The sequence below is a fragment of the Streptomyces sp. GS7 genome, from assembly GCF_009834125.1.
GTDB lineage: Bacteria > Actinomycetota > Actinomycetes > Streptomycetales > Streptomycetaceae > Streptomyces.
The window spans coordinates 1,162,843-1,216,399 of sequence record NZ_CP047146.1 but is presented as its reverse complement, the minus strand read 5'-3'; the positions used below and the strand labels follow the sequence as shown (position 1 = coordinate 1,216,399).

General features: G+C 72.2%; 56 protein-coding genes, 1 tRNA gene and 1 riboswitch (1 of these 58 cut by a window edge). Of the genes, 20 read left to right on the top strand and 37 right to left on the bottom strand.

The features are described from left to right. Nucleotides 1-99: 99 nt before the first annotated feature. Nucleotides 100-1,089, bottom strand: coding sequence for a YidC/Oxa1 family membrane protein insertase (locus tag GR130_RS05120; protein ID WP_159503593.1), 990 nt, complete (start codon nt 1,087-1,089; stop codon nt 100-102). Between the two features lie 238 nt (nt 1,090-1,327). Beyond that, nucleotides 1,328-1,633: a DUF6412 domain-containing protein gene (locus tag GR130_RS05115; RefSeq protein WP_159503592.1), complete on the bottom strand. Its 306-nt coding sequence runs from the start codon at nt 1,631-1,633 to the stop codon at nt 1,328-1,330. Nucleotides 1,634-1,799: 166 nt separating this feature from the next. Between GR130_RS05115 and GR130_RS05110 the strand changes: the two genes are divergently transcribed. From GR130_RS05110 to GR130_RS05100, 3 genes are all read left to right on the top strand, one after another. After that, complete coding sequence (locus GR130_RS05110; RefSeq protein WP_159503591.1) at nt 1,800-3,689, top strand: AMP-dependent synthetase/ligase; 1,890 nt, start codon at nt 1,800-1,802, stop codon at nt 3,687-3,689. A gap of 124 nt (nt 3,690-3,813) precedes the next feature. After that, nucleotides 3,814-4,470 (top strand): DUF4142 domain-containing protein, encoded by a 657-nt coding sequence (locus tag GR130_RS05105; protein ID WP_159503590.1) that lies wholly within the window; start codon nt 3,814-3,816, stop codon nt 4,468-4,470. A 255-nt stretch (nt 4,471-4,725) separates the two neighbouring features. Further along, entirely contained in the window at nt 4,726-6,129 is a 1,404-nt protein-coding gene (locus tag GR130_RS05100) for a DUF1996 domain-containing protein (protein WP_159503589.1), read from the top strand. An 87-nt stretch (nt 6,130-6,216) separates the two neighbouring features. On the opposite strand, the gene GR130_RS05095 is transcribed toward GR130_RS05100, so the two are convergent. Continuing rightward, on the bottom strand, nt 6,217-7,149 hold the full coding sequence (locus tag GR130_RS05095; RefSeq protein ID WP_328707544.1) for a PucR family transcriptional regulator: 933 nt from the start codon (nt 7,147-7,149) through the stop codon (nt 6,217-6,219). A gap of 471 nt (nt 7,150-7,620) precedes the next feature. Between GR130_RS05095 and GR130_RS05090 the strand changes: the two genes are divergently transcribed. The 3 genes from GR130_RS05090 to GR130_RS05080 all read left to right on the top strand — a co-directional run bounded on the left by GR130_RS05090 (nt 7,621) and on the right by GR130_RS05080 (nt 11,037). Beyond that, entirely contained in the window at nt 7,621-8,271 is a 651-nt protein-coding gene (locus GR130_RS05090; RefSeq protein ID WP_236572803.1) for a hypothetical protein, read from the top strand. Further along, entirely contained in the window at nt 8,268-9,872 is a 1,605-nt protein-coding gene (locus GR130_RS05085) for an NADH-quinone oxidoreductase subunit NuoF family protein (RefSeq protein ID WP_159503587.1), read from the top strand. The genes GR130_RS05090 and GR130_RS05085 overlap by 4 nt, the downstream gene beginning before the upstream one ends. Before the next feature lie 100 nt (nt 9,873-9,972). After that, a complete protein-coding gene (locus GR130_RS05080; RefSeq protein ID WP_159503586.1) occupies nt 9,973-11,037 on the top strand; it encodes an SCO0930 family lipoprotein in 1,065 nt (354 codons plus the stop codon). Here the strand turns inward: GR130_RS05080 and GR130_RS05075 are convergent. The 3 genes from GR130_RS05075 to GR130_RS05065 form a co-directional block, all read right to left on the bottom strand. Continuing rightward, on the bottom strand, nt 11,015-12,595 hold the full coding sequence (locus GR130_RS05075) for a sodium:solute symporter family protein (RefSeq protein ID WP_159503585.1): 1,581 nt from the start codon (nt 12,593-12,595) through the stop codon (nt 11,015-11,017). The two genes, GR130_RS05080 and GR130_RS05075, sit on opposite strands and share 23 nt — an antisense overlap. After that, nucleotides 12,592-12,840, bottom strand: a complete 249-nt coding sequence (locus tag GR130_RS05070; RefSeq protein WP_159503584.1) for a DUF3311 domain-containing protein — start codon at nt 12,838-12,840, stop codon at nt 12,592-12,594. The genes GR130_RS05075 and GR130_RS05070 overlap by 4 nt, the downstream gene beginning before the upstream one ends. Before the next feature lie 550 nt (nt 12,841-13,390). Further along, nucleotides 13,391-14,740 (bottom strand): DUF445 domain-containing protein, encoded by a 1,350-nt coding sequence (locus GR130_RS05065; RefSeq protein WP_159503583.1) that lies wholly within the window; start codon nt 14,738-14,740, stop codon nt 13,391-13,393. A 308-nt stretch (nt 14,741-15,048) separates the two neighbouring features. Here GR130_RS05065 and GR130_RS05060 point away from each other — a divergent pair, with 308 nt between their 5' ends. Further along, on the top strand, nt 15,049-16,359 hold the full coding sequence (locus tag GR130_RS05060) for an SGNH/GDSL hydrolase family protein (RefSeq protein ID WP_159503582.1): 1,311 nt from the start codon (nt 15,049-15,051) through the stop codon (nt 16,357-16,359). Between the two features lie 15 nt (nt 16,360-16,374). Here the strand turns inward: GR130_RS05060 and GR130_RS05055 are convergent, their stop codons facing one another. The 4 genes from GR130_RS05055 to GR130_RS05040 form a co-directional block, all read right to left on the bottom strand. Beyond that, nucleotides 16,375-17,130 carry a DUF1707 SHOCT-like domain-containing protein gene (locus GR130_RS05055; protein WP_159503581.1) on the bottom strand — a complete coding sequence of 252 codons (756 nt, stop codon included), beginning with the start codon at nt 17,128-17,130 and terminating at the stop codon, nt 16,375-16,377. A 9-nt stretch (nt 17,131-17,139) separates the two neighbouring features. After that, nucleotides 17,140-18,165: an ABC transporter ATP-binding protein gene (locus GR130_RS05050; protein ID WP_159503580.1), complete on the bottom strand. Its 1,026-nt coding sequence runs from the start codon at nt 18,163-18,165 to the stop codon at nt 17,140-17,142. A 20-nt stretch (nt 18,166-18,185) separates the two neighbouring features. Continuing rightward, the gene (locus GR130_RS05045) at nt 18,186-18,950 is read right to left on the bottom strand and encodes an ABC transporter permease (RefSeq protein WP_159509760.1); all 765 of its coding nucleotides are present in this window, start codon (nt 18,948-18,950) and stop codon (nt 18,186-18,188) included. A 91-nt stretch (nt 18,951-19,041) separates the two neighbouring features. Then, the gene (locus GR130_RS05040; protein WP_159503579.1) at nt 19,042-19,830 is read right to left on the bottom strand and encodes an ABC transporter permease; all 789 of its coding nucleotides are present in this window, start codon (nt 19,828-19,830) and stop codon (nt 19,042-19,044) included. 371 nt (nt 19,831-20,201) lie between these two features. On the opposite strand from GR130_RS05040, the gene GR130_RS05035 reads away from it, so the two are divergent. After that, nucleotides 20,202-22,439, top strand: coding sequence for a transglycosylase domain-containing protein (locus tag GR130_RS05035; RefSeq protein ID WP_159503578.1), 2,238 nt, complete (start codon nt 20,202-20,204; stop codon nt 22,437-22,439). Between the two features lie 154 nt (nt 22,440-22,593). On the opposite strand, the gene GR130_RS05030 is transcribed toward GR130_RS05035, so the two are convergent. The 3 genes from GR130_RS05030 to GR130_RS05020 all read right to left on the bottom strand — a co-directional run bounded on the left by GR130_RS05030 (nt 22,594) and on the right by GR130_RS05020 (nt 23,852). Then, nucleotides 22,594-22,914, bottom strand: a complete 321-nt coding sequence (locus GR130_RS05030; RefSeq protein ID WP_043264497.1) for a DMT family transporter — start codon at nt 22,912-22,914, stop codon at nt 22,594-22,596. Between the two features lie 32 nt (nt 22,915-22,946). Continuing rightward, nucleotides 22,947-23,006: riboswitch (guanidine-III (ykkC-III) riboswitch) on the bottom strand. Nucleotides 23,007-23,098: 92 nt separating this feature from the next. After that, nucleotides 23,099-23,401, bottom strand: a complete 303-nt coding sequence (locus GR130_RS05025) for a GroES family chaperonin (protein WP_078894626.1) — start codon at nt 23,399-23,401, stop codon at nt 23,099-23,101. A 130-nt stretch (nt 23,402-23,531) separates the two neighbouring features. Continuing rightward, entirely contained in the window at nt 23,532-23,852 is a 321-nt protein-coding gene (locus tag GR130_RS05020; RefSeq protein ID WP_159503577.1) for a DUF3618 domain-containing protein, read from the bottom strand. A gap of 272 nt (nt 23,853-24,124) precedes the next feature. Here GR130_RS05020 and bcp point away from each other — a divergent pair, with 272 nt between their 5' ends. After that, nucleotides 24,125-24,592 carry a thioredoxin-dependent thiol peroxidase gene (bcp, locus tag GR130_RS05015; RefSeq protein ID WP_159503576.1) on the top strand — a complete coding sequence of 156 codons (468 nt, stop codon included), beginning with the start codon at nt 24,125-24,127 and terminating at the stop codon, nt 24,590-24,592. A 150-nt stretch (nt 24,593-24,742) separates the two neighbouring features. Here the strand turns inward: bcp and GR130_RS41265 are convergent, their stop codons facing one another. After that, nucleotides 24,743-26,017, bottom strand: a complete 1,275-nt coding sequence (locus GR130_RS41265; RefSeq protein WP_159503575.1) for a sensor histidine kinase — start codon at nt 26,015-26,017, stop codon at nt 24,743-24,745. Further along, nucleotides 26,017-26,523: a hypothetical protein gene (locus tag GR130_RS05005; protein WP_159503574.1), complete on the bottom strand. Its 507-nt coding sequence runs from the start codon at nt 26,521-26,523 to the stop codon at nt 26,017-26,019. The genes GR130_RS41265 and GR130_RS05005 overlap by 1 nt, the downstream gene beginning before the upstream one ends. A 625-nt stretch (nt 26,524-27,148) precedes the next feature. Between GR130_RS05005 and GR130_RS05000 the strand changes: the two genes are divergently transcribed. From GR130_RS05000 to GR130_RS04990, 3 genes are all read left to right on the top strand, one after another. Further along, nucleotides 27,149-27,808 (top strand): HNH endonuclease, encoded by a 660-nt coding sequence (locus tag GR130_RS05000; RefSeq protein ID WP_159503573.1) that lies wholly within the window; start codon nt 27,149-27,151, stop codon nt 27,806-27,808. Next, nucleotides 27,805-28,464 (top strand): HNH endonuclease, encoded by a 660-nt coding sequence (locus GR130_RS04995; RefSeq protein ID WP_159503572.1) that lies wholly within the window; start codon nt 27,805-27,807, stop codon nt 28,462-28,464. Before GR130_RS05000 ends, GR130_RS04995 begins: the two co-directional genes overlap by 4 nt. 42 nt (nt 28,465-28,506) lie before the next feature. Next, nucleotides 28,507-28,590 (top strand) — tRNA-Leu (locus tag GR130_RS04990). 71 nt (nt 28,591-28,661) lie between these two features. Here the strand turns inward: GR130_RS04990 and rdgB are convergent. The 4 genes from rdgB to GR130_RS04970 all read right to left on the bottom strand — a co-directional run bounded on the left by rdgB (nt 28,662) and on the right by GR130_RS04970 (nt 30,937). Beyond that, nucleotides 28,662-29,297, bottom strand: coding sequence for an RdgB/HAM1 family non-canonical purine NTP pyrophosphatase (gene rdgB / locus GR130_RS04985; protein ID WP_159503571.1), 636 nt, complete (start codon nt 29,295-29,297; stop codon nt 28,662-28,664). A gap of 9 nt (nt 29,298-29,306) precedes the next feature. Then, nucleotides 29,307-29,717: a hypothetical protein gene (locus tag GR130_RS04980; protein WP_159503570.1), complete on the bottom strand. Its 411-nt coding sequence runs from the start codon at nt 29,715-29,717 to the stop codon at nt 29,307-29,309. A gap of 151 nt (nt 29,718-29,868) precedes the next feature. Next, nucleotides 29,869-30,600 (bottom strand): ribonuclease PH, encoded by a 732-nt coding sequence (rph, locus tag GR130_RS04975; protein ID WP_159503569.1) that lies wholly within the window; start codon nt 30,598-30,600, stop codon nt 29,869-29,871. Nucleotides 30,601-30,697: 97 nt separating this feature from the next. Next, on the bottom strand, nt 30,698-30,937 hold the full coding sequence (locus GR130_RS04970) for a glucose PTS transporter subunit EIIB (protein WP_078487387.1): 240 nt from the start codon (nt 30,935-30,937) through the stop codon (nt 30,698-30,700). A gap of 220 nt (nt 30,938-31,157) precedes the next feature. On the opposite strand from GR130_RS04970, the gene GR130_RS04965 reads away from it, so the two are divergent. Both GR130_RS04965 and GR130_RS04960 read left to right on the top strand, forming a co-directional pair. Next, a complete protein-coding gene (locus GR130_RS04965) occupies nt 31,158-32,501 on the top strand; it encodes a PTS transporter subunit EIIC (protein ID WP_159503568.1) in 1,344 nt (447 codons plus the stop codon). A gap of 238 nt (nt 32,502-32,739) precedes the next feature. Then, the gene (locus tag GR130_RS04960; RefSeq protein ID WP_159503567.1) at nt 32,740-33,993 is read left to right on the top strand and encodes a PTS transporter subunit EIIC; all 1,254 of its coding nucleotides are present in this window, start codon (nt 32,740-32,742) and stop codon (nt 33,991-33,993) included. A 131-nt stretch (nt 33,994-34,124) separates the two neighbouring features. Here the strand turns inward: GR130_RS04960 and GR130_RS04955 are convergent, their stop codons facing one another. The 8 genes from GR130_RS04955 to clpS form a co-directional block, all read right to left on the bottom strand. After that, on the bottom strand, nt 34,125-34,877 hold the full coding sequence (locus GR130_RS04955; protein WP_159503566.1) for an MBL fold metallo-hydrolase: 753 nt from the start codon (nt 34,875-34,877) through the stop codon (nt 34,125-34,127). A gap of 227 nt (nt 34,878-35,104) precedes the next feature. Further along, nucleotides 35,105-36,055, bottom strand: a complete 951-nt coding sequence (locus GR130_RS04950) for a PLP-dependent cysteine synthase family protein (protein ID WP_159503565.1) — start codon at nt 36,053-36,055, stop codon at nt 35,105-35,107. A 2-nt stretch (nt 36,056-36,057) separates the two neighbouring features. Further along, a complete protein-coding gene (locus GR130_RS04945; protein WP_159503564.1) occupies nt 36,058-36,339 on the bottom strand; it encodes a MoaD/ThiS family protein in 282 nt (93 codons plus the stop codon). Nucleotides 36,340-36,535: 196 nt separating this feature from the next. After that, a complete protein-coding gene (locus GR130_RS04940) occupies nt 36,536-36,727 on the bottom strand; it encodes a putative leader peptide (protein WP_201305268.1) in 192 nt (63 codons plus the stop codon). A gap of 174 nt (nt 36,728-36,901) precedes the next feature. Beyond that, nucleotides 36,902-37,327 (bottom strand): Mov34/MPN/PAD-1 family protein, encoded by a 426-nt coding sequence (locus GR130_RS04935; protein WP_159503562.1) that lies wholly within the window; start codon nt 37,325-37,327, stop codon nt 36,902-36,904. A 101-nt stretch (nt 37,328-37,428) separates the two neighbouring features. Next, nucleotides 37,429-38,859: an amino acid permease gene (locus GR130_RS04930; protein ID WP_159503561.1), complete on the bottom strand. Its 1,431-nt coding sequence runs from the start codon at nt 38,857-38,859 to the stop codon at nt 37,429-37,431. Nucleotides 38,860-39,192: 333 nt separating this feature from the next. Then, entirely contained in the window at nt 39,193-39,789 is a 597-nt protein-coding gene (locus GR130_RS04925; protein ID WP_159503560.1) for a DUF2017 domain-containing protein, read from the bottom strand. Then, nucleotides 39,786-40,139: an ATP-dependent Clp protease adapter ClpS gene (gene clpS, locus GR130_RS04920; RefSeq protein WP_159503559.1), complete on the bottom strand. Its 354-nt coding sequence runs from the start codon at nt 40,137-40,139 to the stop codon at nt 39,786-39,788. Before clpS ends, GR130_RS04925 begins: the two co-directional genes overlap by 4 nt. 248 nt (nt 40,140-40,387) lie before the next feature. On the opposite strand from clpS, the gene GR130_RS04915 reads away from it, so the two are divergent. Together GR130_RS04915 and GR130_RS04910 are read left to right on the top strand one after the other, a co-directional pair. Beyond that, nucleotides 40,388-41,716 carry a nicotinate phosphoribosyltransferase gene (locus GR130_RS04915; RefSeq protein WP_159503558.1) on the top strand — a complete coding sequence of 443 codons (1,329 nt, stop codon included), beginning with the start codon at nt 40,388-40,390 and terminating at the stop codon, nt 41,714-41,716. Between the two features lie 172 nt (nt 41,717-41,888). Next, nucleotides 41,889-42,485, top strand: a complete 597-nt coding sequence (locus GR130_RS04910; protein ID WP_159503557.1) for an isochorismatase family protein — start codon at nt 41,889-41,891, stop codon at nt 42,483-42,485. A 26-nt stretch (nt 42,486-42,511) separates the two neighbouring features. On the opposite strand, the gene GR130_RS04905 is transcribed toward GR130_RS04910, so the two are convergent. Next, nucleotides 42,512-42,862: a hypothetical protein gene (locus tag GR130_RS04905; RefSeq protein WP_328707589.1), complete on the bottom strand. Its 351-nt coding sequence runs from the start codon at nt 42,860-42,862 to the stop codon at nt 42,512-42,514. A gap of 705 nt (nt 42,863-43,567) precedes the next feature. Here GR130_RS04905 and GR130_RS04900 point away from each other — a divergent pair. Further along, complete coding sequence (locus GR130_RS04900) at nt 43,568-43,882, top strand: hypothetical protein (RefSeq protein WP_159503555.1); 315 nt, start codon at nt 43,568-43,570, stop codon at nt 43,880-43,882. 18 nt (nt 43,883-43,900) lie between these two features. Here the strand turns inward: GR130_RS04900 and GR130_RS04895 are convergent, their stop codons facing one another. Both GR130_RS04895 and GR130_RS04890 read right to left on the bottom strand, forming a co-directional pair. After that, nucleotides 43,901-44,680, bottom strand: coding sequence for an RDD family protein (locus GR130_RS04895; RefSeq protein WP_159503554.1), 780 nt, complete (start codon nt 44,678-44,680; stop codon nt 43,901-43,903). A gap of 90 nt (nt 44,681-44,770) precedes the next feature. Next, a complete protein-coding gene (locus tag GR130_RS04890; RefSeq protein WP_159503553.1) occupies nt 44,771-46,300 on the bottom strand; it encodes an RDD family protein in 1,530 nt (509 codons plus the stop codon). Between the two features lie 239 nt (nt 46,301-46,539). Between GR130_RS04890 and GR130_RS04885 the strand changes: the two genes are divergently transcribed. Then, complete coding sequence (locus GR130_RS04885) at nt 46,540-47,016, top strand: SsgA family sporulation/cell division regulator (RefSeq protein ID WP_159503552.1); 477 nt, start codon at nt 46,540-46,542, stop codon at nt 47,014-47,016. Nucleotides 47,017-47,068: 52 nt separating this feature from the next. Here GR130_RS04885 and GR130_RS04880 read toward each other — a convergent pair whose 3' ends face one another. The 4 genes from GR130_RS04880 to GR130_RS04870 form a co-directional block, all read right to left on the bottom strand. Next, entirely contained in the window at nt 47,069-48,541 is a 1,473-nt protein-coding gene (locus GR130_RS04880) for a dihydrolipoyl dehydrogenase family protein (protein WP_159503551.1), read from the bottom strand. 86 nt (nt 48,542-48,627) lie between these two features. Further along, on the bottom strand, nt 48,628-48,921 hold the full coding sequence (locus tag GR130_RS04875) for a ribosomal protein L7/L12 (protein WP_159503550.1): 294 nt from the start codon (nt 48,919-48,921) through the stop codon (nt 48,628-48,630). Nucleotides 48,922-48,961: 40 nt separating this feature from the next. Next, a complete protein-coding gene (locus tag GR130_RS40235; protein WP_236573910.1) occupies nt 48,962-49,099 on the bottom strand; it encodes a DUF397 domain-containing protein in 138 nt (45 codons plus the stop codon). Beyond that, on the bottom strand, nt 49,056-50,003 hold the full coding sequence (locus GR130_RS04870) for a helix-turn-helix domain-containing protein (RefSeq protein ID WP_236572801.1): 948 nt from the start codon (nt 50,001-50,003) through the stop codon (nt 49,056-49,058). The genes GR130_RS40235 and GR130_RS04870 overlap by 44 nt, the downstream gene beginning before the upstream one ends. 187 nt (nt 50,004-50,190) lie before the next feature. Here GR130_RS04870 and GR130_RS40230 point away from each other — a divergent pair, with 187 nt between their 5' ends. Together GR130_RS40230 and GR130_RS04860 are read left to right on the top strand one after the other, a co-directional pair. Continuing rightward, nucleotides 50,191-50,517: a hypothetical protein gene (locus tag GR130_RS40230; protein WP_443043576.1), complete on the top strand. Its 327-nt coding sequence runs from the start codon at nt 50,191-50,193 to the stop codon at nt 50,515-50,517. Next, nucleotides 50,514-50,924, top strand: a complete 411-nt coding sequence (locus tag GR130_RS04860) for a hypothetical protein (RefSeq protein WP_159503548.1) — start codon at nt 50,514-50,516, stop codon at nt 50,922-50,924. The genes GR130_RS40230 and GR130_RS04860 overlap by 4 nt, the downstream gene beginning before the upstream one ends. 145 nt (nt 50,925-51,069) lie before the next feature. On the opposite strand, the gene GR130_RS04855 is transcribed toward GR130_RS04860, so the two are convergent. The 3 genes from GR130_RS04855 to GR130_RS04845 form a co-directional block, all read right to left on the bottom strand. Next, entirely contained in the window at nt 51,070-51,561 is a 492-nt protein-coding gene (locus GR130_RS04855) for a cupin domain-containing protein (protein WP_159503547.1), read from the bottom strand. Nucleotides 51,562-51,695: 134 nt separating this feature from the next. Further along, the gene (locus tag GR130_RS04850) at nt 51,696-52,226 is read right to left on the bottom strand and encodes a DinB family protein (RefSeq protein ID WP_201304796.1); all 531 of its coding nucleotides are present in this window, start codon (nt 52,224-52,226) and stop codon (nt 51,696-51,698) included. A gap of 113 nt (nt 52,227-52,339) precedes the next feature. Further along, nucleotides 52,340-53,557, bottom strand: the 3' portion of a protein-coding gene (locus GR130_RS04845; RefSeq protein ID WP_159503546.1) for an FAD-binding oxidoreductase. 147 nt of this gene lie beyond the right edge of the window; only the last 1,218 of its 1,365 coding nucleotides appear in the window; the start codon falls outside the window, past its right edge — the gene reads right to left on this strand; its stop codon occupies nt 52,340-52,342.

Below are 53,557 nucleotides of genomic sequence, written 5' to 3'. Positions count from 1 at the left end.
TCTTCAGGGCCGGCCGATGGGGGACGGCCATCGAGCGTTTTGGCCGATCCTCCAAGAACAGGGTCCGGTCCGCAAGACCCCCGTCCACGGAGTGGACCGCTACCGAGGGGTAGTAACGGCCTGGTCAGCAGCGGAGGAAGATCCGGGCGCCGGATCCGCCGGTTCCGCCGGTTCCGCCGGTCCAGGCGTGGCGGCCCGGCCGCCGTCCTCGCCCGGCTTCGCGGCCCGGTCCGCCCGCGCGGCGGCGTTCGCCCGCGCCCGGGCGGCCTGCTGCCGGGCCGCCCGCGTCCTGGGCGCCCGCTTCCGCGCACCGCCGCCGGACGGCGTGCGGCCCTGCGCTTGAGCGGGGGCCGACTCCGGCTCCCGCACCGGCTTCCGGTCCCGGTTCAGCAGCGCCCGTTCGCACGCGGTCCAGGCCGTCGAGGTCACCAGGTAGAGCCCGGCCGCCAGCGGCACCACCGCGACGGTGATCAGCGTGCCGAAGGACAGCAGCGGCATCACCTTGGCGAGGGTGCCCATACCGGGTACGGCCGTACCGCCGGGGCCCGCCGCCGGCGCCGGGTTGGCCGCCGCCGTGGCCCGCGCCCGCCGGTAGTTCCAGGTGGCGACCGCCCCGATCAGCGCGAACAGCCCGAGGTAGACCAGCCCGTGCGGTCCGAACACCCCGCCGTCCGCGAGCGCCTGGCGCCAGCTGCCGCCGAGCGGCGCGCCCAGCAGCGTATGGCCGAGCAGGGTCGCGTTCCCGCTGGTGAAGATGCGGTACGTCACGAAGAAGACCGGCACTTGGAGCGCGGTCGGCAGGCAGCCGGCCAGCGGCGAGGCGCCGGACTTGGCGTACAGCTCGGTCATGGCCTGCTGGAGCCGTTCGCGGTCGCCCCGGTGCCGGCGCTGGAGTGCGGCGATCTGCGGGGCGAGCGCGGCACGGGACTTCTCGCCGCGGGCCGCGGCGCGGGCGAGCGGGTGCAGCGCGGCGCGCACGCCGAGGGTGAACAGGACGATGGCGACGGCCGTGGCCGAGGCGCCGAAGAGCGGGGCGAGGGTGTCGGCGCCGCGCGCCAGCGCATCGCCGAGTACGTCGAAAACGGACATGGGTGAGCCCTCCACGGGTCTCGTCGTGCCGGAACGGGATCGGCGTGACGAGCGGCGTGGACGCGCACCGGTACAGGGGCGGGGCAAAGGGGGCGGCGGGCGGGAGCGGGCAGGCACGCGGGGGCGGCGGAGCTGCCGGCCCGAAAGTGCCGTGAGTGCCCGCGAACACCCGCGAAGAGTCCTGAATGCCCGTGAATCCCGGGGGCTGCCCGGGAGTTGCGCCGAGGTGCCGGGGCGTCTACGCGGCCGTCGGGAGGGCGCGGCCCGGTGCTCGCGGGCGCGGCCGGCCGGCGGCGTCGGGGTCGCGCTGCGGCAGGAACGCCGTACGGCGCTCGCGGTCGCGGATGGCCGTGCGGATGCGGCCAGGGGGAACCGGGCGGGCGGTGGCCGCCAGGGCCAGGGCGCTGCACAGCAGCAGGATCGCGGCGGCGGTCGCTGCGGCGGTCAGCGCGGTCGTCAGACCGCTCTGGGCGAGCAGGAGTCCGGCGAGGAGGAAGAACAGCGCGGAGGTGTAGAGGCGCCAGGCGTCGACGATGCGATACATCCGGCGTCCCCCTCTTCCCGTGGCCCGGTGGGCCGTTCGCGCCCGGCGCGTGGTGGCACAGGGCTCGTTCCGCGACAAAGACTTGTCGACTTCCGCTCAAGAGTAGCCGTACTCCTGGGCAGCCGGGAAACCTGCCGGTAACTTCCCTCCCCCCGAGGGAGGTCCCATGCGCGACATCAGCGTCCCGGCCCTGGCGGCTCCACTGCGGACCGGCGGCCTCGCCGACTCCGTCTTCGACACGGCCGCGCACCGCCCGGACTTCGCCCAGCTCGCCCGCCGCGACGCCGATGCCCCCGGTGGCTGGCGCGAGGTGTCCGCGGCGACGTTCCGCGACGAGGTGACCGGGCTGGCCAGAGGGCTGCTGGCGGACGGCATCCGGCCGGGCACCAGGGTCGCGGTGATGTCCCGCACGCGGTACGAGTGGACGCTGTTCAGCTATGCGCTGTGGGCGATCGGCGGGCATGTGGTGCCGGTGTACCCGACCGCGTCGGCCGAGCAGCTGCGGTGCATCCTGACCGGGGCGCGGGTGGCGGCGATCGTCGTCGAGAACGAGGCGCAGGCGATGACGGTGGCCGAGGCGTGCGACGCGACCGACCGGGACCCGGCGCTGCGGCGCATCTGGCAGCTGGACCGGGACTGCGTACGGCGGCTGACGGAGGAGGGCACCCGGCTGCCCCGGGCGGAGGTGCACCGGCTGCGCCATGCGGTCGCCCCGCACAGCACCGCCGCGATCGTGCACACCTCGGGGACCACCGGCCGGCCGCGCGGCTGCGTGATCACCCACGCCAACCTGGCCGCCGAGTGCGACACCCTCCTCGCCGGCTGGGGCGGCCTGCTGGCCGCGCCCGGCGAACGCCCCTCGCTGCTGGCGTTCCTGCCGTTCGCGCACATCTACGGGCTGATGGTGCAGGTGGCGTGCCTGCGCGGCGGGGTGCTGCTCGGCCACCAGCCGGAATGGGCGTCGGAGGAACTGCTGCCGGCGCTGGCGTCGTTCCGGCCGACGTTCCTCTTCGCGGTGCCGTACGTCTTCGAGAAGCTCACCACCCGCGCCCGGCTGGCCGCCGAACAGGCCGGCCGGGGGCGGATGTTCGACGCGGCGATGGCGGTGGCGGTGCGCCACGCGGAGGCGCAGGCGGCGCGGGCACGGGGCACCGGGCGCGGCCCCGGCCCGTGGCTGCGGGCCCGGCACGCGCTCTACGACCGGCTGGTGTACTCCCGCCTCCGCGCGCTGCTGGGCGGCCGGGTGCGGACCGCGGTCTCCGGCGGCTCACCGCTGCGCCGGGAGCTGGGGCTGCAGTACGCCGGCGCCGGCATCACCGTCTACGACGGCTACGGCCTGACCGAGACCAGCGGGGCGATCACCGTCCAGCCCCCGGGCCGGGTGCGGTTCGGGACGGTGGGCCGCCCGCTGCCCGGCAGCGCGGTGCACCTGGCGCTGGACGGGGAGGTGTGGGTGCGCGGGGCGGTGGTCTTCGCCGGATACCTCGACGACACGGGACTGACCGGCGGCGGCTACCGCGGCAACTCCCCCGGCCTGTACGGCGGCTGGCTGCCGACCGGCGACCTCGGCCGGCTGGACGAGGACGGCTATCTGGTCATCACCGGCCGCAAGAAGGACGTCATCATCACCAGCAGCGGCTCCAGCGTCGCCCCGCAGGCACTGGAGCAGCGGCTGTGCGCCCATCCGCTGGTCTCCCAGTGCGTGGTGGTGGGCGACGACCGCCCGTACGTGGCCGCGCTGATCACCCTGGACCCGGAAGCGCTCGCGCACTGGCGGCGGCTGCGCATCGAGGCGGCGGCCGGCGACGGCGACCCGGACGGCTCCGGGGCGGCGCCGCGGGTGCCGTCGCCGGAGGAGGAGTTGCAGGCCGAGGTGCGGCGGGCGGTGGCCCGTGCGAACGCCGCGGTGTCGCGCGCCGAGTCGATCCGCGCGTTCCGGGTGCTGCCGGGCGAGTTCAGCCAGGAGGCGGGGCTGCTGACGCCGTCGCTGAAGCTGCGCCGGGCGGCGATCGTCAAGGCGTACGCGTCCGAGATCGACGCGCTGTACGCGGGCTGACCAGCGCGTATCCGCCCGCGGCGCACACCGGGACGTTAGCAGGGCCGCGGCGGCGCGGGCCGGTATTTGTCCAGGGGTGAGGATCCGGGGCCGAACGGCCCCGGCCGCGCCTAGCGTCCCGGTCATGCGCTCGATCCCCCGCACCAGGAAGAAATCCCCCGCCTCCGGGCGGGCCATCGCCACCGGCCTGGTGGTCTGCGCGCTGCTGGCCACGCTCACGGCGCTACTGCTGCCCGTGCAGCTCTTCGGCGAGAGCGCGTCCGCGGCCACCAACACGGTGGGCTACGACGACGACGGCGGGGGCACCGTGAACACCCGCTACGGCCCGCTGACCGCGATGGACCGGGACTTCGTCAAAAAGGTCCGGCTGGCCGGCCTGTGGGAGATGCCCGCCGGCCGGCAGGCGCAGGCGCGCGGCCGGACCGCCGCCGTCCGCACCGCGGGCGACCATCTCGTCGCCGGCCACACCGAGTTGGACCGCCGGTCGCGGGAGGCCGCACAGCAACTCGGCATCGCACTGCCCAACCAGCCCACCGCCGAGCAGCAGGGCTGGCTCGACCAGCTCGGCGCCGCCTCGGACGAGAACTTCGGCCCGCTCTTCGCGGAGCTGCTGCGCCGCTCCCACGGCAAGGTCTTCGGTCTGGTCGCGCTCGTCCGCGACCAGACCCGCAACTCCGTCGTCCGCGCACTGGCCGACCGGGCCAACGCCGTCGTCCTGGACCACATCACGGTCCTGGAGCACACCGGCCAGGTCGACTTCGGCACCCTGCACAGCACCTGACGGAGCCGCAGGCCCCGGTACCCACCCTCCCCCAGTCCCCCCTTCCCCTTCCCCTGCCCCCTTCCCCACCTCCTTCCTGTCCCTTCCCCGCACCCTCCCCTCCCCTCCCCTGCCCTTCCCGTCCCTCCCCAGTCCCAGCGCCTCCCCTTCCCCCAACGGACGAAGCGAAGTGATCCCCACATGAGCCGACGGACCCACCCACAGCGCCACCAGCAACGCCAACAGGCCCACAAACGCTCGCGGTTGAGTACCCGCATGACGGTCGCCGCGATGGCCCTCCTGCTGGGCGGCGGCGCGCTCACGGCCATCGCCAGTACCGCACTGGCCCACAACTCCGGCCCGGACCCCGTACCGGGCCATCAGCACCTCACCGCGACCGCCGCCACCATCTCCTGCCCCGATGTCGGCGAGAACCTGCGGACGGTACCGAGCGGCGCCCGCCTCCAGGTCTCCCAGGGGCTGGCCTCCCTCGACCGCCAGGTGTCGGACGCGTACCGGACGATGACGTCGGGCGGCGGCAGCAGCGCGACGCTCGGCACGCTGGAGCGGCAGCGCCGGCAGACCATCGGGGCGATGGCGGACGCGATCGCCCACGGCGGCGCCCAACGCCCGGACGACCTGATGCGGATGAGCGCCTGCACCACCAAGCCCACCGGAACGTCCCCCGACCGGGACCTGAGTTGGCGTCAGGGCCAAAGTCAGAGCCAGGGCCGGGGCAGAAACCAGCGGCAGGGGCAGCAGCCGGGCCAGGGGCAGAGCGGGCACCACCAGCAGACCGGGCCCTCGCAGGACGACTTCACGGACATCACCACCGTCGCGCCGGGCACCGGCGGCCCGCCGTTCCTCACGCCCAGGGGCCGGGGCGCGTCCACCGGTACCTTCACCAGCGCGTGCGGACGCAACGAGAACGGCCACTTCAACTCCGACAACGTCATCGTGACCCCGGGCGTGTCCAACGGCGCCCACCACACCCACGACTACGTCGGCAACAAGACCACCGACGCCTTCTCCACCGAGCAGTCGCTGGCCGCGTCCGGCACCACCTGCTCCAACGGCGATCTGTCCACGTACTACTGGCCGGTGCTGCGCAAGCTGGACGGCACCACCTCGCCGAAGCCGGGCGCCGGGGGCGACGGCAACTCCGGCTCGGTGCTGACCCCGGCCTCGGTGACGCTGACCTACCGCGGCAGCCAGACGGGCGCCGTACGGGCGATGCCGCGCTTCCTGCGGGTGATCACCGGCGACGCCAAGGCGTTCACCAACGGGCCGAAGAACGCGCACGCCTCCTGGAGCTGCACCGGTTTCGAGAACCGGCAGCTGACGGACAAGTACCCGCTGTGCCCCAGGGGTTCGCAGGTGGTCCGCACGCTGGCCTTCCCCGGCTGCTGGAACGGCCGCACCACGGACAGCGGCAACCACCGCGACCACATGGCCTTCGCCGGCCGGAACGGCGCCTGCCCGCAGGGCTTCACGGCGGTGCCGCAGCTCGTCGAGCGGCTGACGTACGACGTCCCGCCGGGCGACAGCTTCGCGGTGGACAGCTTCCCCGAGCAGCTGCGCAAACCGGTGACGGACCACGGGGACTTCATCGACGTGATGCCGGACGGGCTGATGAACCGGGCGGTCGGGTGCATCAACGGCGGGCAGACCTGCTCCTGATCCCGCACGGCAGTCGGCCGCCGTCCCCGCTCCGGGAAGGAGCGGGGACGGCGGCCGACGGTGTGTTCGGTGGGTACGGCCGGCGCGTCACAGGCCGTTGACCCGGGCCTCCCTGGCCATGCCGAGGGGCCGGATACTGGACGCCACCGCGCGCGCCCGGCGGCCGGCGCGGGCCCGCCGGCTGCGGACATGGGCCATCAGACGGCGGCTGCGGAGGGCCATCTCCAGCTCGAAGCGGGTCCGCGGATCACGCAGCGCCGGGCCGAAGAGCTTCTCGATCTGACGCAATCGGTAGCGGACGGTCTGCGGATGGACGTGCAGCAGCTTGGCGGCCTCGGGGGCGCCGCCGCCCTCCAGCCAGGCCAGCAGGGTGACCTCCAGCCGCTCGTTCTGACGCGGCGTCAACTCGGCGAGCGGGCCCAGCCAACGGGACGTCAGGGCGTCGGCCAGCGACTCGTCCTGGAGGAGCAGCAGCGCCGAGAGGTGGTCGTCGACGAACGTGGGGCGCGTCTCCGGGCCGCCCCGGCCGGGCGCCAGGGACAGCAGATAGCGCGCCCAGCGCAGCGAGGAGGCGGCGTCCGCGGCGGGGACGGCATGGCCGACGGCGGCGGCGCGGCCCTTGAGGGCGGCTTCCAGGCGGGCCCTGGTCTGGGTCGCCGGGTCGGGCACGAAGAGGGCGGCGTAGCCGTCGACGCTGCCGATGAGCGCGTGCCCCAGGGCGGCGGCCAGTTGGGGCGCCTCGGCGGGGGTGGCGAGGACCACGGCCTGGACGGTGTCGGGGACCGGCCAGCCGGCCGCCCGGGCCAGTTCACCGAGGCCGCCCTCCGGGGTCTCGCGCTGTCCGGCGAGGACGTCGAAGAGGTCCTGACGGGCCCGAGCCACCGGCATCGGGGTCACGACGGACGGCACCGCCGGGGGCTTGCTTTGCGATGATTTCTGGTACCCGAGACAGGTCAGCAGTGCCTGTTCCAGCGCCCATTGGGCATCTTCCACAGGCGTGTCACCGAGAAGTGCGGCCATTGCCGGAAATCCACGCTGCAACTCCGCGACCACCTCCTCCACAAGGTCCGGAAGTTCATTTCTCACGACCCGGGTCCACTCGCCGCGGGGCTGCGCCCAAAGGCGGTTCAGGAGATCACACATCGCTACCTCGATCCTGGCGGGGATGCGGCTGGACAGGGAGTTGACGCCCTGCGTGCGCCTGAGTCGGCATCATCCGGAGTCCTCCCCGACGTCCGCGACGCACGTGCAGGAATTTGTCACAGCGCGCTAAACATCAGGAAATCCAGGGGAGGTTCGGTGATGCTTTTGGTCATCCGGATTACGGCCGCGAGTATCCGGCCGGTTACGGAATGTTGAGTGTTACCGGGGGTCACACGAATAGTGGTCCGGACAAATGCCCCGGAGCCCCTCGGAATAAATACCACTGCCGGGATATATCGCCGGAATTTGCGTACGGCAACCTGCTACGTCCCGCCCTCGGGAGGTCTGATGCCCGCCCCGCCCCCACGCTCCGCCCCAACCACCCTGCTGCGCCCGGCACTTCCGGCCGCACTGCTGCTCTTCCTCGCCGTCACCCTGCACTCCGGCGCGATGGACAGCACGGTGCACTTCCTGGACTACGGCGCCGGGGTGCTGGCCCTGGTCTCGCTCTCCGCCACGGTCCTGTGGGGGCTGGCCGCCACGGACCGGATGGTGCTGCACACCCCGCACCGGCTGCTCGCGCAGGCCGTGCACCGCGGCACCGGCATCGCGGGCCTGGGCTTCCTGGGCCTGCACATCTGGGTGAAGGTCGCCCAGGGGCAGACCGGGGCGGCGGCCGCCGCGGTGCCGTTCACCGACGGCGTGCGACCGATGCTCATCGGCTTCGGCACGCTCGCCGCGTACGGGTTCGTGGCGGTCGCGGTGAGCGGGGCGGTGCGCGGCGCGTTCACCGGCCGCAGCTCCGCGCGCTGGTGGCGGGCGCTGCACACGGTCGCCTACCCCGCCTGGGCGCTGGCCCTGCTGCACGGCCTCAAGTCCGGCCGGGCCGCCGCGGGTTGGGCGGTGGCGGGATACGGGATCGCGCTCGCCGGGGTGGCCGTACGGCTCGCCCTGCGGCTGCGCGGCCCGCGCCGCACCACAGGAAGCGAGCCCCGATGACCGCCCCCGCCCCCGCCCACCCGCTGTCCGCCACCGCGGACACCGCACGGCTGCCCGTCCTCGCAAGCGCCCCTGGCTTCCCCGTTGTTGCCGCCCCGCTCCCCGGCCTGACGTCCGTGGGTCCGCCCCGGCTGCTGGCCGGGCTCGACGAACTGCCCCGCCTCGACCGGGTCGCCCATCTGACGCTGCACGGCCAGCCGCCCCGGCTGAGCGCGCAGGAGCTGGTGGCGCTGGCCGAGGACACCGATCTGCGCGGCCGGGGCGGCGCCGGCTTCCCGTTCGCCCGCAAGGTGGCCGCCGTCCTGGACGGCATCCGCCGCGCCGACGGCAGGTCGGCGGTGGTCGTCAACGGCAGCGAGGGCGAGCCCAGTTGCCTCAAGGACACCGCGCTGCTGCTGCACGTACCGCATCTGGTACTGGACGGCGCGCTGCTGGCCGCCGGCGCGATCGGCGCCCGGCAGATCGCGATCGGGGTGACCCGCCCGGACGTGGCGGACTCGGTGCGCCGCGCCATCGCCGAACGCGGCCCGGTCCGGCCGCCGTTACGGGTCACCCGGCTGCCCGAGCGGTTCGTCACCGGCGAGGGCACCGCGCTCACCGGCGGCCTGTCCGGCGGCCCCGCACTGCCCTCCGGCCGCAAGGTCCGCTCCAGCGAACGCGGCCTGGACGGCCTGCCCACCCTGCTCTCCAACGCCGAGACCTACGCCCAACTCGCCCTGGCCGCACGGCTCGGCGCCCTCGGCTACCGCACCGCGGGCCTGCCCACCGAGCCCGGCACCCTGCTGCTGACCGTCGCCGGCCGCCAGGTCGTGGAGGCCGCCTACGGGACGCCGCTGCTCCAGGTCCTCACGCACTGCGGCCTGGACGCCGGGCAGGGCGTCCTCCTCGGCGGCTACCACGGCACCTGGCTCTCCCCCGACGCCGCACGGACCGCGACCCTCTCCCGCGACGCGCTGGCCGCCCACGACGCGGTGCTGGGCGCCGGGGCGGTCCTGCCGCTGCCCCACGACACCTGCCCGGCGGGCGAGACCGTACGGGTCGCGCGCTGGATGGCCGCCGAGTCCGCCGGGCAGTGCGGGCCCTGCGTGCTGGGTCTTCCCGCCCTCGCCGACCAGCTCGACCGCGCCGTACGGGGTGGCGGGGACGCCGCCCTGGAGGCCGTGCACGCCCGCCTGCGGGCGGTGCGCGGCCGCGGCGCCTGCAGCCACCCGGACGGTACCGCGCGCTTCGTGGCATCGGCCCTCGCCGCCTTCCCCGAGGAGTTCGACCGCCACGCGCACGGGTTCGGGTGCGGCCGTCCGGTGACCGGAGCGCTCCCGGTCACCGGACACCGGCCGCAACCCCCCGCCCCGCCCCGCTACCCGCCGCCGCCCTCGGCACCCCCGCCACCGCCCCCGCCGCCCGAACGGCTGCTGGTCGACTGGACGCTGTGCCGCGGCCACGGCCTGTGCGCGGAGGTGGTACCGGCGATGATCCGGCTCGGCCCGGACGGCTACCCCGAGACGGCCGGTATGCCGCTGCCGGCCCGTATGCGGCGCCGCGCCCAGCTCGCGGTACGCCGCTGCCCGGCCCTCGCCCTCCGCATCCAGAGCGGCAACTGACCCACCCCGACCACCCGTTGCCCCCCACTCCCCCATCCCCCACGCTCCCGCCCCCACATCCCCTCACCCCCACCCTCACCCTCACCCAAGGAGATTCGCCATGCCCGTCACCACACCCCCCTCGGCCCGGCGGCACGCCGTCCTGGCCGTCACCGCCCTCGCCGCCGCCCTCACCCTCACCACCGCCTGCGGCAGCAACGGCAGCGGACACGCCGCCGGCACCGGGAGCGGCACCGACAACGTCCAGCCCGCCGGCCAGGGCAGCAGCGACTACGGCACCGGCTACGGCAGCACCACCAGCGGCTACGGCGGCCAGGCCGGCGGCGACAGCGGCAAGCCCGCCGCGGCCGGCAAGCCCGCCGGCGCCCTCGCCCTGCACCAGTCCGACACCCTCGGCCCGGTCGTCACCGACGCCCAGGGCATGACCCTCTACCGCTTCGACAAGGACACCGCGAAACCCCCCACCTCCAACTGCTCCGGCGACTGCGCGACCACCTGGCCGCCGGTCCCCGCCGACGGCGCCACCGCCCCCGCCGGGATCGCCCCCGACGCCCTCGGCTCGGTCACCCGCGCCGACGGCACCAAGCAGCTGACCATCGGCGGCTGGCCCGCCTACCGCTTCGCCAAGGACACCAAGCCCGGCGACACCAAGGGCCACGGCGTGGGCGGCACCTGGCACGCGCTGGCCTCCGACGGCACCAAGGCGGGCACCCAGCAGCCCGGCGACGTAGGGGTGTTCGCCCAGCCGCAGCTCGGCAAGATCCTCGTCGACGGCATGGGCCGCACCCTCTACCGCTTCAACAAGGACAGCGCCTGGCCGATGAAGTTCGGCTGCAACGACACCTGCCTGGACACCTGGAAGCCCGCCAAGCCCGCCGACCGCTCCAAGCTCAACGGCATCTCCCCGCACCTCGTCTCCACCGTCACCCGCCCCGACGGCACCCGCCAGCTCGCCATCGACTGCTGGCCGGTCTACTGGTTCACCGGCGACAAGCAGCCCGGCGACATCAACGGCCAGGGCAAGATGGGCCTGTGGTTCGCGGTCTCCGACAACGGCAAGAAGAACACCAAGACCCCGTCCGGCACGTCGAGCAGTGGCGCGGCGAGCGGCAACACCCCGAGTGACACGCCGAGTTCGGACGTCACCGCGACACCGGCGTACTGACCGGGCCGCCCGGTGCCGGCACCCCGCCCCGCGGGAACCCGTCGTCCAGCGCCAGGACCTCGCCGTCCGGGCGGTCGTCGCCCGCCTCCCGCGGACCCAGCCAAGTCACCGTCAGCGCCACCGCCGCGTTCAGCGCGAGGCCGACGATGCCCGCGTTCATCCCCCACACCGGATCGTGTCCCCCGAAGACCAGCACACACACCAGCGCGAAGCCCGCCGTCAGGCCGCTCACCGCCGCGTACACCGTCAACCGGCGCCACACCAGCCCCAGCAGCAGCATCGGCACCAGCTGCGCCATCCCCTCGTAGGAGATCAGGGACAGCCGTACGAGGGTGGTGGGAGCGGTGTAGGTGAGGACCAGCGCGAGCCCCCCGGCGGCGACCACGACGAGTTGCGACCACAGCTTCTGACGGGTCGCCAGCCGGGGGATCGCACCCAGCACGCTCCTCCCCCACATCGTGCCGATGACCAGCATGAACACGGCCATCGGCACGATGGAGGAGAGCGCCGCGGCCACCCCGACGACGCCCACCGCCCAGGCCGGAAGCGAGTCCACCACCAGCTTGAACAGCGCCAGGTTGGAGTCGGCACCGGCCAGCCCCGGCACCACGAACAGCGCCGCCAGCCCCAACAGCATCGGCACGAACAACAGGACGTTGTAGAAGGGGAGGTAGATCGCGTTGCGGCGCAGCGCATCGGCGTTGCGGGCGCCGAGATAGCCCGCCACGGTCGTCGGGAAGACCACCACCGTCAGGGAGTTGACGAGCGTGGTGGTGATGAACCAGACCTGGCCCAGCCCGCCCGACCGGTGGCCCGGAAAGGTCAGCCACCCCGGCTTCTCGGCGACGATGCGGTGCAGGAGCGGGCCGTAGCCGCCGAAGTAGTGCAGCGGCACGTAGACCGCCAGGAAGCCCAGCGTCACGATGACGAGGAGGTCCTTGAGCACCGACACCCAGGCGCTGCCGCGCAGCCCGCTGACGACGACGAAGCCGGTGGTGACCGCGAAGCCGATGAAATAGGCCCAGTTGAGGCTGATCGCGCCGTAGGAGATGGTGGAGACCACCACGCCCATGCCGGTGATCTGCAGCTGGATGTACGGCAGCAGGCACACGGTGGCGAGCACCGCGACGGCGGCGCCGAGCCAGGGCCGCCGGTAGCGGTGCGCGACGATGTCGGTGATGCCGACCAGACCGTGCCGGCGGGCGTACGCCCACAGCATCGGCCCGACGACATAGCCGATCGCGTAGCCGCACGACATGTAGGCCAGGACGTAGAGCACCGGCGCGCCGAAGTTGTAGCCCCAGCCCGCCGCGCCCAGGTAGCTGAAGCTGGTGTAGCTCTCCCCTGCCATCAGCACCCAGATGAAGACGGTGCCCAGACTGCGCCCGCCCACCGACCACTCCGTAAGGCCCGCCCGTCGCCCACCACCGCCCTTCCCTGGAAGCCCTTCGGGCTGCCCCTCTGTTGCGGCCCCCCGGCCGCGGACCGCCAGCAGGCCCAGGGCCACGGTCAGCACCATGAAGGCGGCGAAGATGGTGGTGGCGACGGTGGCGTTCATCCCCGCCCCCGCTCGTCCGCCGGACCGGGGGCCTGCGACCGGGCACGCCGGAGGTCACCGCGCCACGCCAGCCATACCGCGAGCGGCGTCAGCAACGTCGCCAGCAGCATCCAGAAGAAGAGGAACGGCAGCCCGGCGACGGTCGGCGTCACCCGGTTCACGAGCGGCAGCACCGCCAGGAACAGCACGTAGGGCAGCAGTAGCCAGGCCGCTGCGCCGTTCCGCTGCGCTTTGCCGCGCCCCACGTTTTCGGCTTTCCCGCCGTAGGTCCGTTTTCGCACGTCGCCCGAGCCTAGTCGCTGCGCGCTGGGCTGACTTCCCACGTTTTCGGCTTACCCGCCGTGGGGGTTTGCCGCCGTGGCGCCTGCGGCGGGCGGGGCCGCTGCGCGGGGCTGTCGGGTGCGGTGACGGTCCTCCGGGGCTGGGTGTCCGGACTGCTTCGCTTTACGTCCGGACACCCAGCCCCTCCGGCCCGCCCCCTCCCGTGGGTGGGTGGGAAAAGGCGGGTGGGGTGCGCGTGAGTGGGACCGTGCCGGTTCGTGGGTGCATGGAAAGCGTCAGTGGACCACTCGGCCCGGCCCCCATCCACCGTTTCTCCCCACCACCCACGGGAGGGGACGGGCCGGAGGGGCCGGTGTGCAGGACGTAAAGCGAAGCAGTCCTGCACACCGGCCCCGGAGGACCGTCACCGCACCCCGAAAGCCCCGCGCAGCGGACAACACCCCGCGCCGAAGGCGCAAAAACAGAACCCCCACGGCGGGACAGCCGACAACGTGGGAGGGGGCCAACCGGCCCTCAGAACGCCTGGGACACCGCGTAGATGCACAGGCCCGCCAGCGCGCCCACGACCGTGCCGTTGATGCGGATGAACTGGAGGTCGCGGCCGATGTGTGCCTCGATCTTCTTCGAGGTGTGCTCGGCGTCCCAGCCCGCGACGGTGTCCGTGATCAGGGAGGTGATCTCGCCCTGATACGTCGTCACCACGTAGACCGCGGCGCCTTCCAGCCAGCCGTCGACCTTGCCCTGGAGCCGGCCGTCGGCGGCCAGCCGCTGCCCCAGGGACAGCAGCGCGGCGCGGGTGCGCAGCCGCAGTTCGCTGCGCTCGTCCTCGGCGGCGGCCACGATCATGGCGCGGACCGAGCCCCAGGCGGAGGCGATCAGGTCCTGTACCTCGCCGCGGCCCAGCACCTGCGACTTGAGCCGTTCGACCTTCTCGCGGGTGCCCGGATCGGTCTGCAGGTCGCCCGCGAAGTCCTTGAGGAAGCGGTCCACCGCACCGCGCGCCGGGTGCTCGGGCATGTCCCGCATCTCGGTGACGAAGCGGAGCAGCTCCTTGTAGACCCGGTCGCCCACCTTGCGGTCGACGAAGCGGGGCGTCCACCCGGGGGCGCCGCCGGAGACCGCCGCCATGACCGAGTCGCCGTGCTCCACCAGCCAGTCGTGGGCGCGGGCGCAGACCAGGTCGACGACCCGGGTGTGGCCGCCCTCGGAGACGACCTTCTCCAGCAGGGTGCCGAGGCCGGGCGCGATCTCCTGGGCGTCGGCGCGCCGGGTGATGGCCTCGCCGACCACCGCCTGGACGTCGGAGTCGCGCAGCACGGTCAGCGCCCCGCGCAGCGCGGCGGACAGCTCGGCGGTGACCCGGTCGGCGTTGTGCGGCTCGGCGAGCCAGCCGCCCAGCCGGGCGCCGATGCCGACGGAGCGCAGGCGGCGGCGGACCACCTCGCCGGAGAGGAAGTTCTCCCCGACGAAGTCGCCCAGGCTCCGGCCGAGTTGGTCCTTCTTGGTGGGGATGATGGCGGTGTGCGGGATCGGCAGTCCCAGGGGCCGCTTGAAGAGCGCGGTGACCGCGAACCAGTCGGCCAGCGCGCCGACCATCCCGGCTTCCGCCGCCGCCGCGACGAACCCCGTCCAGCCGCCCGCCCCGGCCGCCCCGGCCCACTTCGCCAGGACGTAGACCAGCGCGACGGCCAGCAGCAGGCAGGTCGCCAGGGTCTTCATCCGGCGCACGGCCTGCCGCTTCTCCTCGTCGGCGGCGCTGTACCGGAAGCCGCCGGGGCCTGCCGGCCGCCCGGCCGGCGCGCCGCCGGCCACCGGCGCCGCGGGCGGCGCCATCCGTGACACCTGAGCCTTCGTGTCGTCCATCCGCTCCACCGTTCCCACCGTCGTCCCCGCCCGCCGTCCGTACGCCCGCACCGTGCGCGGCGCCGTACCACCTGTTCCGTCCGTCCCGCGCATACCGTCCGCACGCCCGTATGTCCCACAGTGCCCTACTCCCGGAACCCCGCACGAGTTCCCCGGGCGGCCCCCCGGGGTCCGTGGGATCATGGACGCCCGCCGCACCGTGACGGTGCCGCCGGCCACGGGCGCGGGTCGTGCCGTGCCGTACGCGTCCAGCTGTCCCTGCCCGCCCGGAGCACGCAGCTCCGCCAGCCCCAGGAGACCACTCCCGCATGAACAGACGTGTGGGTTACACCCTGCTCGCCGGTATGGCGGCAGTGGTGGTGCTGATCTCGGCCGCGATATTCGCCGGTTTCGACGGCGAGCGCGGCACTCCGGGCAGCGCCCCGCACGCCCCGCACCCCCCGGCCGCCCCGGCGGCCTCCGGGCGGTGGGTCGGCACCTGGTCGGCGGCCGCCGCGTCCGCCGAGCCCGGCACCCAGGACGGCTACGCGCAGATGTCGATACGGAACGTCGTGCACACCAGCGTCGGCGGCACCGACGCCCGCATCCAGCTGTCCAACCTGTTCGGCACCCGCCCGCTGACCTTCAGCCACGCCTCGCTGGCGCTGGCCGCGGGCACCGGCGACCCGACCGCCGCGGCCGGCACCATGCGCCGGCTGTCGTTCGGCGGCGAACACTCGGTGACCATCCCGATCGGCGGCCAGATCACCAGCGACCCGGTCCGGCTGGCCGTCCCCGGCGACGCCGACCTGCTGGTCACCACCTACTCCCCCGCCCCCTCCGGCCCCGCCACCTACCACCCGTACGCCCGCCAGACGTCCTACCTGGCGCGCGGCGACCGCACCGAGGACGCCACCGGCACCGCCTACACCGAGCAGAGCCCGTACTGGCGCTATCTGACCGGGGTGGACGTGTGGAGCACCCGGGCGCAGGGCACGGTCGTCGCCCTCGGCGACTCGATCACCGACGGCATCACCTCCACCCCGGGCGCCAACCACCGCTGGACCGACTTCCTCGCCGCCCGGCTGCGCGACGAGCCCGACGTGCCCCGCTACGGCGTCCTCAACGAGGGCATCAGCGGCAACCGCCTGCTGATCAACGGCAGCCGCTACTCGCCCACCAACGGGCCCAGCGCCCTGGCCCGCCTGGACCGCGACGCGCTCTCCCGCGCGGGCGTGAAGGCGGTGGTCGTCGAGATCGGCCTGAACGACCTGTTCAAGTCCCCGCGCCAGCTCGACCCGGACAAGGTGCTGGCGGGGATGCGGCGGCTGGTCCGCGAGGCGCACGCCCGCGGGGTGCGGGTCATCGGCAGCACCCTGACCCCCTTCGGCGCGCACCGCGGCTACTCCCACCGGCTGAACGCGGTACGCGAACGGGTCAACCGGGTCATCCGCTCCGGCAGCGTCTACGACGACGTCATCGACTTCGACAAGGCGCTCCGCGACCCCGACGAGCCGGAGCAGCTGCGCGCCTCGTACGACTCCGGCGACCATCTGCACCCCAGCGACCGGGGCTACCGTGCGATGGCCGACGCCGTCGACCTGGACCGCCTCCGGCGGCGCGCGCCGGAGGCGCTCTGACGGGAGCCGGCGCGGTCACTCCAGCTCGCGGCGCCCGCGGCGCTCGTCCCGCAGCCGCCGCCGCTCCTCCCGGCGCCCGGACCGCAGCCGGAGCTGCTCCTCCCGGCGCTCGGCCTTGAGGCGGAGCCGCTCCTCCTTGGGCAGCTTGCGCTCCACGCCGACGCCGCCCATCAGGGCCACGCCGGTGACGATCACCCGGGGCGCGCCGGGCTCCCCCGGAGTGCCGTCCTCCCGGGAGTCGAAACCGCCCATGATGCCCAGCCCGCGCGTCTCCACCTCGACGCCCGGCGGCACGATGACATTGACGCCGCCCATCAGCGCGAAGACGCTGATCTCGACCTCCGGCGCCGCGAAGTTGGCCTCGCGCAGGTCGAGTTCACCGCCGCCCATACAGCAGATCGCGGTGAACCGGCGCCCGATCGTCCACCGGCCCTTGCGCTCGAACCCACCCATGATCCCGACGCCGGAGGTGGAGCCCTGGACGTCCGGGCGGATGCGCTCGGGCCATGCGGTGACCGGGCCGACCGCGTCGACCGCGCCGCCGGCCGCGGGCTCCTTGCGGAGCGAGGGCGGCGCCGGTGCCCCGGCCGGCAGGTCGGCGGTGATCCGCTCCAACTCCCCGTACGTACGGGCCTGGTACGTGGCGTCGAACCGCTCGTCGAACTCCGCCATGTCCAGCCGGCCCTCGGCGAGGGCGTCCCGCAGGATCTCGGCGACCCGCTCGCGGTCGGCGTCGGAGGCGCGCAGCTGGGGGAGCCGTTCGTCAGTCATACGGACAGACTAGAGCGCGCCCGGATGCGCGTCGCCCGCCTCGCGCCGGGCCGCGCCACCGCCCGCGTACAGCTCGGCGATCAGCGCCTCGATGTCCGGCTCCCGCACGGACAGGTCGACCAGCGGAAAGCGGTCGGCGACCGCCGCGACCAGCGGTGCCGCGCTCCCGGTCGCCGGGAAGGCAAGCCACTGCCGCGGGCCCTCCACCTTGACCGTACGGGCGCCCGGGACGCCCTCGATGGGCGGCAGCTCCCGCGCCAGGTCCACCACCAGCATCCGCTCGCCGTCCGCCGCCGCCCGCAGCCCCGCCAGATCCCCGTCGTGGACCAGCCGGCCGTGGTCGATGACCATCACCCGGCGGCACAGCTGCTCGATGTCGGTCAGGTCGTGGGTGGTCAGCAGGACCGTGGTGCCGCGTTCGGCGTTCACCTCGCGCAGGAAGGAGCGGACCTTCGCCTTGCTGACGACGTCCAGGCCGATCGTCGGCTCGTCCAGGTAGAGCACCTCAGGGTCGTGCAGCAGCGCCGCCGCGATGTCGCCGCGCATCCGCTGGCCCAGCGACAGCTGCCGGACCGGGACGTCCAGCAGCGGGGCCAGGTCCAGGAGTTCGACGCAGCGCGCCAGGTTGGCGCGGTAGACGGCGTCCGGAACCCGGTACATCCGGCGCACCAGGTCGTAGGAGTCCTTCAGCGGCAGGTCCCACCACAGGGTGGTGCGCTGCCCGAAGACCACCCCGATCCGGCGGGTGAGCCGGGTCCGCTCCCGCGCCGGGTCGACGCCGGCGACCCGCAGCCGCCCGCCGCTGGGCACCAGAATGCCCGTCAGCATCTTGATGGTGGTGGACTTCCCGGCGCCGTTGGGCCCGATGTAGCCGACCATCTCGCCGCGCGGCACCCGGAAGGTGATGCCGTCCACGGCCCGCACCTCGTGCTTGGTGCGCCGCAGCCGGCCCGCCCGGCGCCGCACGGTGAAGACCTTCTCGACCCCGTCCAGCTCGATCAGCGGATCCCCTGACACCGGTAACTTCCCCTCCATTGCTCCTACTTGATGCTCTCTCAGCTGCCGGTGCTGCGGTACGACCGGACCCCGCGCCGCCAGGCCAGCCCGGCGCCCGCGCACATCAGCGCCGCCACCGCCGGCCCCAGGAAAGCCACCCAGCGCGGCAGCCCCAGCGGGTCGGGGCGGTCCAGCAGCCACAGCGCGGGCAGCCAGTTCACGAAGGCCAGCGGGACGATGAAGGTGACCCCGCGCACCAGGTCCCGGGCGAACACCGTCGGCGGGTACTGGAGCAGCGCATTGCCGCCGTAGGTCAGCGAGTTCTGGAGCTCGGCGGCGTCCTGCGCCCAGAACTGGAAGGCCGCCCCGGCCGTGTACACCGCCCCGAAGATCGCCGTACCGCACACCGCCATCAGCGGCACCATCAGGACCCGGCCCACCGTCCAGTCCACGTCGATCCGCCCCAGCGCCCAGCCCAGCACCAGCAGCGCCTGGAAGGTGCGGCCCAGGCGGCGCAGCGCGAACCGGTCGGCGGCGATCTGGACGAAGACCGGCGCGGGCCGCACCAGCAGGGTGTCCAGGGTGCCGTCGCGGATCCGCGCGCCGAGCCGGCTCAGATTGCCGAGCAGCAGATCCGACAGGCCCAGCGCCAGGCTGCACGTGCCGTAGAGGAAGGCGACCTCGGGCAGCGAGAAGCCGCCGAGCGCGCGGATCCGGGAGAACATCAGCAGGATCGCCACGAAGTCCAGCCCGCTGGCCGCGAAGTTCCCGAACGCCGTCAGCAGGAACGACGTCCGGTAGGCGAGCGTCGCCCGCACCCACATCCACACCAGCAGCCCGTACGCGCACAGCCCGTCCCGCACGGCGGCCGCGCGGTCGCCCGGGCCGGTGCGGCGGGACAGCGTCGGACGGGCCCTAACCACCCTGCACCACCACCTTGCGGGTGGCCGCCGACTGCACCAGCCGCCCCAGCGCCAGCAGCACCACCGCCCAGGCCGCCTGGAACGCCAGCCCGCGCAGCAGCGCACCGCCCGTCCGGGCCTCCATCAGCACATCGGCCGGCACCTGGAGCAGCGCCGCCCACGGCAGCAGCTGCGCGAGGTCGGCCAGCGCGCCCGGGAAGACCCGCAGCGGCAGCACCAGCCCCGAGAAGAACATGCACGACAGCATGCTGACCATGGCCAGCCCCGAGCTGTCCAGCAGCCAGAACGACGCCAGCGCGACGAGATACCGCAGCGCGAAGCTGACCACCACCCCCAGCGCCACCGACAGCAGGAACCAGCCCCAGGTCAGCGCGCTGCCCGGCAGCGCCAGCGGGAACGCCAGCGCGCCCACCGCCATCGGCACCACCCCGCGGCCGATCAGCTGGAGCCCGGCCCGCCCCAGCTCGGTGGCCAGCCACCACAGTTGGAGGTCGGCCGGGCGGTAGAGGTCCACCGCGACGTCGCCGTTGCGGATCCGGTCCTGCAGCTCGTCCAGGCCGCCGTACGCGATCAGCGCGAACAGCGCCTGCCCGGCCCAGACGAAGGTCAGCGCCTGCGCCCGGTCGTAGCCGCCGAGATGCGGGCGCTGGCTCCACAGGGCGAGATAGGTGTAGGCGATGATGAACCCGAAGGCGGTGTTGGTGACCACCCCCGCCGCGGTGGCGACGCGATAGGTGGCGTACCGCCGGAAGCTGCCGGCCACCACGGCCCCGTACAACACGCCCCGCTCCCCCAGTTCTTGGCCGCTCGGCCGTGGTCGTCGTGCACCGTCCCCGGTCGACCCCGGAAGGGCCGGACGGCAAAACACCGGAGCCTAAGGTCCGCCCGCGATGGGCACCATCGATTTATCACCCTTGCGGGTGAGTCAGGGGCGCCATTCAGCCGGTCCGGGGGCGGACGCGGGTGTGCGCCACCCCCGGGGGCGGGGACGCAGGATGCGACAGTTCCTCTCGGGTGTCCGCCGCCGCCCCCGGCACCGCGCAGGTACCACCGCACACCACCCGTACGGCACCGTCCCGTACGACACCGTCCTGATACGACACCGATCCGCCGCGGCACAACCATCGGCGGCGGCCTAGGAGTCACACAGTCATGAGCGACGATCCGCAAGGCGACGGCGCGGGCCCCGAGCCCCGCCCCCGGCGCACCGGCTGGCGCCGGGCCGTCCCCACCTGGCGCATGGTGGCGGGCAGCGTCCTGCTCTTCCTCCTGCTGATCGTGGGCGGGCTGGTCGCCGGGTACCTGCTCGTCGGCATCCCGCCCGCCAACAGCGCCGCCAAGGCGCAGAGCAACGTCTACCTCTACTCCGACGGCTCCGAACTCGCCCGCGACGGCGACGTCAACCGCGAGAACGTCCCGCTCAGCCACGTCCCCAGAACCGTCCAGCGGGCCGTACTCGCCGCCGAGGACCGGGACTTCCACTCCGAGTCCGCCGTCGACCCCGCCGCGATGGTCCGGGCCGCCTGGAACACCGTGACCGGCAAGGGCAAGCAGTCCGGCTCCACCATCACCCAGCAGTACGTGAAGAACTACTACCTCGGCCAGGAGCAGACCCTCACCCGCAAGGCCAAGGAGTTCTTCATCGCGATCAAGCTGGACCGCGAGGTCAGCAAGGACAAGATCCTGGAGGGCTACCTCAACACCAGCTACTACGGCCGCAACGCCTACGGCATCCAGGCCGCCGCCCAGGCGTACTACTCCAAGACCTCCGACAAGCTCACCACCGCCGAGGGCGCCTACCTCGCCGCCCTCCTCAACGCCCCCAGCGCGTACGACATCACCGCCCACCCGGAGAACAAGCCGCGCGCGGTGGCCCGCTGGAACTACGTCCTGGACGGCATGGTCAAGAAGAAGTGGCTCAGCCGCACCGAGCGGGCCGCGATGACCTTCCCCCCGCTCGGCAAGGCCAAGGCGTCCCACGGCCTCTCCGGGCAGCGCGGCTACCTCGTCGAAGCCGCCAAGGACTATCTGACCGACCACGGCATCCTCGACGAGAGCACCCTGCGGGCCGGCGGCTACCGCATCACCACCACCATCGACCGCAAACGCCAGAACGCCTTCGTCAAGGCCGTCGACACCCAGCTCATGGACAAGCTCAGCGACACCCGCAAGGTCGACGGGTACGTGCGCGCCGGCGGCGCCTCCATCGACCCCGCAACCGGCCGGGTCGTCGCCCTCTACGGCGGCATCGACTACGCCAAGCAGTACGTCAACGGCGCCACCCGCCACGACTACCAGGTCGGCTCCACCTTCAAGCCGCTGGTCTTCGCCGCCGCCGTGCAGAACAACTCCACCACCCAGGACGGCACCCGGATCACCCCCAACACCGTGTACGACGGCACCGACAAGCGCATGACCGTCAGCCGCGGCCGCCCCACCGGCTTCGCGCCCGCCAACGAGGACGACCGCTCCTACGGGCCGATCACCGTCACCGAGGCCACCGACAAGTCCGTCAACTCCGTCTACGCCCAGATGGGCATCGACGTCGGCCCGGACACCGTCAAGAACACCGCGATCGCCCTCGGCATCCCCGCCAAGACGCCCAGCCTGGCCTCCTCCCGGGGCGCCGTCTCCCTGGGCACCGCCACCCCCAGCGTGCTCGACATGACCCAGGTCTACGCGACCCTCGCCCGGCACGGCAGCCAACTCCCGTACACCCTGGTCGACTCCGTCACCAAGAGCGGCGAGGACGTCGAACTCCCGGACCGCGAGCAGACCACCGCCGTCAGCCGCGCCGCCGCCGACACCACCACCCAGATCCTCCAGAGCGTCGTCGACGGCGGCACCGCCCAGGCCGCCCAGGCCGCCGCGCGCCCGGCCGCCGGCAAGACCGGCACCGCGGAGGACGACAAGGCCGCCTGGTTCGCCGGCTACACCCCCGAACTCGCCACCGTCGTCGCCGTACTGGGCCAGAACCCGGACAACGCCGCCCAGGAGCCGCTGTACGGCGCGGCCGGCCAACCCCGGCTCAACGGCGGCGACTTCCCCGCCCAGATCTGGGCCGACTACACCGCCGCCGCCCTCAACGGCCGCCCCGTACGGGACTTCGACCTGCAACTGGAGGAAGGCGCCGAGCAGAGCGCGACCCCCGAACCGTCCGGCAGCACCCCGGAATCGCCGAGCGGATCGGCCTCGCCGTCCACCGGCCCGACCGACACCGGCAACCCCACGGCCACCACCGCCCCGCCCGGGACCGGCACCCCCACCGGACCGACCGGCGTACCGACCCCACCGCAGTTCCCGACCGCGGGACCCCCCACCGGGCCCACCCAGTCGTTCCCGACCTTCGTTCCGAACGCCGACGACCTGGCCGCGTATCCCGGGGACTGAACCCGGCGGTGCCCGGGCCCGTCCGACGGATCGGGCCCGGAAGGCCGCAACGCCCGGATCAGTGCCCCGACGTCGCCTTCAACCCGACCACCGCCACCAGCAGCAGGCAGATACCGCACCTCCCGGGGGACAACCCCCGGACCCCCAGCCAGCATCAGTGCCCCGACGTCGCCTTCAACCCGACCACCGCCACCAGCAGCAGGCAGATGAAGAAGATCCGCGCCGCGGTCGCCGGCTCGCCGAGCACCAGCATCCCGACGACCGCCGCGCCGGCCGCCCCGATGCCCACCCACACGCCGTACGCCGTGCCGATCGGCAGCGTCCGGGCCGCGTAGGAGAGCAGCAGCATGCTGGCGACGATGCCCGCGCCGGTGAACACACTGGGCCACAGCCGGGTGAAACCGTCGGTGAACTTCATCCCGATCGACCAGCCGACCTCCAGCAGACCGGCGACGGCAAGCAGGATCCATGCCATGACGGCACCTCCGTGAACAGAGCTTCAACAGGGGTGCGTCGTCTTGTCGTGACCCGGTACGGCGCGTCTCGTCGGGTTCCCCCGAGGCTAGCAAAAGGCTCCCTCGGAGGTGGTGAACCAGGTCACCACCCCCGAGGGAGCCAGGAGTCCTAGAGAGAGCCAGGAGTCCTACGAGTCGGGAGCCCTACAGGTACAGCCCGGTCGCGTCGTCCGCGCCCTCCAGCCGCTCCGCGGCCACCGCGTGCAGGTCGCGCTCGCGCATCAGCACGTACGCCACCCCGCGCACCTCGACCTCGGCCCGGTCCTCCGGGTCGTACAGCACCCGGTCGCCCACCTCGACGGTCCGTACGTTCTGCCCGACCGCGACCACCTCGGCCCAGGCCAGGCGGCGGCCGACCGCCGCGGTCGCGGGAATGACGATGCCCCCGGTCGAGCGGCGCTCGCCCTCGGGGATGTCCGTCCGGACCAGCACGCGGTCGTGCAGCATCCGGATCGGCAGCTTGTCGTGGGTGTCCTGGGTGTTATTCGGGCTCACGGCATGACCGTACCTGCCCGGCGCCGGCGATCATGCACCGCGGGCCGGTTCGGCGGCCCCGGGCAGCCCGCTCCGAGCGGCCCTAGTCGCGCCGCTTCCTGGAGCCCAGCGCCAGCAGACCCACCACGGCCACCCCGATCACGGCCACCGGAATGATCCGCTCCAGCCGCGGTGCGCCGTCCTCCGACACCAGCTGGCCCCGCATGTCCGACAGCGCGCGGTGGGCGGCCACATAGGCCCGCCCCGCCGTACGGTCCACGGCCTGTGCCGCCTTCGCCTTCGCATCGCCCACGATCGTCTTCGGGTGCAGCCGCACACCGATCTCGTCGAGCGTCACGGCGAGAGCCTGCCGCCTGCGGACGATGTCCGCCTCGATCTGCGCAGGGGTCCTGGCTTCCGACACCGCGCTGCCTCCGTCATCTCGTGCCGATGCGTCCAAGGGCCGGCCACCGAGCCCCGTGGGGAACCGGCCACCACGCTCCGTGCACCGATCCTTAAGGGACAGTCTGTCAGCTCGTACCTCCGCGCGCCCCACAGCACCCCCGTTTCGGGCAGCCGCACCGCCCCTCGCCCCGTCCCGCCGCCCGCCTGGCTAGTGTTCGGGGCGTACGGAACCACCCGCCAGGAGACGGAGGCCACCATGAGGGAGCACAGCACGCGGAGCGAGGTCGCGGCATGAGCGAGCGGCTCCAGCCCGGCGACAACGCGCCCGCCTTCACCCTGCCCGACGCGGACGGCAAGCAGGTCTCGCTCGCCGACCACAAGGGCCGCAAGGTCATCGTCTACTTCTACCCGGCCGCGCTCACCCCCGGCTGCACCAAGCAGGCGTGCGACTTCACCGACAACCTCGACTTCCTCGCCGGCCACGGCTACGACGTCATCGGCATCTCGCCCGACAAGCCGGAGAAGCTCGCCACGTTCCGCGAGAAGGAAGACCTCAAGGTCACCCTGCTCGGCGACCCCGAGAAGGAGGTCCTGACCGCCTACGGCGCCTTCGGCGAGAAGAAGCTCTACGGCAAGACCGTCACCGGCGTGATCCGCTCCACCGTCATCCTCGACGAGGACGGCAAGGTCGAGCGCGCGCTGTACAACGTCAAGGCCACCGGGCACGTCGCCAAGATCATCAAGGATCTGGGACTGTAACGCCGTCACACCGTGCCGCCATCACGCTGTGACGCCGTCACACCGCAGCACCGGCACGCCGTAACGCCGTAACACCCGCCGCGGCAGGGGCCGTCGCGCCCCTGCCGCACGGCGACGGCCCCCTGGCCTGTCCGGTGGGTCAGGCCCTGGCTACGGCGCCGCCGGCTCCGGTGCCACCACCACCGCACGGTCCGGCAGCTCCAGCACCGCCTCGGCGCCGCCCTCCGCGGCCGCCCCGAACTCCAGCCGCGCGCCCAGCACTTCCGCCTGACCGGCCGCGATCGTCAGCCCCAGGCCGTGCCCCGTACCGCGCTCCGGCGCCGCCGTACGGAACCGCCGCGGCCCCTCCGCGCACAGCTCCGCCGGATACCCCGGACCGTGGTCGCGCACCACGATCCGCGAGCCCGCCACCACCACCTCGATCGGCGGCTTGCCGTGCTTGGCCGCGTTCGCCAGCAGATTCACCAGCACCCGCTCCACCCGGCGCCGGTCCGTCTCCACGATCCGCGGCTCCCCCTCGACCGTCACCGACACCGACAGATCGTCCACCCCGCGCTGCCGCGCCGCCCGCGTCACGATCCCGCGCACCAGCGACGGCAGCTCGCAGGCATCCAGATCGGCCCGCTCCACCCCCGCGTCCAGCCGCGACACCTCCAGCAGGTCCTCCACCAGCCGCCGCATCGCCTGCGCCCGGTCCCGCACCAACTCCACCGCACGCTGCTGCGGCAGCAGCTCCGCCGCCGCCACCAGCCCGGCCACCGGCGTCCGCAGCTCATGCGCCACATCCGCGGTGAACTCCCGCTCCGCCTCCACCCGCGCCGCCAGCGACGTCGCCATGTGGTGCACACTGCGGCCCAGCTCGGCCACCTCGTCCCGGCCGTTGCTGGCCAGCGCGTCCGCGTCCGGCGGCTCACCGGCCGCGATCCGCCGCGCCGCCGCCGCACTCAGCCGCAGCCGCCGCGACAGCCGCTGCGCCACGAACCACGACACCCCCGCCATCAGCACCACCGTGCCGCACCCGGCGATCAGCAGCGCCCGGTCCAGCGCCACCTGCGCCGGATCGTCCGACGGATACGCCGCCGACACCGACAGCGACCGCGCCGGCCGGGCCCCGTCCCCGCCGACCCCGGTCGCCGCCCACACCCGGGGATCCTCCCCACCGCTCAGATACGTCCCCGAACGGTTGTGGAACACCGCCGCCCGCAGCGGCGGCGGCAACGCCGCATCGTCCAGCTGCGCGCCCAGCGCCAGCGTGCCGTCCCGCTCATAGATCTGCAGCGCCGAACTCAGCCGCTCGTCCTGATACGCCCGGGCCGACCGCTCCCGCTCGTTGCCGGCAATGTGGTGCACGGCGAACCCGAGCACCACAACGGCCAGCGCCGTCATACACGAAATGGCCAGGGCGATCCGGCCTCGAATGCCCATCACGCGAGGTTGTACATCTCCGTCGTGTCACCGAGCGGCGTCGAGCCCTCGTAGGTCACCTCCAGGCCCGTGAAGGCCCGCGCGCCGTCGACCTCCTTGGCGCCGTAGAGCCGGAACGTCGCCCGGTAGCCGGAGTCCGTCCCCACCCCCGCCGCGGTCTTCTCGACCTGCACCACGCCCTTGCCCTCCGCTTCCTCGGAGTCGTAACGGGTCCAGGTGATCCCGGTCGCCACCATGCCCGCGTCCGCGCAGGTCAGCGTGATCACCCGGGGCTTGATCTCCGGCTCGCCGATCCCGCAGTCCCGTACCCCCGGCAGCCCGGCCGTCGGCTGCCCGTCCGACTTCACGTCCTGTACGGCCGAGGTCTTCGGTGCGGCGTCCACCGCCGAGGCGCGCTCCGACGCCTGGCTGAACCAGACCCCGCCGGCGGCCAGCGCGGTCACCACGACAAAGGCCACCAGAGCGGTACGCCCGCGCCTCCAGCGGGACCCTTCGCGGTCGGTCATCACATACTCCTCCCGGGGCACCCTCGCCCCGTAACCCCCACCAGCAAACACGACCGCCAAGGCCGCTCCGCACAGGCCCCGGCGCCTCGTCACCGCACTCCGGCACCACGCAGCGAAAGGCACCCATCGACGGACCTTCGCCGGAAAGGTGCAGTTTCGCCATCGCCACTCTCCCCCTCCCCGGACACAGGCTGATTGCCCGAATGCCGCGGTGACCGCTCGGCTGTGTACCAGTCGTGTAACAACCCCCGACGCACCCCTCGACGTCCCCTACCGCGCGCGTCTCCGGACGGCTCGCCCTGAGCGACACAACCCGCGCCGTGAGTGACACAACCCGCGTCCGCCGCCGAGACCGATCCCCCCGCCTCCGAACGCGCACCCGCCCCGGCCCGCACCCGCACCGACCCCGCGATCGGACCGCGGCGCGCCGAACCGCACACCGACCCCCACCCTCGATGGCCACCCACCAGGAAGCCATCGCCCCCATCGCCGCCCGGACCCCCGAGCCGGACTCCCGAAGCCGCCCAACTCCGCGTGACCGCCCCCGCGTTCGATCGTTGGCCAGTTCGATCGGGTGCGGGGGTCTGACGAATGCCCCCGCACGCAGCACGAAAACGGGGGCAGCATGGCGCTCAAATACTCCCGCGAACGGCTAGCGGCAGCCGCGCACGTCTCATCGTCGTACGACGAGGTGGTCCGCTGGTTCGGCAGCACACCAACTCCCGGCAACCGCCGTTACGTACGGGCCAAGTTGCGCGAAGCAGGCATCGACACCGCTCATTTCACGCCCCCGGGCGTGCGCCACACCGAGGCCCGACTCCGCGACGCCGTGACCTGCTCGCGCAGCGTTGCGGAGGTGGTACGGCGCCTCGGCCTCGATCCGGTGGGCGGCCACCACACCCACATCGGCCGCCGGATCCGGAGCCTGGGGATCGATACGTCCCACTTCTCGCCACAGGGCCGGAGAAATCCCAGCGCTCGGCGGCGACTCAGCCCTGAAGAACTCCTCGTCAAGACGGAAACCTTGATCCGCCGTGTACCGAGCAGCCGTCTGAGAGTTGCCATGCTGGCGTACGGAGCCGAGGAACGCTGCGCACTGTGCGGCACGGGGCCCTCTTGGCGCCACCGTCCAATGCTGCTCGAAGTGGACCACGCCAACGGAGACTGGCGGGACAATCGCCGGGGCAACCTCCGCTTTCTCTGCCCGAACTGTCACGCGACAACGGACTCGTACCGCGGTCGCGGCAAACGGAAGCACAGCGGACGCGCGGAAGGGGAGCAATGAGCCGCAGCGTCCGCTACACCCGGGAGCTGCTGACGGAAGCCGCAGCTCACTGCACTGACATCGATGGTGTCATCGCGTTCTGCGGCGGCCGTTCCTATCATCAAGTGCGGCGACATCTACTGAGGCGTTTCGCCCACTTCGGGATCGACGTATCGCACTTCCAACCGGTCACACGGCGTACCGCTCGCCCGCGTCCCACGAAAGAGGCGCTCCACCAGGCTATCGACGCATCGATTTCCGTCGCATCCGCGCTGCGGCACCTCGGGTACCCCGTCACCAGCCGCAACCGTGCGCTGTTCACACAGTGGGTATCCGAGCACGCCATCAGCACGGATCACTTCCTGGGACAGGCCCATGGGCGCGGAAAACCCGGGACCACGCCGGTCAAGCCACCCGAGCAGATCCTCGTCAAGCGCAGTGGGCAGCGTCGGGCGCAAACCGTGATGCTGCGCCGGGCCCTTCGGCAGATCGGTGTCCCTGAGCGATGTGCCGAATGCGGCACGGGCCCCGTATGGCTCGGCAGGCCCATGACCCTGGAGATCGACCACATCAACGGCGACCGGAGCGACGACCGCCGGGAGAATCTGCGACTGATCTGCCCCAACTGCCATGCGATGACGGACACTTGGTGCCGGGGCGGCCGACGCCGACGATAGCCCTGCCTCCTCGGCGCACAGCAAGTACTATGGCCGTGGCAAGCGGCCGTGCTGGAATTGGCAAGACAGGCTGGTTTTAGGTACCAGTGCCTTCGAGGCGTGTGGGTTCGAGTCCCACCGGCCGTACAACCTTCGGTTCAAAGGCCCGGTCCCGCGAGAGCGCGGGGCCGGGCCTTCGCCGTACCTCCGGTGCGGCCTCACCCCAGCAACTCCCCCACCACCCCCGCCAACGCCCGGAACGCCTTGCCGCGGTGGCTGATGGCGTTCTTCTCGGCGGGGGTCAGCTCGGCGCAGGTACGGGTTTCGCCGAGGGGCTGGAGGATGGGGTCGTAGCCGAAGCCGCCGGTGCCCGTGGGGGTGTGGCGGAGGGTGCCGTCGAGGGTGCCCTCGACGACGCGCTCGGAGCCGTCGGGGAGGGCGAGGGCCGCGGCGCAGGCGAAGTGGGCGGCGCGGTGCTCGTCGGCGATGTCGGAGAGCTGGGCGAGGAGGAGGTCGAGGTTGGCCCGGTCGTCGCCGTGCCGGCCGGCCCAGCGGGCGGAGAAGATGCCGGGGGCGCCGCCGAGGACGTCGACGCAGAGGCCGGAGTCGTCGGCGACGGCCGGGTGGCCGGTGGCCCGGGCGAGGGCGTGGGCCTTGAGGAGGGCGTTCTCGGCGAAGGTGACGCCGGTCTCCTTGACGTCGGGGACGTCGGGATAGGCGTCGGCGCCGACGAGTTCGACGCCGAGGCCGGCCGCTTCCAGGATGGCGCGGAGTTCGGAGATCTTGCCGGCGTTGCGGGTGGCGAGGACGAGGCGGCGCGGGGGTGCGGGGTGCCCGCCGGTTTGTGGCTGCATGGGGAGTGATTATCCCGTGTGGCCGGGGGTGCAGATCGTCGTCATCTCGTCGGCGGCCTCGCCGATGGGTTTGAGGTCGGGGGCCTTGTCGGCGTCGATGGACGTGCGGGCGTTCTTGATGCCGGTGTTCATCTTGTCGATGGCCTTGGCGAGGTCGGGGTCGTGCGCGGAGTTGCCGACCTTCTTGAGGCTGGTGTCGATCTCGTCCAGGGCCTTGTTGGCTTCCTGGGGGTCGTCGAGGGCGTTGTCGGCGGCTTTCTGGAGCTTGTCGACGCCGTTGACGACGGCGGTGGCGGTCTTGGCGCAATCCATGGCCTTCTGGACGGCGCCGCAGCCGGAGAGCAGTGGTACGGCGAGGGTGGCGGCGGCCAACGCGGCGAGTGCGGGGGCGGCGGTGCGGCGGAGGTGGGGGCGGGCCATGGGGCGGTTCCTTCCCTTGCGGCGTACGGGCGGCGTACTGGGGCAAGGGGGGAAACGCGGGGTGGCGGGCGGGGGTTGCCAGGGCCGGGCGGGCGGGGGCGAAGATCGGCCAGGGCGGGCGGCGGGGCCGGTTGCGCCGCCCGCGCCGGGCTCAGAGGGTCCGTGCGAGGGCCTCGCGCTGGGTGGTGTCGAGGGTGGCGCAGCCGGTGACGGCGAGGTCGAGGAGGGAGTTGAGTTCGTCGCGGGCGAAGGGCTCGGCCTCGGCGGTGCCCTGGACCTCGACGAAGCGGCCGTCGCCGGTGCAGACGACGTTCATGTCGGTTTCGGCGCGGACGTCTTCCTCGTAGCAGAGGTCGAGGAGCGGGACGCCGCCGACGATGCCGACGCTGACGGCGCTGACGGTGCCGGTGAGGGGCTGGCGGCCGTGCTTGATGAGCTTCTTGCCCTGGGCCCAGCTGATGGAGTCGGCGAGGGCGACGTAGGCGCCGGTGATGGCGGCGGTACGGGTGCCGCCGTCGGCCTGGAGGACGTCGCAGTCCAGGACGATGGTGTTCTCGCCGAGGGCCTTGAAGTCGATGACGGCGCGCAGTGAGCGGCCGATGAGGCGGCTGATCTCGTGGGTGCGTCCGCCGATCTTGCCGCGGACGGATTCGCGGTCGCCGCGGGTGTTGGTGGAGCGGGGCAGCATCGCGTATTCGGCGGTGACCCAGCCTTCGCCGGTGCCCTTGCGCCAGCGGGGTACGCCTTCGGCGACGGAGGCGGTGCAGAAGACTTTGGTGTCGCCGAAGGAGACGAGGACGGAGCCTTCGGCGTGCTTGCTCCAGCCGCGTTCGATGGTGACGGGGCGGAGCTGTTCGGGGGTGCGGCCGTCGATGCGAGACATGGCTCCGACCCTATCGGCTGTACTGAGGGCCTCGTTCCGGTACCGGAACGAGGCCCTCGGTGCGGCCGCGCGTCAGGCGCGGATCACGAGCGGGTGCTCACATCATGTCTTCGATCTCGGCGGCGATGGGGTCGGCGTCGGTGCCGATGACGACCTGGATCGCGGTGCCCATCTTGACGACGCCGTGGGCGCCGGCGGCCTTGAGGGCGGCCTCGTCGACGAGGGAAGCGTCGTTGACCTCGGTGCGGAGACGGGTGATGCAGCCCTCGACCTCTTCGATGTTGTCGAGCCCGCCGAGTCCGGCGACGATCTTCTCAGCCTTGGTGGCCATGTCCACTCCTGCTTGTCTCGGCCGCCGGCGGTTCCGCCGCACGGTTTTCACACGGTAACGCACGTTCAGCCCAACTACGTGGGCGTTTGACCGCTTCCTGGCGAAGGATGGCGGTCATCGCGGTGCGCGCCGAACGCACGCCGATGAATGGTCTACACCACCAGTATGCGGCAAGCGGCGGACCGGTTGCCGCCCGGCCGACGCCGGGAGCACGCGGAGGACGCGGATGACTTCGGACGCATCGGGCGCGGCGGGCGCATCGGGCACGGCGCCGGGGAAGAGGCCGGCGAAGAGCCGGGCGGCGGGGCTCTTCCAGGGGTTGCAGAAGATGGGCCGCAGCCTTCAGTTGCCGATCGCCGTGCTGCCCGCGGCGGGCATTCTCAATCGCCTGGGCCAGCCGGACGTGTTCGGCGACAAGGGGCTGGGCTGGGGGAATGTGGCGAAGGTGTTCGCGGGGGCGGGCGGGGCGCTGCTGGATTCGGGGCTGGGGCTGCCGCTGCTGTTCTGCATCGGTGTGGCGATCGGGATGGCGAAGAAGTCGGACGGGTCGACGGCGCTGGCGGCGGTGGTCGGTTTTCTCGTCTATTTCTCGGTGCTGCACCAATTCCCGGTGGTGTGCCCGCCGGGGCAGGCGTTCACGCAGGCGGGGCTGTGGGGCGGGGTGTGTGTCGACCGGGCGGGGAAGGCGACGCAGGCGACGTTCCAGAATCCGGGGGTTTTCGGCGGCATCGTGATGGGTTTTCTGTCGGCCTGGTTCTGGCAGCGGCTGCACCGGGTGAAGCTGGTGGACTGGCTGGGGTTCTTCAACGGGCGGCGGCTGGTGCCGATCGTGATGGCCTTCGTGGGGCTGGCGTTCGCGGTGGTGTGCCTGGGGGTGTGGGCGCCGATCGGTGACGGTCTGACGAGTTTCAGCGAGTGGCTGTCGGCGCTGGGGTCGTGGGGTGCGGGGATTTTCGGGGTGGCGAACCGTGCGCTGCTGGTGGTGGGTCTGCACCAGTTCCTGAATACGTTCGTGTGGTTCCAGTTCGGCAGTTTCACCAAGCCGGACGGGACGGTGGTGCACGGTGACATCAACCGGTTCCTGGCGGGTGATCCGTCGGCGGGGCAGTTCACCACGGGGTTCTTCCCGATCATGATGTTCGCGCTGCCGGCGGCGGCGCTGGCGATCGCGCACTGCGCGAAGCCGCATCGCCGCAAGGAGGTGGCCGGGATGATGCTGTCGGTGGGGCTGACCTCGTTCGTGACGGGGGTGACCGAGCCGGTGGAGTATTCGTTCCTGTTCATCGCGCCGGTGCTGTACGGGATTCACGCGGTGCTGACGGGTGTGTCGATGGCGGTGTGCTGGGGGCTGGGTGTGCACGACAGCTTCAGTTTCTCGGCGGGGTTGATCGACTACGTCATCAACTGGGGGCTGGCGACGAAACCGTGGCTGATCATTCCGATCGGGTTGTGTTTCGCCGTCGTCTACTACCTCCTCTTCCGTTTCGTGATCACGAAATTCGATCTGGCGACGCCGGGCCGGGAGCCGGCCGAGGTGGGTGACGCGATGGAGCGGGAGAACGTCAAATAGCCCGCGGGGGACGGGCGATGCCCGTCCCACCTGGTCTTTCGTCGTGCGTCGGCCGGCTCTTGGATCCGCGGGTCCGAAGGCCGGCCGACATGTGGTCCACACCACTTGGAAGAATGGATTCCTTTATCTCGGGGCTACGTGCTAAGAATGGTCTAAACCACCAGTGGTGTAGACCAAGGCGTAGACCAACAGCGGGCCGTCCCCACATTCCGCGGCCCGCCTCACCAGGAGGAATCCGATGAGCACGGCCACCGCCGCGAAGGCGGCCCCCGCGAAGAAGCGGGGCTCCGGCCTTTTCCAGGGCCTGCAGAAGATCGGCCGCAGCCTCCAGCTGCCGATCGCCGTCCTGCCCGCAGCGGGCATCCTCAACCGTCTCGGCCAGCCGGACGTGTTCGGCGAAAAGGGACTGCACTGGATCGCGGTCAGCAAGGTCTTCGCCGCCGCCGGCGGTGCGGTCTTCGACAATCTGCCGCTGCTGTTCTGCATAGGCGTCGCCATCGGCTTCGCGAAGAAGGCCGACGGCTCCACGGCACTCGCCGCCCTGGTCGGATTCCTGGTCTACAACAACGTCCTCAAGGCGTTCCCGGTCAAGGACGGGCACATCGAGGACGGCAAGTGGGTCGAGCCGGTCGTCAACAACCCCGGTGTCCTCGGCGGCATCGTGATCGGTCTGCTCGCCGCGGTCCTGTGGCAGCGCTACCACCGCAAGAAGCTGGTGGACTGGCTGGGCTTCTTCAACGGCCGCCGGCTCGTCCCGATCATCATGGCCTTCGTCGGCACCACGGTCGGTGTGCTGTTCCTGCTGGTCTGGGAGCCCGTCGGCAACGCCATCTCCAGCTTCGGCGAGTGGATGACGGGCCTGGGCGCCGCCGGCGCCGGCCTCTTCGGCCTGATCAACCGCGGGCTGCTGCCGATCGGTATGCACCAGTTCGTCAACGTCGTGTCGTGGTTCCAGCTCGGTGACTACACCGACGCCACGGGCAAGGTCGTGCACGGCGACATCGGCCGCTTCTTCGCCGGCGACCCGACCGCCGGGCAGTTCATGTCCGGCTTCTTCCCGATCATGATGTTCGGTCTGCCGGCCGCCGCTCTGGCCATCGCGCACTGCGCCCGCCCGGAGCGCCGCAAGGCCGTCCTGGGCATGATGGTCTCGCTCGCGCTGACCTCGTTCGTCTGCGGTATCACCGAGCCGATCGAGTTCTCGTTCATGTTCATCGCGCCGGTGCTGTACGCGATCCACGCGGTGCTGACCGCCGTCTCGATGGCCGTCACCTGGGCGCTCGGCGTGCACGACGGCTTCACCTTCTCCGCCGGCTTCATCGACTACGTGCTGAACTGGCACCTGGCGAGCAAGCCGTGGCTGATCATCCCGATCGGCCTGGCCTTCGGTGTCGTCTACTACCTGCTGTTCCGCTTCGCGATCACCAGGTTCAACCTCACCACCCCGGGCCGCGAGCCCGAGGAGGAGATCGAGGACCTGACCAAGGCGTAGCCGGCCGGTCCGCAGCGCACCGGGAGGGCCCCGGAACCGTCACCGCGGTTCCGGGGCCCTTCCATGTGCCTGTGTACCTGTGTGCCCGGGGGCCGGTGCGCGCCCGTACAGGGCACCGGGCCGCGCGGCGGTCAGATCTCGTACGCCACGCCGGCCCGGGCGACCTCGACCGGCCCGTCGTAGACCTTCTGGGCGTCGCGGACGCTGATGTCCGGGTCGGTCCACGGCGGGATGTGGGTGAGCACCAGCCGGCCGGCGCCGGCCCGCTGGGCGTGCTCGCCGGCCTCCCGGCCGTTGAGGTGGAGGTCGGGGATGTCCTCCTTGCCGTGCGTGAAGGACGCCTCGCACAGGAAGAAGTCGGTGCCCTCGGCGAGGCTGTCCAGCGCGTCGCAGGGGCCGGTGTCGCCGGAGTACGTGAGCGAGCGGCCGCCGTGTTCGATGCGGAAGCCGTACGCCTCGACGGGGTGGCGGACCAGTTCGGTACGGATGGTGAACGGGCCGATGGCGACGGTGCCCGGGGTCAGCGTGCGGAAGTCGAAGACCTCGCTCATCGCCTTGTCGTGCGGCAGGTCGGCGTGCGCGTCGGTCAGCCGGCGCTCGGTGCCGGCCGGGCCGTAGATCGGCATCGGCGCGCAACGGCCGCCGTCCGGGCGGTAGTAGCGGACGACGAAGTAGCCGCACAGGTCGATGCAGTGGTCGGCGTGCAGGTGCGACAGGAGTACGGCGTCCAGGTCGTAGAGACCGCAGTGGCGCTGCAGCTCGCCGAGGGCGCCGTTGCCCATGTCGAGGAGCAGCCTGAAGCCGTCGGCCTCCAGGAGGTAGCTCGAACAGGGCGATTCCGTGGAGGGGAACGACCCCGAGCATCCGACGACGGTGAGCTTCATGCGGGCGTGAACCTCCGTGGGCGGGGCGGCGGGCCCATATGGGTCGTCCCGGCGGGTCCTTACCGGGTTCTGCCGGGTCCTTGGCGGTCTGTGCGGTGCCCACGAGCGTAAGGCGCGAAAGGTCCTGTGGCGCCGTTGGTGGGGCGAGCTGTGGGCGGAATCACCAGTCCGGGGGGCGGCTGTGGCGCCCGGCTGCCGCCGGGTGGCACCCCGCCCCCTGGAGTGGCCTACGCCCAGAGCTGGCCGTGCAGCGTCGCGATCGCCGCTTCCGTCGACTCGGCCGTGTAGACGCCGGTCGAAAGGTACTTCCAGCCGCCGTCCGCGACGACGAAGACGATGTCGGCGGACTCGCCGGCCCGCACCGCCTTCCGGCCGACGCCGATGGCGGCGTGCAGGGCCGCGCCGGTGGAGATGCCGGCGAAGATGCCTTCCGTGGCGAGGAGTTCGCGGGTGCGGCGGACCGCGTCCTCGGAGCCGACGGAGAAGCGGGTGGTGAGCACGGACTCGTCGTAGAGCTCGGGGATGAAGCCCTCGTCGAGGTTGCGCAGGCCGTAGACGACGTCGTCGTAGCGGGGTTCGGCGGCGACGATCTGCACACCGGGGACGTGCTCGCGCAGATAGCGGCCGACGCCCATCAGGGTGCCGGTGGTGCCGAGGCCGGCCACGAAGTGGGTGACGGAGGGGAGGTCGGCGAGGATCTCGGGGCCGGTGGTGGCGTAGTGGGCACCGGCGTTGTCGGGATTCCCGTACTGGTAGAGCATCACCCAGTCGGGGTGCTCGGCGGCGAGTTCCTTGGCGACCCGTACGGCGGTGTTGGAGCCGCCGGCCGCAGGCGAGGAGATGATCTCGGCGCCCCACATGGCGAGCAGTTCGCGCCGTTCCGAGGAGGTGTTCTCGGGCATCACGCAGACGATGCGGTAGCCCTTGAGCTTGGCCGCCATGGCGAGCGAGATGCCGGTGTTGCCGCTGGTGGGCTCCAGGATCGTGCAGCCGGGGGTGAGCCGGCCGTCCTTCTCGGCCTGCTCGATCATGTGGAGCGCGGGCCGGTCCTTGACGGAGCCCGTGGGGTTGCGGTCCTCCAGCTTCGCCCAGATGCGGACGTCGTCGGAGGGTGAGAGGCGCGGGAGGCGGACGAGAGGGGTGTTCCCGACCGCCGCCAGCGGGGAGTCGTACCGCACCGTCAGACCATTCCGCCGGCTACCGCCGGGAGGATCGTGACACTGTCGCCGTCGGCCAGCTCGGTGGAGATGCCCTGGAGGAAGCGCACGTCCTCGTCGTTGAGGTAGACGTTCACGAAGCGGCGCAGCTCGCCGCTCTCGTCGACCAGGCGCTCGCGGATCCCGGAGTGCCGGCCGTCCAGGTCCTTGAAGAGTTCGTCGAGAGTGGCACCGCTGCCCTCGACGGCTTTCCGGCTGTCGGTGTAGGTGCGCAGGATGGTCGGGATTCGGACCTCGATGGCCATGGGACTGCTCCTGTCGGAGTGCGGTGGCGGGATGCGGGACGTGCGCTGCGTGCGGTGCGCCCGGCCGCGCGGCGGCCGGACGGGGGTGCGGGGTGCGCCGGGTGGCGCGGGACCCGCGCGGGGGCGGGTGCGGCGGGGCGCCGCGGGCTGCGGGCGCCTTCGGCGGCGGCCGGGCGCCGGGGGCCCGGGGGCCGGGTCAGCCGGCGGCGCGGCGCGTACAGATGGCGCTGGAGAGGCGGCACAGGTCGACGTGCAGCCGTGCGGCTCCGCAGCCGAAGGCGCCCAGGAGGGCGGATGCGGAGCGGCGCGTGGCGAGCGGGGCATGCGTCAGCATGCCCGGCCTCTGCTCGCTCGCTATACCCGCTACGCCCACGGTCCGGTCAACCATGCGGTCATCGTAGCCATTCCCGGTCCGGGTACTGGAACCTCGTCCCATGATGCGGACGTTTGCTGTACGCCAGGTGGGACGCGGGTCCCGCGGGGCCGTCCGGGCGCACCGCGCCGGGGGGTGAACCCCCAGGTCACGCCCGTCGTCCGGCCCCGGCATGAGGTCGGCCACGGCTCAGGCGTACGCCTCGACGATCTCGACCTCTTCCTCGGTGACCTCGCCGTCCACGATGCGGAACGAGCGGAACTGGAAGGGCCCGGCGTCGTCGGTATCGGCGGTGGAGACGAGGACGTAGTGCGCGCCGGGCTCGTTGGCGTAGGAGATGTCCGTGCGCGAGGGGTATGCCTCGGTGGCGGTGTGCGAGTGGTAGATGATGACCGGTTCCTCGTCCAGGTCGTCCATCTCGCGGTAGAGCTTGAGCAGGTCGGCGGAGTCGAACTCGTAGAAGGTGGGCGAGCGGGCCGCGTTCAGCATCGGGACGAACCGCTCGGGGCGCCCGCTGCCGGCCGGGCCCGCGACCACGCCGCACGCCTCGTCGGGGTGGTCCTGGCGGGCGTGCTCGACGATCCGGTCGTGGAGGGCCTTGGTGAGGGTCAGCATGCGGCCAAGAATAAGCAGAGGGCCCGTACGTACCGAAGGGTGGTACGTACGGGCCCGAATGCTGGACAGGCGGGCGGTGCGGGCCCGGCCCGGCCGCGGGGTTACTTCTCGGAGGCCCCCACCTCGGCGGCGCCGCGGCGCTTGATGGCGAGGTAGCCCACGCCCATGATGACCGCCCACAGGGGAGCCGCGTAGAGCGAGATCCGGGCGTCCGGGTCGATGCCCATCATCACGATCACCATGCCGATGAAGGCCAGCGCGAAGATCGAGGTGTAGGGGGCGCCGGGGGCCTTGAACTCGGACTGCGGCAGTTCACCGCGGTTCGCCTTGGCCCGGTAGCGCAGCTGCGAGAGCAGGATGACGATCCACGCCCACATACCGGAGATGGTGGCGAAGGAGACGACGTAGTTGAACGCGTCGCCGGGCCACTGGTAGTTGATGTAGACGCCGAACAGCATCAGCGCGACCGAGATGCCGGTGCCCCAGGTGGGCAGGCCGGTCTTGCTGAGCCGGGTGAAGATCTTGGGGCCCTGGCCGTTGAGCGCCAGGTCGCGCAGCATCCGGCCGGTGGAGTACATACCGGAGTTGGCCGAGGACAGTGCCGCGGTCAGCACGACGAAGTTGACGATGCCCGCGCCGGCCGGCAGGCCGATCTGCTGGAAGGCGGCGACGAACGGGCTGACGCCCGGCTTGAAGGCCGTCCAGCTGACGACGGACAGGATGATGATGAGTGCGCCGATGTAGAAGAGGCCGATCCGCCACGGCACGGTGTTGATGGCCCTGGGGAGCACCTTCTTCGGCTCGTTCGCCTCGCCCGCGGTGACGCCGACGAGTTCGACGGCGAGGAAGGCGAACATCACGATCTGGAGCGTCATCAGCGTGCCGCCGATGCCCTTGGGGAAGAAGCCGCCGTGGCTCCACAGGAGACTGAACGACGCGGTGTCGCCGGCCTTGGAGAAGCCGAGGGTGATGACGCCGAGGCCGATCAGGATCATGCCGATGATCGCGGTGACCTTGACCATCGAGAACCAGAATTCCAGTTCACCGAAGATCTTGACCGAGATGAGGTTGATGCCGAAGAGCGCGACGGTGAAGACCAGCGCCGACACCCACTGCGGTATGCCCTTGTCCCAGTACTGGACATAGGTGGCCGCGGCGGTCACTTCCGTGATGCCGGTGACGACCCAGAAGAGCCAGTACGTCCAGCCGGTCACGAAGCCGATGAAGGGGCCGAGGAATTCCCGGCCGTATTCGGAGAACGAACCGGAGACCGGCCGGTACATCAGCAGTTCGCCCAGCGCCCGCATGATGAAGAAGATGACCAGGCCGACGATGGCGTAGGCCAGGATGATGCTCGGTCCGGCTTTCGAGATCGCTTTGCCCGCCCCGAGGAACAGACCGGTTCCGATGGCGCCGCCAATGGCGATCATCTGGATCTGGCGATTGCCCAGACCCCGCTGGTAGCCCTCTTCAGGGGCGTTGCCAGCGGCCTCGTTGCCGTCGTGATGCTTGTCGACCTGCACAGAGGTCATGAGTGGTGCGCCTTTCTCCATTCCGACCCGGTCTGTCCGGATCGGGTCCCGATCCCCCCGGATGGAGTTCCTGTACGCCGACGGTCGGCCGGCTCAGCGCTCCCGCAGCGACAGGGGTGGCGTCGCTGACGGCAGGTCGAGAACATTTATCACGACCTGCCGGAGATCGCCCAGAGAGAAAGTGGGCAGGGTCACAGCGAAATCCGGACAAACTTCGGAAGCAGCAGCACACCACATGGGTGCGGTGACGCGATCGTTATCCGGATTTGAGGCTCCGCTGAGCGAACACCTGGTGGGCAATCGCGGTGGTACGCCCGGATTTCCTCCCGGATATCATCCGGTGAGCGCTTCGACCAGGGTCTCCTGGAGTCCGCCGAGCCAGAGGTAGGCCAGCACCATCGGCTTGCGCGGATCACTGTCCGGAAGCCGCAGCAGCTCGCCGCCGTCGTCCTCGTCGGTGACCTCCAGCCGCGTGCCGATGGCCAGCCGGAGGTCGTTGAGCCCGCCGAGCCACTGCCGGCACTCCTCGGGCTTCAGCCGCAGCACGGCGCCGCCCTTCCCGGAGCCCAGCGCGTCCAGCGCGCGGATCAGCGCGAGGGCGTCCTCCCGCTTGCGGGCCCGCAGGTCGTTCTCCGTGTAGCGGCGGAACTCGGCGGAGGCGGCGCGGACATCGTCGTCGGGGACCAGGTCCGGACCGCCGTACGCGTCGGGGAAGAGGCGCGCCAGGACCGGGTCGGCGGGCGGCTCGCTGGGGCCGTCGCTGAAGATCGACGCCAGCAGGTCGTCGCTGTCGTCGCCGTCGGCGGGCTCCGCGCCCGGGCCGACCAGCTCCAGGAGCTGCACGGCGAGGCTGCGCAGGATGGAGATCTCGACCTCGTCGAGCGGTACGGCGGCGCCGCCGTCGGGCAGCGGCTCGAACTGGCCGGTCATGCGCGGTCCTGTTGGAGGGTCGCCCACAGGCCGTAGCCGTGCATGGCCTGCACGTCGCGCTCCATTTCCTCGCGGGTGCCGCTGGAGACGATCGCGCGGCCTTTGTGATGGACGTCGAGCATCAGCTGGTGCGCCTTGTCCTTGGAGTAGCCGAAGTACGACTGGAAGACGTACGAGACGTAGCTCATGAGGTTCACGGGGTCGTTGTGAACGATCGTGACCCACAGGACGTCGGGCTCCGGCACCTCGAAGGGTGCCTCGCTCGACTCGGGACGCTCGATCTCGACCGGAACACTGAGGGTGCAGCGGTGCGGCCGGGGAGTGATCGTGGGTGACGGGTGGGCGCTCACAGGGCCCATGCTGCCACCAGGGGGCGGGTGGTGCACAAATGCCCCCCGTGCGGGCCGCGTCGGCGCGGCGCACCGGCCGCGGTCCGGCCCGCGACCCCACTATCGTCAGAGTGACGAGTAATGGGGGTAGCATCATCTCCATGCCGCCTCTCCGGGGGCTGTGACGACTGCGGCCGCCGCCGCGGGCTGCCGGACCGCAGCCGGTGCCCGGCACGGCGCGCAGGGAGAGAATTGCGAGGGATGCCGAAGTGAACACAGCAGACCTGGGACTGCCGGTGGCCGTGCCGTCGACTGCGCTCTTCACCGACCAGTACGAACTCACCATGCTCCAGGCCGCGTTGCGGTCCGGGAGCGCCCACCGCCGGTCGGTCTTCGAGGTCTTCACCCGGCGGCTCCCCGAGGGCCGCCGCTACGGCGTGGTGGCGGGGACCGGGCGGGTGCTCGACGCGGTGGAGAACTTCCGCTTCGACGAGACCATCCTCGGCTTCCTGCGCGAGCGCGGCATCCTCGACGAGCAGACGCTCAAGTGGCTGGCCGAGTACCGCTTCCGCGGCGACATCTGGGGCTACCCGGAGGGCGAGGTCTACTTCCCCGGCTCGCCGATCATGCGTGTCGAGGGCACCTTCGCCGAGGCGGTCGTGCTGGAGACGGTGATCCTCTCGATCCTCAACCACGACTCGGCGGTGGCCGCGGCGGCCTCCCGGATGGCGGTGGCGGCCGGCGACCGGCCGCTGATGGAGATGGGCGCCCGGCGCACCCACGAGCTGTCGGCGGTGGCCGCGGCCCGCGCCGCGTACGTCGGCGGCTTCCACGTCACCTCGGACCTGGCGGCCGGCTTCCGCTACAACATCCCCACGGTCGGCACCAGCGCGCACGCCTTCACCCTGCTGCACGACAGCGAGCGGGACGCCTTCACCGCGCAGGTCGACACCCTCGGCAGCGGCACCACGCTGCTGGTGGACACCTTCGACGTGACCGAGGCGGTGCGCGCCGCGGTCGAGGTGGCCGGCACCGGCCTGGGGGCCGTACGGATCGACTCCGGCGACCTGCTGCTGATCGCGCACCGGGTGCGCCAGCAGCTGGACGAGCTGGGCGCGACCAGCACCAGGATCGTGGTCACCAGCGACCTGGACGAGTACGCCATCGCCTCGCTCGCCGCGGCGCCGGTGGACGCGTACGGGGTCGGCACCCAGCTGGTGACCGGCAGCGGGCACCCGACCTGCTCGATGGTCTACAAGCTGGTGGCCCGCGCGGACACCGAGAAGCCGGGCGCCCCGCTGCGGCCGGTGGCGAAGAAGTCGATGGGCGCCAAGTCCTCGGTCGGCGGGCGCAAGTGGGCGGCGCGCCGGCTCGACGAGGCCGGGGTGGCCGAGGCCGAGGTGATCGGCACCGGTCCGGTGCCGGCCGGGCTGGCCGACCGGCAGCTCCAGGTGCCGCTGGTCAGCGGCGGCAAGGTGGTGGCCCGGGAGCCGCTGGACGCCGCCCGGGACCGGCACATCGCGGCCCGCGCCGGGCTGCCGCTGTCGGCGACCCAGCTCTCGCGCGGGGAGCCGGTGCTCGCCACCGAGTTCCACTGAGCGGCTCCGCGTACGCACCGGGGGAAGCCCCGCGCCCGCGCGGGGCCGCCGGGCCCTCCCCGACAGCGCCCGCAGTGGCTACCCTCGGTCACACCACTCCTCTGCACTCCCCCGCACCCCTCCGCACGCAAAAAATCCAGCGCCTCTCGATCCGAGCCGGAAGGCACGCACCATGCACCGGGCACTCATCGTCGTCGACGTACAGAACGACTTCTGCGAGGGCGGCAGCCTCGCGGTGGCGGGGGGTGCGGATGTCGCGGCGGCCATCACCGATCTGATCGGCCAGGCGGCCGGCGGCTGCTACCGCCACGTGGTGGCCACCCGCGACCACCACATCGACCCCGGCGGCCACTTCTCCGACCACCCCGACTTCCGGGACTCCTGGCCGGCGCACTGCGTCGCGGGCACCGAGGGCAGCGGCTTCCACCCGAACTTCGCCCCGGCCATCGCCTCCGGGGCGATCGACGCGGTGTTCTCGAAGGGTGAGTACGCGGCCGCGTACAGCGGTTTCGAGGGCGCCGACGAGAACGGCACCCCGCTCGCGGACTGGCTGCGCGAGCGCGGCGTCACCGAGGTGGACGTGGTCGGTATCGCCACCGATCACTGCGTACGGGCCACCGCGCTGGACGCGCTCGCCGCCGGGCTGCGCACCCATGTGCTGCTGGACCTGACGGCCGGAGTGGCCGCCGGGACCACCGAGCGGGCGCTGGAAGAGCTCCGCGCGGCGGGCGCGGAGCTCAGCGGCAAGCCGGTGGTCCTCGGCGGCTGACCGGCAGAGCGGCCGGGCAGCCCCCGTCAGGCGCCCGCGGCCTGGCGGGCGGCGGGCCGCAGCAGCGCCCGTATCGGGTGCCAGGACTCCGTCTCGTCCTCCGGCGCCTCGCGCCAGACCAGGCCGTCCGGGTGGTGCAGGACGGCGGTGATCTCGTCCGGTGTCGGCGGCTCGCTGTTACCGCGCAGGTAGACCGCCCGCAGACCGAGGTTGCGCAGCCTGGTCAGGGCGCGCTGGCGGTTCACGGCGTGCACCAGGACCCGGATACGGCAGCCGCCGTCGTAGGGTCCGCAGAGCGGGCCGTGGTCCGGTCTGGGCAGTGAAAGGGCGACCACCACGCTTCCTCCTGGAAGCCTGATGAAGCCGCCTCTGGTCATCGTCATATCTCCCCCGTGAGACTCGGCGTCAACAAGAGAACTGTAGGACGCATCTAAACGTGAGTCGACCACCGCCCGCTAGGGGGTATCGGCCGGTAGGGCCCTGACCTGCGATTTTTATTTTTCATTTACCTACGGGGCTCATATGGGCGTTATCACCGAGCCGCCTCTCGACCTTCCCGCCGATCACGATCCGGGGGCCGGTGTCAGGAACGGGCGGCCCGGCGGCGGAGGGATCCGCCCGTCGCCGGGGAGGGTCCACCCGGCGACGGGGCCGGCCGACGCCGCCGTCCACCCGCATGCCGCTTCGGTACGCGGAGGCGCCGGCGGCGGAACCGGAGCATCCGGTCCCAACTCCCCTCTACGGCACCCCACTTGATCAACCGCCTTACCCAGCCCGCGTGTTACGGATATCGGACACCGCGCACCGGAAAATTTTTCCCCGATCCGGGCGGAGCCGGGGGCCCTTCGGCAGCCGAGGTATATGCCCGCCGGGCATGCGCCCCCGCCCTCAACAGGCAGGACGTCTTTGGGGGGTTCTTGTCGGGCAAACCTGCAACGAGCCCGTGCGCCCCCTGTGCTTCCGACCCGTGGGTAAGGTCACGCTTACCTGGCGTTCCGCTCGGGCAGAAGGGACCGTAGGCTCGTCCGATGGCGCGCCCTTGAGCCGACCCCCCTGCCGACCCTCCGAGGACGGATTCCGCCATGCCTCGTCCGACTGCCACCCAGCTCGTCTACGGTTCGGCCACCGTCTTTCTCTCCACCCTCGCGATGCTGCTGCTCTCCCAGACGCAGACCGGGATCGGGGTCGCGGTCATTGCCATCGCCGGGCTGGGGCTCGGGCTGCTGGTCGCGATGACGGTCCCGATGCCCGGCATGTCACGGGTGGTCCGCCGGCACACCGCCCGCGTCAAGTCCCCCGCCGCGCCCGCCCCGTTGACGGCGGTACCGGCCCCGGCCGAGCGCTTCGCGCCGCCGCGTCCGCGCGCCGGGGCCCGGGTCGGCGAGCACTCCCGCTGACCCGGCGCCGGCGCCCGCTCAGTCCGTGGCCACCACCACGGTCCGGGCCGCCTTGTCGTGCAGGCACTGCTGGTACGGCTTGTCCCAGGTGCACCACAGGACGTTGACCAGCCAGAAGACGAAGCCGCAGCACGGCACGATCTCCGGCAGGGTGTAGACGGCGGCCCGGGTCCAGCCGGCCTGCGTGGTCGGCACCGACCCGTTGGAGAGCATCGCGACCCGGATCTTCATCGCCATCTTGCCGACGGTCTGCCCACGGCTCGTCAGCATCAGCCCCTCGTAGACCAGGTACACCAGCATCGTCACACCGGACACCGTCGCCTGCTTGCTGGTCTCGACGTTGTTGGTGCTGAAGTAGTCCACCCAGCCGACGATCGCGTTCATGATCAGGGAGACCGGTACGCCGATGATGATCGCGTCGATGATGCGGGCGAGCAGCCGCTTGCCGCGGTTCGCCAGCGGCGGCATCCCGGCCAGCGGATCGGCCCCGTACTCCCCCGCGCCGTAGGGGCCGCCACCGTAGGACGGCGGGGGGCCACCGGGCGGGGGCGGCGGGCCACCGGGAGGCGGACCCCCCGGGGGCGGACCGCCGGGGGGTGGGGTTCCGCCCGGGGGTGGCGGGGTGCCGGGCGGGGGTGGGGCGCCGCCCTCGCCGCCCGGTCCGGCGCCCTGCGCGGAGCCGTTGCGCGGTGCGCCGTTGGACGGGGCGCCGCCCGCCGGGGGCTCCGACGGCTTCTTCAGGAACGGCTCGTCCTCCGGCGGTTCACCGGGGCCGGGCCGGGGCTGGTCGGTACTCATGGCCCGAGTCGACCCCCTGCGGACGGCCGCCGCATCCGGCGACGTCCGTTCGGCGGAGCCGGGCCGCCGGGCCGGGTGACAGGGTGACGGTCAGTCGGATCCCGGCCGGTCGGCGACGAAGGTACGGGCGAACTTGTCGTGCCAGCACTGCCGCCACGGCTGGTCGAACAGGCACCAGAGGACATTGACCACGCCGACGCCCAGCACCCCGAGCACGCCGTAGGACAACCAGCGCTTGATCGCCTGGCCCAGCTCCGGGGTGTCGTGGCTCTCGATGTCCAACACCCGTACGCCGCACAGCTTCTTGCCCAGCGTGCGGCCCCACTTGAGGGTCGGCAGGATCTCCAGGAGACCGCCGCCGATCAGGAAAACGGCCAGGATCGTGAGGAAGACCGGGGCGGTGGTGCCGTCGACCAGATACACCGTCACCGTCTGGCCGGACTGCTTGGCCGCCTCGACCTTGGCGTCGATGTGGTCGGTGACCGTGGACCACATGGGCAGCGCCACCGCCAGGGTGAGCACCGCCAGCACCAGGGTGTCGACGAGCCGGGCCGCGAACCGGCGGCCGAGGGGCGCCGGGTGGCCCTGCTGCGCCTGCGCGGCGGCGAAGAAGACGTCGGCGGTCGGCGGCTTCCAGGGGATGACCCCGTCGTCGCCGGGGGCACCGGTACCGCCCGGAGCACCGGCACCGCCCTGCGGCGGGAAGCCGGGGGACGGCGCCGCCGGGGACTGCTGGGCGGGCGGCTGCTGGGCGGGCGGCTGCTGGGCCGGGGTCCGGTCGGGGGTACCGACGGACGGCAGGGACTGGGGCGTACCGCCGCCGGGCGGGGCGGAGTTGGACCGGCCGTTGGACGGGAGCCGGAAGGCCATCGTCTCGCTCTTGGGGGCGGGCTTGCCGCCGGCGTCCGGCCGTACGGCGCGGAACGCGGTGGTGCCCTGGTCGCCGGACGGCTTGCCGCCGCCGGGCCGCACCGCGCGGATGGCGGTGGTGCCCTGGTCGCCGGAGCGGGGGCGGGCCCCCGGGTTGACGGCGCGGATGGCGACCGTCCCGTCGGCGGGGGCGTCGGGTGCGCGCGGGGCGTCCGGGGCCGGGTCGGCGGACGGCGGGGTGCCGGGGCCGTCACCGGACGCGCCCTCGCCGGTGTCGGACCCGCGCTGCGGCGGGAGGGTGCCCCAGGAGGCGCCGCCGGACGGCGTCCCGGCCGGGGCCTGGTCGGGCGAGCCCCAGGAGACCCGGCCGTCCTCGCCGAAGCCGCTCTGCCGGGAGGCGTCGGCGTGCCAGGAGGCGGCCGGTTCCGGGCCGGAGCCGTGCAGCCGGGCCGGTTCGTCCCAGGCGGCGCCGGGGGCCTCGACCTCGCCGCGGGGGCGCACCACCGGGGTCGCGGCGCCGCTCGCCGGGTCCGCCTCGTCCAGGAAGACCGGGCCGGTCTCCTCGACGGAGGCCGGGGTCATGCCGGGCGGCGGTGCGGGCATCGCCTCGCCGTCGACGGGGGCGGGGCGGCTGGTGCCCGGCACCCATGCGGCACCGTTCCAGTACCGGATGTAGCCGGGGATGGACGGGTCCGGGTAGAAGCCTGGCGTGGGGCTGCCGCCGGCGGATCCTGAGGTAGGGGCGCTCATGTCCGAAGTCCCGTATCTGTTCTCGGCCTGGTGGGTGTCGGGGTGCAGTCTGCCGCAACGCGGCGTCCACATCTATCAGACCCCGGGTCGCACGGGTGCTCGTGCCCTGTCCGACCACCTGGAAGAGACCCCGGAAAAAAGTTGTACGAAGTCGTGTAAGGGTCCGGCGCCCACCGCCTCTCTCCTGTGGCGGGCCCGCTCACGGGTCGCGCACAGGGAGTTGGAGAGAGGCGGAACCCATGCACACCGTGGTGGAACGAGAACTGGAACTGGGAATGGTGCTGTCGCCGGAGCGGACCATTCCGGTACCCGCGCGGCTGACCTACCGGACGGACGACCCCTATGCCGTCCACGTCACCTTCCATGTCGGCTCGGACTCGCCCGTCAACTGGACGTTCGCCCGCGAACTGCTCGTCGAGGGCGTCTTCCGGCCGTCCGGCGAGGGCGACGTACGGGTCTGGCCGACGAAGCTGGACGGCCGCAGCCTGGTCTGCATGGCGCTGGCCTCGCCGGACGGCGACGCGCTGCTGGAGGCGCCGGCCGCGGCGGTCTCGGCGTGGCTGGAGCGCACCCTGCGGATCGTGCCGCCGGGCTCCGAGCACGCACACCTGGGCATCGACGAAGGGCTGAGCGAACTGCTCGCGCTGGCCTCCCGGGACGACGCCCGGCCGGACACACCGTGGCCGTCGGACGAGTCCCCGGAGCCGGGGGCGTGAGGAGGTGCCGGTCCGCGCCTTACGCCCCCGTTCACGCGCCTTACGCCCCCGTTCAGTCGCCGCGGTACGCCTCCAGCAGGCGCAGCCACACCTCGCTGATCGTCGGGTAGGCGGGCACCGCGTGCCAGAGGCGTTCGATGGGGACCTCCCCGGCGACCGCGATGGTGGCGGAGTGCAGCAGTTCACCGACGCCGGGCCCGACGAAGGTGGCCCCGAGCAGCACCTCGCGGCTCAGGTCGACGACCATCCGGGCCCGGCCGCGGTACCCCTCGGCGTACAGGGACGCGCCGGCCACCGCGCCGAGGTCCTGGTCGACGACGCGGATGCGGTACCCGGCGCGTTCCGCCTCGGCGGCGCTCATGCCCACCGCGGCGGCCTCGGGGTCGCTGAAGACGACCTGCGGGACGGCGTCGGTGTCGGCGGTGGCGGAGTGCGCGCCCCAGCGGTCGGTCTCCAGGAGGGGGACGCCGCGGGCGCGCGCGGCGATCGCGGCGCCGGCGATCCGGGCCTGGTACTTGCCCTGATGAGTGAGCAGAGCGCGGTGGTTGACGTCGCCGACGCCGTAGAGCCAGCCGTCGCCGACCGCCTTGACCCGGCAGCTGTCGTCGACGTCCAGCCAGCTGCCGGGCGCCAGTCCGACGGTCTCCAGCCCCAGGTCGTCGGTGCGCGGGGCCCGGCCCGTGGCGATCAGCAGCTCGTCGGCGACGATCTCGGCCTCCTCCCCGCCGTCCAGGACGACGGTGACCGGCCCGCCCGGCGCCTCCCGCCGGACCTCGCGCACCTCGACTCCCGTACGGAGGAACACCCCCGCCTCGGCCAGCGATTCGGCGACCAGGTGCCCGGCGAACGGCTCCATGCGGGGCAGCAGCCCGTCACCGCGGACCAGCAGCGTCACGGAGGATCCGAGCGCCCGCCAGGCGGTCGCCATCTCGACGCCGACCACTCCGCCGCCGACGATCACCAGCCGGCCCGGGACGCTCTGCGCGCTGGTGGCGTCGCGGCTGACCCAGGGCTTCGCCTCGGCCAGACCGGGGATACCGGGCAGCAGCGGGCGGCTGCCGGTGCACACCGCGACCGCGTGCCGGGCCGTGAGCGTCCGCCCGCCGTCGACGGTCACCCGGCGCGGCCCGGCCAGCCGTCCGTGGCCGCGGACGAGGTCGACGCCGACCGAGTCCAGCCAGCGCACCTGCCCGTCGTCCTTCCAGTACGAGGCGTACGCGTCGCGGTGGGCGAGCACCGCGGGCGGGTCCAGCGGCCCGCCGACCGCCTCGTCCAGGCCGGGGACCCGGCGCGCCTCGGAGCGGGCGGTGACCGGGCGGAGCAGTGCCTTGCTGGGCATGCAGGCCCAGTAGGAGCATTCGCCGCCGACCAGTTCGCTCTCCACGAGGACCGCGCTCAGCCCGGCGGCGTGCACCCGGTCGGCGACGTTCTCGCCGGTGGGCCCGCCGCCCAGCACGATCACGTCGTAGCACTCGTCATCGGTCCCGACGGCCCGGTCCGGCCCCGTCGCTTCGCTCGCTGCCATCGGCGCTCGCTCCCCTGCTGGGCATGAGGTGGGCCGGGGCGCGCTGCCCCGAAACCCTGTCCCGCCATCCTCTGCCCACGGCGCGCTCAGCGCATCCGGCGGTCGATCGCTTCCTTCGCCTCGGCGAGCCCGGCGCCGGTGATCTCCCGGTACACCTTGATCGCCTGGATCTGCTTGCCCTCCGCCAGCAGCTCGTCGAGCTGCGCCATACGGGGGTCCTGAGGCTGCTCCACACCGGCCTGGGCGAGCAGGAGGTCCACCTTCGCCTCCAGCCGCGCGAGGCGCTGCTCCAGCGGCTTGTTACGACTGGGGGTAACGGTGGAGCCGATCACGGCGGCGGCGAGAATGAAGATGGCTATGGAGGTGAAGGTGGTGTCCATGACGAGAATCTTATGGGCCGGAACGGCCACGCAGTTGACCTCAGGCGGTCAGCTCCCCCGCCTTTACGGCGGCAACGAAGGACGACCAGCCGGCCACCGGAACCACCAGCACGGGACCGCCCGGATCCTTCGAGTCACGGACGGGGACGACGCCGGGGAAACCGGGGGCTACCTCGATGCAGTTGCCGCCGTTGTCGTCGCTGTAGCTGCTCTTGGTCCAGGTCGCCGCGCTGAGTTCGTGCCTGTCCATGATGCCCGTACCCTTCCATCACGTCGCTGATCAGAGCGGCGGACTCGCGGGCTGACGGAGCGTCCGCCCTGAGCACATCATAGGTCTGGACGTGGCGGGCGTAGACGGCCGGATCGTCGTTGAAATGGCCACTGTCGAGGGACTCCGAGTAGACCCACCGGCGTCCGTCGGGCAGCTCGATCAACGACATCGAACCCCTGGGCCTGACAAGTCCGATGACGCCCGCTGAGGCCACCTGGATACGGATGTTGGGGCGTTGGCCGATGCTCAGCAGATGGGCGCACTGGTCACGCATGATCTCCGGACTCCCTACCCCGTTGCGTAGGCAACTCTCGTCCAGGACAGCGACGTACAGCGGACCGTCGTCTGCAAAGAACCGCTGCTGTCGGCTCAGTCGGGCTCGGACACGCTCCTCGACCTCATCCGCACTCGTAGGACGACGACTGAACAGCGCATGCGCGTATTCCGGCGTCTGCAACAAACCTGGGATGACCCGCTCTTGGTACTCCCGTAGCGCCACCGCCACAGCGTCCATCTCAGCCCGGCGCTTGAACCAATCAGGGTGCGTGACCTCCGGATACCAGTCGATCCGCCCCCACAGCTTCTTCAACACCCCACCCGTGCCCAGCAGTTCATCGCACTTCTCGGCGGAGGTCTCGTGCGGGACCCGCGTACCCCGCTCGACCCTCGCCACCTGGGACCGGTCACACGGAATCTTCCTCGCCAGTTCCTCCTGGGTGAGGCCCGCCGCCTCCCTGAAGTGCTTCAACACCTCCCCGAACACGGCGGCGTTGGTGGCTGCCGTTCCCCCTGTGGCGTTGCGTCGGCTCACGCCTCCCCCTTTGTGACAGTCGATGAGTGGCACGCGTCGGGCATTGCCCCGGGGTACTCCGCAGAGCAACGCTGTACCTACCCAACGTAACGGGCGCAGGGCGGAGCCATCCGCCATTCGCAGAAGACCCCCGCGACCGTGCGACCGGTCCGGGGGCGTGGCCATCAACTTCAACGGAGTTGACAACGTGATGCACCGTATCTCGATCCTGCTCCTGCCGCTGCTGTGGCTGTTACTTCCGGCCTCCGGGCGGCACCGGGCTCCCACCCCGCCGCCCCGCGCCGCGCACCGCAAGGGCGCACCGACGGCACGCGCGCTGCCCACTGTGGCCTTCCATCCGCCCGTACTTCTGCGGAGCGCGGAGAGCCCCCTCCTCCGGCCGTACATCCTCACCGAGAAGGAGCGCCGGGAACGGCGGTTGCGGCGCGGGCGGCGCCGCGCCCTGTGGCTGGCCGTGCACGGTGTCGACATCGAACTACGCCACACCCCCGGAGCGGAGGTATACGCCGCATGACGGGCCACACCAACGACACGGCGCGGCTGCTCCCCTGGGCGAGTCCGGACGGTAAGCCGTGCATCCTCCTCCCCGGCGACGGGACCGGGTACGTCTCCCGCCTCGCCGACCGGGTGGAGAGGGAGCAGCTCGGCTCGGCCGCCGTACTCATCGCGGAAGCGCGGAAGGTTCTGCACGGGCGGGCCTGGACGTCCGGTGAACTGCACCTGCTGGCCGTCGAGTTGACCGAGTCGCTGCACACCGTGCACCGGGTCGCGGAGAGCCGCGGCGCGCGGCTGCCGGTAGCCGACGGCGAGGACGAGGACGAGGACGACGGCCGCGAGGACGACGACCGGATCGACGGCGACGCGGACGGCGGCGACATGCCGCGCGCCATCCCGAACCCCGGTGCACCGGCCACTCGGTGAACCGGTGTGGCGCCCCCCGACGGGAAACAGCGCGGCGACGGCACGGCAGCCGCGTGCCGACCCCGTCCCGCCCCGTCCGCCCTCGTATGCGGGGTGCCGCCTCCGGGCGGTGAGGGGCGCCACAGCAGCCGACCGCCCCGTCGGACTACGGCTTGTCCAGGGGAACCTGGTAGGAACTGGTCCGGTAGCGGCTGCGGAATTCGGCCAGCAGCTCATCGGTCGCTTCGGCCCCGGCGCTCACCGCGGCATGGACGTCACGGAAGTAGTTCTCGTAGCCGGCGGGAGTGTAGAGGCACAGGGCGCGTGCGAGGACCGAGCCCGCATTGCGGAAGCCGTGCGGGGTCCCACGGGTCGCGGCGAGCAGGTCTCCGGGGCCGGCCGTCACCTCGCCGTCCCCGGTGTGGAGCGTCAACTCGCCTTCGAGGACGTAGAAGTACTCGTCGTGTCCCTCGTGCACGTGCGGTCTGGCACCGATCACTCCAGGGGCGAGACTGAACTCCTCGAAGGCGAAGTGCCCGCCCGTGTGCTCGCCGGTCAACCGGAAGAAGTGCGCGACACCGGCGACGTCTATGAGTTCACCGTCCCGGGGGCGGCGCAGCAGCGGGCGGGCGGGATCTCGGGACTGATCATCGGCCATGGGGGCATTGTGGCCCAGGGCGGTACCGGACGGCCGGGAGAGCCACCGAGGGTGATCAACGGCATCCCCTGACATCGGCGGACCGGCGTGCCGCCGGGGGACCCGCCCACTTGGGACACCGCCTCCCGCTCCGGCTACTCGCCGGTGACGCCGTCGGCGAGCTCCCGCGCGATGTCGAGGTGCCCGACGTGCCGTGCGTACTCCTGGAGCAGATGGAACAGCACCCAGATCAGCGTCGGCCGCTCCTCCTCGGGCGGGACCCGGCCCCCGAGAGTGGCCATCCGGTCCTCCAGTCGCGCGCCGGCGACGATCGCGCGGGACCGCTCGCACTGGGCGCGGAAGAACGCCGTCACGTCCTCGGCGGTCTCACCCGCCTCGACACGCCATCTGCCGCCACGGGCTTCCATGTCGCCCCACGGCTGTTCGACCTTCTGGCCGGCGAAGCCCCACTGGAGCCAGCGCAGCTCCACATAGGCCAGATGCTTCAGCAGCTCCAGCGGTGCCCAGCCGGACGGCAGCCGGCTGTCCCGCAGTTCCTTGTCGGTCATGCCGTCCAGCTTGCGCAGCGCGGCGTCACGGTAGAAATCCAGATAGCCCGCCAGCAACTCGGCCGGGCTGGTGAGCGTGACATCGGGTTCCGCCGGGGGCTCGGCTTCAGCAGTCATGGAAGGTGATGTTAAGCGGGGCCCTGCGGGCAGGCCACCCACCTCACCGCAAAACGGACCCGCCCTCGACCACCGGTCGACGATGCGAGCGGGGCAACGGTGCGAGCGAGCCGCTAGAACATCTTCCCCGGGTTCAGGATGCCCAGCGGGTCGAAGACCTGCTTGATGCCGCGGTGCAACGCGATGCCGTCGGGGCCCAGTTCGCGGGCGAGCCAGTCCTTCTTGAGGACGCCCACGCCGTGTTCGCCGGTGATGGTGCCGCCCAGGCGGAGGCCGAGGGCCATGATCTCGTCGAAGGACTCGCGGGCGCGCCGTTCCTCGTCGGGGTCGGCGGGGTCGAAGCAGACCAGGGGGTGGGTGTTGCCGTCGCCGGCGTGGGCGCAGACGCCGATGGTCAGGTCGTACTTCTCGGCGATGGCGGTGGTGCCGTCGAGCATGGCGGCGAGCCGGGAGCGCGGTACGCAGACGTCGTCGATGAGCATGGCGGGCCTGATGCGCTCCAGGGCGGGGAAGGCCAGCCGCCGTGCCTGGAGGAGGAGTTCGGACTCGGCGGCGCCCTCGGCGGGGACGACCTGGGTGGCGCCGGCCGCCTCGCACAGGGCGCCGACGGCGGCGAGGTCGGCGGCCGGGTCGGGGGTGTCGAAGGCGGCCAGCAGCAGCACCTCGGTGGTCTCCGGCAGCCCCATCTGCGCCATGGCGTTGACCGCGCGGATGCTGGTGCGGTCCATCAGCTCCAGGAGGGAGGGGGTGTGGCCGCCGGCCATGATGGCGCAGACCGCCTCGCCGGCGGCGGACACGGAGGCGAACTCGGCGACCAGGGCGAGTTGTTGGGGCGGGGTGGGCTTCAGGGCCAGGGTGGCGCGGACGACGACGCCGAGGCTGCCCTCGGAGCCGACGAAGAGGCGGGTGAGGTCGTAGCCGGCGACGCCCTTGGCGGTGCGGCGGCCGGTGGTGATCAGCCGGCCGTCGGCGAGGACGACGTCCAGGCCGAGGACGTACTCGGCGGTGACCCCGTACTTCACGCAGCACAGGCCGCCCGCCGCGGTGCCGATGTTGCCGCCGATGGTGCACGTCTCCCAGCTGGAGGGGTCCGGCGGGTAGTACAGGCCGTGCTCGGCCACGGCGCGGGAGAGGACGGCGTTGATCACGCCGGGCTCGACGACCGCTATCCGGTCGACGGGGTTGATCTCCAGGATGCGGTCCATCTTGACCAGCGAGAGGACGATGCAGCCGTCGGTGGCGTTGGCGGCGCCGGAGACACCGGTGCGGGCGCCCTGGGGGACGACCGGGACGCGCAGCGCGGTCGCGGTGCGCATCACGTGCTGGACCTG

What these genes read in the sequence shown, in the direction of transcription:
- GR130_RS05120 (WP_159503593.1), bottom strand. Translation starts at nt 1,089, where the DNA reads ATGTCCGTTTTCGACGTACTCGGCGATGCGCTGGCGCGCGGCGCCGAC.
- GR130_RS05115 (WP_159503592.1), bottom strand. Translation starts at nt 1,633, where the DNA reads ATGTATCGCATCGTCGACGCCTGGCGCCTCTACACCTCCGCGCTGTTC.
- GR130_RS05110 (WP_159503591.1), top strand. Translation starts at nt 1,800, where the DNA reads ATGCGCGACATCAGCGTCCCGGCCCTGGCGGCTCCACTGCGGACCGGC.
- GR130_RS05105 (WP_159503590.1), top strand. Translation starts at nt 3,814, where the DNA reads ATGCGCTCGATCCCCCGCACCAGGAAGAAATCCCCCGCCTCCGGGCGG.
- GR130_RS05100 (WP_159503589.1), top strand. Translation starts at nt 4,726, where the DNA reads ATGACGGTCGCCGCGATGGCCCTCCTGCTGGGCGGCGGCGCGCTCACG.
- GR130_RS05095 (WP_328707544.1), bottom strand. Translation starts at nt 7,149, where the DNA reads ATGGCCGCACTTCTCGGTGACACGCCTGTGGAAGATGCCCAATGGGCG.
- GR130_RS05090 (WP_236572803.1), top strand. Translation starts at nt 7,621, where the DNA reads ATGCCCGCCCCGCCCCCACGCTCCGCCCCAACCACCCTGCTGCGCCCG.
- GR130_RS05085 (WP_159503587.1), top strand. Translation starts at nt 8,268, where the DNA reads ATGACCGCCCCCGCCCCCGCCCACCCGCTGTCCGCCACCGCGGACACC.
- GR130_RS05080 (WP_159503586.1), top strand. Translation starts at nt 9,973, where the DNA reads ATGCCCGTCACCACACCCCCCTCGGCCCGGCGGCACGCCGTCCTGGCC.
- GR130_RS05075 (WP_159503585.1), bottom strand. Translation starts at nt 12,595, where the DNA reads ATGAACGCCACCGTCGCCACCACCATCTTCGCCGCCTTCATGGTGCTG.
- GR130_RS05065 (WP_159503583.1), bottom strand. Translation starts at nt 14,740, where the DNA reads ATGGACGACACGAAGGCTCAGGTGTCACGGATGGCGCCGCCCGCGGCG.
- GR130_RS05060 (WP_159503582.1), top strand. Translation starts at nt 15,049, where the DNA reads ATGAACAGACGTGTGGGTTACACCCTGCTCGCCGGTATGGCGGCAGTG.
- GR130_RS05055 (WP_159503581.1), bottom strand. Translation starts at nt 17,130, where the DNA reads ATGACTGACGAACGGCTCCCCCAGCTGCGCGCCTCCGACGCCGACCGC.
- GR130_RS05050 (WP_159503580.1), bottom strand. Translation starts at nt 18,165, where the DNA reads ATGGAGGGGAAGTTACCGGTGTCAGGGGATCCGCTGATCGAGCTGGAC.
- GR130_RS05045 (WP_159509760.1), bottom strand. Translation starts at nt 18,950, where the DNA reads ATGTGGGTGCGGGCGACGCTCGCCTACCGGACGTCGTTCCTGCTGACG.
- GR130_RS05035 (WP_159503578.1), top strand. Translation starts at nt 20,202, where the DNA reads ATGAGCGACGATCCGCAAGGCGACGGCGCGGGCCCCGAGCCCCGCCCC.
- GR130_RS05030 (WP_043264497.1), bottom strand. Translation starts at nt 22,914, where the DNA reads ATGGCATGGATCCTGCTTGCCGTCGCCGGTCTGCTGGAGGTCGGCTGG.
- GR130_RS05025 (WP_078894626.1), bottom strand. Translation starts at nt 23,401, where the DNA reads ATGCTGCACGACCGCGTGCTGGTCCGGACGGACATCCCCGAGGGCGAG.
- bcp (WP_159503576.1), top strand. Translation starts at nt 24,125, where the DNA reads ATGAGCGAGCGGCTCCAGCCCGGCGACAACGCGCCCGCCTTCACCCTG.
- GR130_RS41265 (WP_159503575.1), bottom strand. Translation starts at nt 26,017, where the DNA reads ATGGGCATTCGAGGCCGGATCGCCCTGGCCATTTCGTGTATGACGGCG.
- GR130_RS05005 (WP_159503574.1), bottom strand. Translation starts at nt 26,523, where the DNA reads ATGACCGACCGCGAAGGGTCCCGCTGGAGGCGCGGGCGTACCGCTCTG.
- GR130_RS05000 (WP_159503573.1), top strand. Translation starts at nt 27,149, where the DNA reads ATGGCGCTCAAATACTCCCGCGAACGGCTAGCGGCAGCCGCGCACGTC.
- GR130_RS04995 (WP_159503572.1), top strand. Translation starts at nt 27,805, where the DNA reads ATGAGCCGCAGCGTCCGCTACACCCGGGAGCTGCTGACGGAAGCCGCA.
- rdgB (WP_159503571.1), bottom strand. Translation starts at nt 29,297, where the DNA reads ATGCAGCCACAAACCGGCGGGCACCCCGCACCCCCGCGCCGCCTCGTC.
- GR130_RS04980 (WP_159503570.1), bottom strand. Translation starts at nt 29,717, where the DNA reads ATGGCCCGCCCCCACCTCCGCCGCACCGCCGCCCCCGCACTCGCCGCG.
- rph (WP_159503569.1), bottom strand. Translation starts at nt 30,600, where the DNA reads ATGTCTCGCATCGACGGCCGCACCCCCGAACAGCTCCGCCCCGTCACC.
- GR130_RS04965 (WP_159503568.1), top strand. Translation starts at nt 31,158, where the DNA reads ATGACTTCGGACGCATCGGGCGCGGCGGGCGCATCGGGCACGGCGCCG.
- GR130_RS04960 (WP_159503567.1), top strand. Translation starts at nt 32,740, where the DNA reads ATGAGCACGGCCACCGCCGCGAAGGCGGCCCCCGCGAAGAAGCGGGGC.
- GR130_RS04955 (WP_159503566.1), bottom strand. Translation starts at nt 34,877, where the DNA reads ATGAAGCTCACCGTCGTCGGATGCTCGGGGTCGTTCCCCTCCACGGAA.
- GR130_RS04945 (WP_159503564.1), bottom strand. Translation starts at nt 36,339, where the DNA reads ATGGCCATCGAGGTCCGAATCCCGACCATCCTGCGCACCTACACCGAC.
- GR130_RS04940 (WP_201305268.1), bottom strand. Translation starts at nt 36,727, where the DNA reads ATGGTTGACCGGACCGTGGGCGTAGCGGGTATAGCGAGCGAGCAGAGG.
- GR130_RS04935 (WP_159503562.1), bottom strand. Translation starts at nt 37,327, where the DNA reads ATGCTGACCCTCACCAAGGCCCTCCACGACCGGATCGTCGAGCACGCC.
- GR130_RS04930 (WP_159503561.1), bottom strand. Translation starts at nt 38,859, where the DNA reads ATGACCTCTGTGCAGGTCGACAAGCATCACGACGGCAACGAGGCCGCT.
- GR130_RS04925 (WP_159503560.1), bottom strand. Translation starts at nt 39,789, where the DNA reads ATGACCGGCCAGTTCGAGCCGCTGCCCGACGGCGGCGCCGCCGTACCG.
- GR130_RS04910 (WP_159503557.1), top strand. Translation starts at nt 41,889, where the DNA reads ATGCACCGGGCACTCATCGTCGTCGACGTACAGAACGACTTCTGCGAG.
- GR130_RS04905 (WP_328707589.1), bottom strand. Translation starts at nt 42,862, where the DNA reads ATGACCAGAGGCGGCTTCATCAGGCTTCCAGGAGGAAGCGTGGTGGTC.
- GR130_RS04900 (WP_159503555.1), top strand. Translation starts at nt 43,568, where the DNA reads ATGCCTCGTCCGACTGCCACCCAGCTCGTCTACGGTTCGGCCACCGTC.
- GR130_RS04895 (WP_159503554.1), bottom strand. Translation starts at nt 44,680, where the DNA reads ATGAGTACCGACCAGCCCCGGCCCGGCCCCGGTGAACCGCCGGAGGAC.
- GR130_RS04890 (WP_159503553.1), bottom strand. Translation starts at nt 46,300, where the DNA reads ATGAGCGCCCCTACCTCAGGATCCGCCGGCGGCAGCCCCACGCCAGGC.
- GR130_RS04885 (WP_159503552.1), top strand. Translation starts at nt 46,540, where the DNA reads ATGCACACCGTGGTGGAACGAGAACTGGAACTGGGAATGGTGCTGTCG.
- GR130_RS04880 (WP_159503551.1), bottom strand. Translation starts at nt 48,541, where the DNA reads ATGGCAGCGAGCGAAGCGACGGGGCCGGACCGGGCCGTCGGGACCGAT.
- GR130_RS04875 (WP_159503550.1), bottom strand. Translation starts at nt 48,921, where the DNA reads ATGGACACCACCTTCACCTCCATAGCCATCTTCATTCTCGCCGCCGCC.
- GR130_RS04860 (WP_159503548.1), top strand. Translation starts at nt 50,514, where the DNA reads ATGACGGGCCACACCAACGACACGGCGCGGCTGCTCCCCTGGGCGAGT.
- GR130_RS04855 (WP_159503547.1), bottom strand. Translation starts at nt 51,561, where the DNA reads ATGGCCGATGATCAGTCCCGAGATCCCGCCCGCCCGCTGCTGCGCCGC.
- GR130_RS04850 (WP_201304796.1), bottom strand. Translation starts at nt 52,226, where the DNA reads ATGACTGCTGAAGCCGAGCCCCCGGCGGAACCCGATGTCACGCTCACC.